Genomic DNA, 57456 nt, shown 5'->3' on the forward strand with positions numbered 1-57456 from the left:
TGTCCGGTCATGAATTCCGCGGCCATTAGCAGAGCCAGCTGGTTCAGCACCTCTTTCAAATCGCGCCGGCGAATATGCTTTTGTAGCAGGGTTAGTGCGGCCATACTCCGATGTTGCATAATTTCTTCATCAGGGATTGTAGTTAAATCCACCAACGGGAATCCGCTACTATAGAGCGTTGTTGCTATCTTTGATTCGCTGAAAAGCTGCAGCCAGTTCATGCTGTAAGGATAGGGGCTGCGCTTACCCTGATAAAACAATACAGGAATGACAAGCGGCAAAGCGTTATGCCCGGCGTCAAGATGACGTTGCATCGCTGCTACGGCATAACGCATCAGGCGGAACGCCATATGTCTGTCCGGCGAGCTTTGATGCTCAATCAGGACATGGACATACCCGTCACCTTTTTGGGTTTTTAGCGAGTACAGTACATCGCTATAGTAAGAACGCAGGTCATCTTCAACAAAACTTCCAGACTCCAGCCTGAGCGTCGCAAGGTCGCAAATCGCGAGCAGCGCAGGCGGCAGATGTAGCGTCATAAAGTCCCGCGCAGTCTGTGGGTGGGAAAGAAATGTTTTGAAGACCGCATTATGCGGTGTAGGCGTGCTGTTATTCTTCATTGCGTCACCTGAGCATTTTCCCTGAGCTTCAATGATATTACTGAGGCCTCAATCAAAGCAGACGATGAAAAAAATAAATTCAGCAGGCATGATTTACTTTTTCAGCCTGCCAGTCATTATTGAAATACATTAAGCTGAATGTTGCACATCGTTTGATAAGCTTAGTTTTTCGCAAAAATTATTAAGAGAAGTCATTAGTTTAAATAAATAGCTTTCCGGTATAAGAATGGAATTTCTTGGGTTTAGTTCATGTGGCTCTATAAAATACCCCGGGGGTGAAGGAAATACTTCTGAAGTACCAGCTAATTGTTCAACTTTGAATTTAGCCTCGAAGATATCTTGAGCAAAAGCATGGATGCTGGGAAAGAATTCAATGCCGGAATTAACTCTTTCAACAATTTCTTTAATCTCAATTATTTCATCACCTCTATTTATAATTTTGGCTTCACTGGGTTTGTGATATTCACCATATGTAATGCGGTAATTTTCTACAGAAGCACTATCATACAATGATGACTCTGCCTCAACTCTGCAACTCTCATAAAGTGGGTTTAGCACTTCAATTTCATTTTTTCTGACAACAGGGCCTGCATCATACTTTGAGTTTTTACTTTCATTTGAAATGCGTTTAATATCACGGGACATCGCGGCAACCTCGCCAGAACCGAAATAAAACAACTCCACGCCCTGCTTACTTTCCGATTTAATGCTATTAACGGTTAACATGTTCTCTCCTGATCAAAGCAATAATTTAATCATTTTCCCTCTTTTTCTTCTTTCAAAATTCAATCAAAGATTCGCATTTGCAGTCATGGTTACTATGATTAAAAATTAAATATATCTGACGTTTCATTGGCTAAAGGTCGGATTAATAGCTGTCAGCGAAGTTGAGGTTGATTACGGGGAGATCACGCGTGAAAGATTTTAAAGGTAACAAACAGGCGTTGCCTGTGCGCTACTGTAAACAGTGTCACAAACCCATGACGTGGCGCAAAAAGTGGGAGAAAAACTGGGACGAGGTACAGTACTGCTCTGAACGCTGCCGCCGCGCCGCGAAAGCGGCACGGACAGCAGCAGAGTCATAAGGGGTTAGTTTGCAGGCGCCGTTTCCTGGCGCTTGTCACCAAACCGTTCCCGCATATGCGCTTCAATCTGCTCCAGCGACTTGCCGCGCGTTTCCGGCAGAACCAGCGCAACAAAAATCAGCGAACCCACGTTGATAGCGGCAAATATAAAGAAGGCGTTGTTACCCACCAGCGACAGCAGAGGCGGAAAGGCAAAGGCCACTGCCGCATTACAGATCCACTGAAAAGCCACCGCCGAACCGGTCAATACGCCGCGTACCTGCATTGGAAAGAGTTCTGACATCAGCAGCCAGTAAACCGGTGAAATGCACATCTGCATAAAAAACAGGAATACCAGGATACAGGCGAGCGCCAGCAGGCTCTGCGTCATGCTGTTCGGCATAAACACCAGCACCGCGCCCAGCGCCAGCTGCATTGCAATCACAATACATAACCCGGTCATCAGCATTTTGCGTCGGCCAAAGTGGCTGATTGCCTTGATACCGGCAAACGTCGCCAGTACGGAAACCACACCGTTGCCAATGGTCGCAGCAATCGAGGCGCTGGTTCCCATGCCGGTGCTCTTCAGGATAATCGGCGTGTAGTACATAAAGGCGTTTACGCCGGTAAACTGCAGCACAATACCCATGCCGCAGCCCATCAGCAGCAGACGAACAATCCACTTCTCTTTCAGCAGTTCACGCGCCGCCGGCCCCTGTCGTGCCATACGGGCGTTTTCGCGCATCTCTTTCATTTCAGCTTTAATTTCGCGCGGGTTTTCGCGCAGCTTACGCATGATGCGCATCGCTTCACTGAGGCGGCCCTCCGCGACCATCCAGTGCGGCGACGCCGGGACAAAGAAAGTGCCGATAAACAGTAGTACGCCCGGTACCATTGCCAGCGCCAGCATATAGCGCCACATTTTCGGATCGTGCAGCAGCAGACTCATTGCCGCGCTGACGATATAAGCCAGCAGCTGGCCTGAAACAATCATCAGCTCATTGCGGCTTACCAGCGGCGCACGACGCTTGGGTCCGGCGATCTCAGCGATAAACACCGGCACGGTCGATGAACCGCCGCCCACGGCGATGCCGAGTATAAACCGCATCACCACCATGATTTCGATATCGGGCGCCACCGTGGTACCAAAAGCGCCGGCGACAAACAGCAGCGCCAGACTGCGCAGCGTAATACGGCGGCCAAAGCGATCGGAAACGTAACCGCTGAGAAACGCCCCCACCGCGGAGCCAAACGTCAGTGAGGATGTCACCAGCCCTTCGGTAAAAGGCGTAAGGTTAAGCCCGCCCTGTGCGGCAGGTAGTGTCATATAGGGCAGTGCGCCGGAAATAATTCCGGTGTCATAGCCGTATGCGAGGGCTCCCATTGTGGCCACCAGCACCACAAAAAACAGTCGTTGCTGAACGGTGAAATTAAGCGCGCCGCCGTCGTCCGGCGAGTCCTGAGAAGAGTTTTGCATAGCTGCATCCCTGTTTAAATGGCACACACAGCACGTTGCTGTGTAAAGAAAGGTATGAGTATAGGAGCGATTTTCGGAATGGGATCTGAATCACATAATTCGTTAAAAGCAGCGGGTCCCCGGTACTAAACCAGTAAGGTATGCCGTCTGCCTCTGTAAGCCGGGCGCAATCATATTGCTGTATCCGTTTCCGGTACGCCCGTGCCGGCCGATACCTTACCCTGCACTGCCTGAAAGGATGCCGCCTGATGCCCGTGAATTTTGATCTTAATGACCTCTATGCGTTCCGCGCGCTGGTGGAATATGGCAACTTTCGCCTGGCAGCAGAGTCGATCTGCCTGTCGCAATCTGCGCTGAGCCGCCGGATTGAAAAACTGGAAGCGGCGCTCGGCACGCGGCTTTTTGACCGCACAACGCGTCGCGTTACGCTGACGCTCTATGGCCAGAGCTTTGCTGAGCGATCTGAACAGCTGCTGGCAAACGTGGAAGCGGTACTGGCTGACATCAATCAGGTAAGCCAGGAGCGCACCGGTCTGGTGACGGTCGCGACAGTGCCTTCGGCTGCGTACTACTTTATGCCTGAAGTGATCCGGCGCTTTCGCGCACGCTATCCGCGGGTGCGGGTCAAAATTATCGACAGTAGCGTGGGCAATGTTATTGAGGCGGTCAGCAGCGGCCAGGCGGATTTCGGGATCTGTTTTGCGAAAAGCCTGCCGCCGGCCATTGAATTTTTACCGCTGGAAGAGGATGTGTATGTTGCGGCCTGCCGGCACGATCACCCGCTGACGCGCCGATCATCACTGAGCTGGGAGGAGTATTTTCAGCAGGAGTATATCGGGCTGGATAAGGTATCAGGTAACCGCTCCCTGCTCGACCAGGCGCTGGCGCATATCATTCCGGCCCGGCCCAGCATCTGTGAAACGCGCCACGTCACTACCCTGTTAGGCATGGTCGAGGCGGGCATTGGTATTGCGGCAGTGCCGGCGATGTCGATGCCCTCCTCAGGGCACTCCTTACTGGCGCAGATACCGCTGACGCATCCGGTGGTGACCCGATCCGTGGGTCTGATTCGCCGTCGTGGCCGTATTCAGTCATACGTTGCCGCCGAGCTGGAGAAGCTCATTACTGAACAGTATCACCCTGCTTAGCGGTCGCGGTTACGCTGTGCATACCGGTTGCGGTCACAATTTTCTGCGCCTGCGGAGAGGCCAGGAAACTCAGAAGCGCTTTACCTTCATCGGGATGCTGCGCGTTTACCGTTACCGCGCCGGCGAAGCGGGTAATGTACTGCACATTTGCCGGCAGCTCACCGGCAAAACTGACACCCGGCACCGGCAGCAGCTCGCTGACCTGCTGGAAGCCAATGGCGTAACGTCCCTGCGCCACCTGCGAGGCGACCGGAATGCGCTCCACCATCTGCGCTTTTGTCTGCATCTCCCGATCGATCCCCAGCTTTTTAAACAGCTCATTACTGACATAGCGGCCGCTGGCGCTGTCTGAATAGGCGACAGACTTTGCGCTAAGCAGTGTCGTACGCAGCTCAGCATCGGTTTTAATCGCCGGCAGCGGATCGCCCTGCTTTACCACGATACCAATCGGCGAGTCTGCCAGCTCCTGGCGGGTGCCGGCGGCAATGCGCTTATCCTGCTGCAGATGCGTCAGCGCATCACCGACCATAATCACCACATCAGCCTGTTCACCGCGCGCCAGGCGGTTCGGGATGGCCTGCGGCGTCTTCCCCATAGAGGGGCCGGGGATAACTACCAGATGGTTACCGCTCTGTTTTTCATAGACGGGTGCCAGTTTTTCCAGTGCAGCTTTAAAGCCGCCGGAGATCATCACGCTGACATCCTGCGCCAGCACGCTGGTGCTGAACGAAGCGAGCATGATTGCAGTAAGGCTCAGAATCGGTTTATACATTATTTCATTCCCTGTTAACGTGCGGTTTGCAGCGTCAGTGCGCGACGACGATAGAGATAGAGCGTGGCGAGCAGCGCGCAAATTGCGGCAAAGCTCATCCAGTAGCCTGGCGACGCTTTATCACCGGTATACTCAATCAGCGCAGTGGAGATAACCGGCGTAAAGCCGCCAAAGACCGCGGTCGCCAGGCTATAAGCCAGTGAAAAGCCCGCCACGCGCACTTCGGCTGGCATGATCTCAGTCAGAGCAGGGATCATAGCGCCGTTATAGAGGCCGTAAATGAAGGAGAGCCACAGCAGTACCGTCAGCATCATAGAGAAGCTCGGTGCCGCCGCCAGCATGGTCAGCGCCGGGTAAGCGGTTGCCAGCGCCAGCAGCGTCATCGCGACCAGCACTGGCTTACGGCCAAAGCGGTCAGACAGGGCACCGCCCACCGGCAGCCAGAGAAAGTTAGAAATGGCCACCAGCAGCGTGACCAGCAGACTGTCTGATGCGCTGAGCATCAATACTTTTTTGCCGAAGGTGGGCGCGTAAACCGTGATCAGATAGAACGCGGTAGTGGTCATCGCCACCATCAGCATGCCCGCAATCACAACCGGCCAGTTGCTCAGCAGCGTTTTAAATACCTCACCCATCGCCAGATGTTTACGGCGCGCGGTAAACTCTTGCGTCTCTTCCAGCTTGCGACGCAGAATAAAGATAAACGGCACGATCAGGCAGCCAAACAGGAACGGGATACGCCAGCCCCAGCTGCTGATTTCACCCGGCTCCAGCGCAGCGTTCAGGGCAAAGCCCATTGCGGCTGCAACCATAATGGCAACCTGCTGGCTGCCAGACTGCCAGCTGGTGTAAAACCCTTTTCGGCCCGGCGTGGCAATTTCAGCAAGATAGACCGAAACACCGCCCAGCTCAGCGCCTGCTGAAAAACCCTGCAGCAGACGGCCGGTCAGCACCAGCAGGGGTGCCCAGAGGCCGATACTCTGATAAGAGGGGATCAGTACAATCAGGAATGTGCCCGCCGCCATGATAGAGAGCGTGACGATAAGCCCTTTACGACGGCCCACTTTGTCGATGTACGCGCCAAGTACAATGGCGCCGATAGGACGCATCAGAAAACCGGCGCCAAAGACGGCAAAGGTCATCATCAGTGAGGCAAACTCACTGCTGGCCGGAAAAAAGGTATGGGCGATATAGGTGGCGTAGAAGCCAAAGAGAAAAAAATCGAACTGCTCCAGAAAGTTACCGGATGTCACGCGCAGTATGGCACTGATACGCGAACGGGTAGTCATGGGTGAGGTAGAGGAATGCATCAGAATCTCCAGTTGTCATGGGCGCTTTATCGTTGCGCCTGTCACGAAAGACTGGATCAGAAAAATAGAGTTAATAAGTGCAATAAACTCATGCACTGATGCGTTACATGCATTAATACAGACCCGAAGCTGAAAATCAGTTTATATATTAGGTTGTTAAATATATGTAAGCATCATGTCAGGAATATTCAGGCTGAATGGTGACACATCAGCTTTGTGACCAGCTTCAAGTGTGTTGCTGGCGCCCTGCGTGGTCTTATCAACAGGATGAGCGTAATGCAGGCTGCTTCATGGCATCTGCTTAACTTCCGGCAGCGCCATATCGCAGGCAAACGCATTCATCAGCCTGTCATACGTTTTTTTATGCTCGGGATGCCTGACGCCTGAAAGCAGTTTCCGATCTGCATCTGACCATCCGGCAGCATGGGTACGCTGCTCGTTGATCCGGGCGTTAATTTTTGCTCCGCTCTTACCGGCAGAGTAAAAGGCGGTGTTATCCATATACTTCAGATAGAGATCAAAGGTGTTTTCCGACCAGACATGCCGGTTTGGATACATAATCTTATGTATATATCTGCGCGCGTCTTTGATCTCCTGCGCGCTGTATTGATCCCAGTCGCCCACCTGTTCGATATACGCATAAATCGTGTTGAGCGGTTCTCTAACCTGGCTGAACACCTCTGTTCTCAGCATCAGCGCTGAGATTTCTTTTTTATATTCAATATGATTACTGAGCTTTTTCTCAAACAGCGCGTTCTGAAATGACCACGCCAGCAGACAGATCACCACCGGCACCGCAATAGAAATGAAGATTTTAACCAGCTCGATTCGGAATAACGTTTTATCATTCATGTCGTCACTAAGGCTGGGGGAGAGAGAAGACGCGAATACTCTGAATGACTTATTAGTGATTCTGCTACAACAAATCGCTCATTACCTGAAAAAGCCTGCGCTTTACCCTCAGCCATCAACGGGTGACCGCTCAAAATCAACATTCATTATAATTCCATCAATCACTGAATCGTAAACAGACTTAGGCTGGTAAACAGAAAAGTAATTCAGTTGGTGATCATGGCATATCAGAATGAAACAGGCGACCTGGCCGATACACATCCGGAATGTACCCTTCGCTTTTTGAATACCCCTCTTTCGGGTTGTGAATATGAGCTAAAAGCGGGCATCACCCGGATACTTGTTGGTCCGGAGGAGGAGATTTTCGATAACGAAAGTGAATATGATCAGATCGTTGTACCGTACGGTAATACGCTAAGTCATTTCCTTCTTCGCGTTGATGAAACCAAAAGCGCAATCTTTTTTACCAGCGAACAAGGCAGCGAACAGCCCTTATCCGGTAATCAGGAAACGGAAGCCTGCGGCGTCAGGTTTGCGATTAAGCTTCCCGGCGAAGAGTGGGATATCAAAGCGCTGAAAAAAAAGCCTGCCCTAAAGAAGCGCAGCGTCGCCGTTACCGCAATGCTGAGCATAGGGGTGCTCTCCATCATCGCGCTTAGCATTATGCTGTTCAGCATGGACAACGATCAGAGACGGAGTAAAAAAATCCGAGCCGTCGTTGCTGCGGATTTCCCTGAAGTCGTGGTCGTAGAGGGTAAAGACAAACAGCATTATATCCTTGCCGGGAGTCATCAGCATCAGGTGTGGCTCACGCAGGCGCTACGCAAAAAAACAGACCTTGAGCAAAAGCTGTTTGTTCTGGACAAAAATAAAGAAGAAGAAAAAATATACTTATGGTTTAAAACGAACAGTCCAGATCAAAAAGTTCATGCGCTGAATCTTGATAACGCAGGCACGGTCCGCATCACGTCCAGCAGCGAACGTAGCCAGATTATTTCTCCGCAACAGAGTGAAAAGGTAACGCTGCGGGCAACAGACGCTTTTTCCTATATTAAAAATGTCAGTTTTCACTATATCAGCGATCAGGCTGTGGTTCAGGATGCGATAGACGCTGTCAGCAAAGTCACGCAAAAGTATGACGTAATAAACAATAAAGATAATGTTTCGCTCAGTCTTTATGGCGAGCGAAATGACAATGAGCTGCTGCTGCTACAAACGCAAATTAAAGATTTTAATCAGCGCTGGAAAACTGACTACGTTCAGATTGTGATTACGCTAAGCGATGAATGGCTTCGGGATAAATCATATATTTATGGCAAGGAGGGCTTTGTCAAAATGTCAACCTCCCACTGGTTTTTCCCGAATAAAAGCCAATAAATTACCCCACAACACAGTTAGCTTCATGGAGAAAAAATGAAAGATTTTAATAACAGTATGCACAGCTTGCCCGACTGGAACGGTTTTCTGACTGACCTGTCAGGCTCTTTTGATACCGGAGTAACCGATTTGAATGCACGACTGACCAAAGCGCTGGAAGAGTTGCAGAAAGACCCGTCCAACTCCCAGCTCCTTGCTGCGTATCAGGCTGCGTTATCGGAATATACGTTGTACCGAAATGCACAGTCGAACGTTGTCAAAACATATAAAGATGTTGCTGCAGCCATTGTGGCCAACTATCGATAGGTGAAACATGGACATTGCCAAAATCAGCCCGGTCTCATTCTCTGCTGAGACTGATGCACAAAGCCTCAACACCTCGATTGACGATGTGATGAAGAACGCGCTTTCTAAACTCATGGCTGAATCTTATCTGGAGAAAAGCGACGTGCTGGAAAGCATTGCTAATCCGGTAAACAGTACGGATCCGGAAAAGCTGTTTGAATATCAGAAACGGGTTCAGCAATATAACATTGACATCTCCATGATCTCAGCGCTGACGCGCAAAGCTGTTAACACCGTCGATACACTGTTGCGCTCATAAAAAATGAAAAAATCTACGTTACTTCTAATTGCGATTACCTTTTTAATCACCGGGTGCAAGCAAGAGACGTTACTCGAAGGCCTTAATCAGGAACAGGCAAACGAAGTTGTTGCCGTATTGCAGAAAAACAATATCGACGTGAAGAAAAGCCCAAAGCAAAAGGAAGGCTTTAGCGTATTGGTCAGCAATGAGGATTTCTCTTACGCCGTCGATATTGTCACGCAATACGATCTTCCTTCGCGCGCCCGAAATCAGATAGCGGACTATTTTCCGTCCGACTCTCTCGTCTCATCTCCGCGAGCCGAAGTGGCGAAGATCTATTCAGCGATAGAACAGAGGCTTGAACACACGCTGGCACAGATGCAAAACATTGTTTCAGCCAGTGTTCATGTCTCTTACAACGTCAGTAATATTGATTCCACCTCAAAGCCTGTGCCGGTGCATATTGCAGCACTGCTGAAACACGATCAGGATATAGCTGATAAAGAGGTGCTGTTAACAAACGCGAAAAGGCTTCTTAAAAACAGTTTTAATGAAGTCAGCTATGACAACATCTCTGTCATTCTTACGAAAATAGAGGAGATCAGTCCGCTATCGCCAACGCCGCGTAAGACAGGCTTTAAAATTATCTCAGCTGCCAGCGGAGCGATGCTCATCATAATGCTGATTGTAATAATGGCCGGACTGTGGCTGCTGAAAAAACGTAAAGAGTCCAGAGCGCTGCAATGAACCATACTGAGCTGAAACATATCAAAGCGATCTATTCTAACCCGCTCAGCTGGATACATCACGATAAACGACCGCGGGGTCCCCTTCCCGCTTCTGCTACCTGCCGGGGAATAATAAATAGCTGGCTGGCGGCCACGTACGACATTAACGCATGTCATGAAACACCTGATTTAACAGCGTTTGAGAAACAGCTATTCCGACACTGGGAAGCGCTGCCGGTAATATTTTCCTGTATGGCTGCGCAGCGCAATCGCCGCTATCTCCTGCAAACTGATTACCGGACAATACCTGGCGTTGTCACTTCATTTATGAAACTTAGCACCGGAATAACCTCAGCAGAGAAGCAGCATTTAGCTTCCCGCTTAACGCTGGACGATCTGACATATAGCGAAGTGCTGTCACTGAAAAGGGTTATTCCGGAAGAGCAGGTAAATATGATTACGCTGCTGTTTGCTAAGCGCCAAAATGCGTGCCTGCTTCCGGAAGTTGAATTTAACATGCAACTTTTTATTCTGGCGCAACAACATGTCATTAAGCAAAGATAATTACCGTCATGATAAAGCGATTGAGGGAACGCTGCTTACAGCGGAGTACATTCATCAGTTGCAAAAAAGCCGGAACATTGTTTCGCAGGCTGAAAACAGAGCAAAGAAAATGATACAGGCTGCAGATAAAGCGGCTGACACTGCTTTTCAGCAGGCGTTAACAGATGGCTACAACCGAGGTATTACCGCTTCACTGGATATCATCGGTGGCTACCTCTGCAGCCTTGAAATGGCGAAAGCGCACCTGGTCAGCACGCTTAAACATGACCTCAGTGAAACACTGAGCAAAATAGTGGGTTCGGAAGAGATTATCACGCAGCAGTTAACCCGCTGGGCTAATCAACAGACAGATAAAACTATCCGTCTGCTAATCCCGGCGTCGCTGGAGGTGCAACCTCATGACCTTCAGGAAAAGCTGCAGCAGGGGAATAAAATCCTGGCGGTAGCCTGTCATGATGACAATACGGTTATCGCCGAAAGTGGCGATCAGATTTTTTGTATTGATATAGCCCGATTTCACGAAAAGCTGATTGATGAATTTATACACGCCTCTGCTTCTGTAAATGAAAAAGCTGAAGAGGTTAACCAGACGATGAACGAGCAATATAACGCGCTTCGTTCAAGCCTTACCCCTGGAGAAGAAGATGAAAATTGAAAACCTGCCTGCAGCAGCCACCGTTCCCCCGGAAAAAGAGGATGCTACCCCCTCTTCAACCGAAGAATTTATGTTCGAATTGATGATGAATGAATGGCGCAGTCGCGTTTTAAGCTCAGATGGGCTGACTGAAGAGGATAATACAGAATGGTAACCCGGACACAATCAGTGATACGGCTGATACTGACGATGGGATTTTTACTGCTGCTCACAGGATGCAGCCTTATAAACAATAAAAGCGATCGCGCCACATGCACTGCGGTATCAACTGCCGTAAGTGCAGAGGCTTATTACGATGCAATGCTGAAATGCGTACATGCAAAGAATTATACCGAAGCTTCGCTGTTATACGGCCTGGGCGGCACAACAACCTGGTATGACGCTCAAAAACACCCTGGCGAAGCGAGCACGCATCGGCATAAGACATTACTGAGCAATGTGCTGAACCAGCTCCAGCCCGAAGAAAAAACTGAACTCTGGAAAGCCGTCAACGCCTGGATGAAAAATCCGGCGGATCTGCGTCTGTTGTGCAGCCGCGTCGAGTCCCGCGCGCCAGGCAGCGCCAGTAACCTGCAGTGGCAAAATGCAATGGCCAGTTATCTGCATTGTCCCATGATAGTCGATGCAGCCGCGCTTTAAAGATATTATTAAACGATGATTTTTGTGAAATCGATATTAAAAGATATTATTAAGGCTTCAGAAATTGGTTTGTTAAGCAATGTATTAGTCTGTTAACAAAACCTGATGGCGTTTTTCACTGCGGCACTGCTCTGTATTGGTAAAAATCAGCATGATACATTGGCACCATTATCCCTAAATGCTTGATTTACTACTCTATGCTGTCAGGTAAACATCATGTTCAACTATCATTTTGATGAATTCACAATTAACAAAGACTCATTATTTATCAGAGGAAAGCCCGTTTCTATTCCACCAAAAGAGCTGGCAGTGCTGCACCTTTTAGTTACGCATACCGGAGAGATAATTTCCAAAGATGAGATTATAGCTAATGTATGGTTTGGTGGATGTGTGTCAGATGAATCGCTGGCAAGATGTATTTATGTAATAAGGAGGATTCTTGGAGAAACAACTGACAATATCTTTATCAGCACAATTTATGGTAAAGGCTATCGTTTTGTAAAATCCGTTTCCAGAGTCAGCCGGGAGCAGCCAGCCACCACAGAAGATAATATTGCTGCGGATGAATTTACACTGGCTGTTTTTCCTTTTAACATGCAGAACAGCGATAAATCCTTCATCATATTTGACTACCTGATGAGCCAGCATGAATATTTTAACAGCGAGTGCGGCGTGACATTTTGCCCTTCCGCACTGACTATCAACAGTAAAAATATCAATACCACATTTACCGACCTCAAACAGGCTGGCGTAAACTATTTTATTACCGGCAATGAAATTATCGCCAACAATGTTTCAATTATTCGCGTTGAACTGATAGACAGTGCGACGATGGCTGTGCTGGCACGCAGAACGGTAATACTCAGCATGGATAACACGATAAATCTGATTAACGTCAGCCGGGGCATTGTCAGAATGCTGAAGAGACTAAACATCGCATCGCGGCCGGAAGCAGGATCATATTATTCAGCCTGCCCCTCTCCGCTCTCCAATATCAATATGTTCTCTCTCTCATTTAACGATCTTGTCAAAAAACTTGATACTCAGTACGATCTTTCTCCGAAGGAGTTTTACTTTCTGGCGAACCGGTACGCACTGCTGGAGTTCATTGAAAATCCGGAAAACGCCTATGTCACACAGAAAATTACCGATTATGCACAGCGCCTGCTGGAAAGCGACGCCACAAATGCTTTGGCGCTGGCAATCAAAACCATTCACAGAAGTGACATATCTGACTGTCAAAAAGAGTCACTGTTTGAAGTTGCCATGATGCTTGATGCCTGCTCTGCAGATATCTACTTCTACTACTCATGCCTGTTAATTAAAATTAAAAAGTATGCGCCGGCAATGCAATCTATCGACATGGCTATTATGCTCGATAAGCACAACCCTGTTTATCGCGTTCTGAAAATGATTGTTCTTTATAAGCAATGTAAATTTGATCAGGCTATTAAAACAGAACCTGATCTTATGGGTGACGATCCGGTGTGCAGAGTCATTGTCAAATGTTTGCGTATCAAGATGTTTTCAGAAGCAGGGAATTTGCTGGCGGCAAGCTCCACCCTGAAACAGCTGGAAAAGCACAGAAAATCTTCATTTGTCAATTCATGTTACGTTAAGGCATCGAACCAGATTTCAGCGGCGCTGACCCGGGCGACCTACTGCCCGGAACACTTCAATGCACCACAAAACTCATATCTGATGGGGAAAGTCAGGTATCTCTATTCTGTATCGTAACCATGGAAAACCGGCAGGGATTAACGTTTGCAACGGCAGGAGTCTATTTTGAAAAATTTTAGAATAATACAGTGCAACTCGCTAACGCTTATGACGCTGGACCTGGTATCCAGTACGCTAATCATTCATCATCTCAGCATCAGCGTGCCGCTTTCAAACGTTCAGCGCAGGCTGGCTATCTGCCTGATGAACTTTGTGTTTGACCGTCAGGAGATCCTCAATTTTATTAATCACGATAATCTCCTGGATGAGAGAGATATGGATGCAGAGGATATATTCAGCGATTTTTCTCAGGCGATGGCGGCACATGGCGTTCCGGAGAATTTTATCAATCCGCAGGATGAGAAAGGCAACTATTTTAACTTCGAATTTTTACACGATATCGATGCAAATGCGCGCATAACCTTTCATCATTCAACGGATAAGGCAGTGCTTCTGGCGCAGTTTGATGATTGACGCATTTATGCAGCATCAGCAATGGTTATCTTTTGATTATATTGCCATCATGCTCCCTGTTACTGCCTCTGCCATACTATTACTCTGTTAGCTACCTGGTCGATTGTTATTATGAAAGGCTTGTTAAGCCTGATATTTCCCGGTCTGATTTTCTGTTGCAGCAGTGCGCAGGCTATGTGCTGGCACCAGGCAGCCGAAAAATACCGCATTGAACCTGCACTGCTCAAAGCGATTGCGCAGGTTGAGTCAGGCATGAAGACAAATGCTGTGAATATCAATGCTAATGGCTCATACGATATAGGCCTGATGCAGATCAACAGCATCCATCTGCCCGAACTCAAAAAAAAGGGAATATCAGAAGAGGCATTACTGACTGATGCCTGCCTGTCAGTCATGACGGGTGCCTCTATTTTACAACATATGATCAATAAATATGGTTATACCTGGGAGGCCGTCGGCGCATATAACGCTGGAACCTCAGCCAAAAGACGCCTGCTCAGATTCCGATATGCCTATAAAGTCTGGCAAGCCTATGAAGAGAATATGAGGTGAAATATGAACAGAATGTCACAGCACTCTTCCGAAGCGTTTAATGATAACTCCGGCGTCTCATACTTTTCAGGTCAGATTATTCATGCAACCGGCCCGTGTCTTTTCTGGATGGTGCAGGCCTCGACACAGCCTGCTGCTTTGCAGATCAAACCTGGTCATGCCGATGCGGAAAAATTTTATTTTAATCAGGATTATCCCATAATTTTTTATGCGATAAATTGCAGCATTACGGTTTTATCCGGCACGGTGTTTGTGCGGGATCTTCATTTCAGAAAGTTCAGTAAACTCCAGGCGTTTATCGATGCAGCGAGCATGCTGAAAACGCAAAAAAATCATGCTGAAATCTGCTATGGCGTAAAACAGCTGGATAATAAGGCGACATTTAACAGCCGTACATTTGAGAGCTGGTATCTGTATCAAAATACTTATCACCCCGAGAGCATTAGCTGTATTGCGAACCTGTTTCGTTATCACGAGAGTTACCGGCTGGTAAATTATTTACTGAATCAGCAGGGTTCGCATAAGACGCTGATCGAGTTAGGCAATAAATATGGCTTATCAACGGCGCATTTCAGACGCCTGTCGCGTGCTGCTCTGGGTCAGGCCGTAAAAGTTGAAATGTCTAACTGGCGCATGATTCGCGCAGTGCTGGATATGATTGACAGCGAAACAAACATTACCATGGTTGCCTTTAACCACGGTTACTCTTCGCTTTCTCACTTCTCCAGCGCAGTAAAACATACGTTTAACAAGCCGCCAAAAGAGTTAATCAAGATCATCAAAAATGGATCATAAAATGAAATCTCCGTTATTCAGCAGGAGTATGCTTTTCATGCTGCTGCTGCCGCTCTCCTGCACAATTGCAGCAGAGACTTATTCCGGGCAGACGGCAACGTCCAGTGAAAAATATGTTTCTAATAAAGATAATGCGCGGGCTTTCTTTGAAACGCTCTCGACCCGGTTAAAAAAGCCGGTTGTGCTCTCTGCGCTGGCATCAAAAAAGCGTATTACCGGCAGCTTTGATCTCGCGAATCCCCTTGAGCTACTTAAATCGCTTACTGCTCAGCTGGGGCTGGTGTGGTATCAGGATGGCCAGACGTTCTATATCTACGACGCCAGTGAAATTAAAAATGTCGTCATCACCTTAAAATCGATCAACGTAAATGAATTTAAAAATTTCCTGATTGAGTCTTCGCTTTACGACCGCCGTTTCCCGTTACAGACCAGACAAGGCACCCGGACATTTTATGTTTCCGGGCCGCCGGTTTACCTCGATATCATTGCAAAAGCTGCCGCACAGATGGATATGAAAGAAGTCCCCGGCGGCAATATGTCGGGCATGGCCATCATTCCCCTGCGCCACAGCTTTTCTGAAGATCGCACCTTTAAATATCGCGATCAAACGCTAATTATCCCCGGCATGGCCAGCGTCATACGTGCCCTTATCAGCAATGACAGCAGCACCGTACCGCAACTGCTCAGCACGCGCGCGTCAGCGCCCGGCGCGCCTCCTGCGACAGAACCTGGCGCAGGAGCGCGTGTTATGCCGCCTTTTCCAGGTGAGCTGACCGCCTCCGCTTCCCTCCCCGCGTCGGCCACTGCATCGCGTCAGTTTCAGGTTGTCTCAAATCCCGATACCAACAGCGTACTGGTTAAAGGAGCGCCCGAGCTGGTTGAACATGTCAGGCAGGTAGTGAATGCGCTGGATAAGCCTAAACGCCATGTCGAAATGTCTGTCTGGATCATCGATATCCAGAAAGAGCAGCTGGATCAGCTGGGCGTCAGATGGAGCGGTTCGCTTTCCATGGGCAACAGTTTTGGCGCCAGTTTTAATGGCGGCATCTCCAGCACCGTAGATGGTGCCAGTTTTGTGGCGCGCATCATGGCACTCTCGCAAAACAAAAAAGCGAACATTGTTTCGCGCCCGATGATCCTGACGCAGGAAAATGTGCCCGCTATTTTTGATAACAACCGCACCTTCTACACCAAAGTGGTGGGCGAGCGGACCGCAGAGCTGCAGCACGTTACCTACGGAACCTCGCTCAGCGTATTACCGCGTTTCTCCGGCACAAATGAAATTGAAATGATGCTGAATGTCGAAGATGGCAATCAGTATCGCGAGCAGGACAGCGAAATGCTGCCCGAGGTGGGACGCACTAATATCAGCACCATCGCCCGTGTGCCGGTGGGCAAAAGTCTGGTGATCGGCGGCTATACCCGCGATGAGCAGTCGGCGGAAAAAGAGGGGATCCCGGTGCTGCAGCATATCCCCCTTATTGGCAATCTGATGAAGTACAGCACCAGTAAAAACGCCAACCTGGTACGCATCTTCCTTATCCAGCCGCGGGAAGTAGATGGCGCGCAAAATGACAATGCGCTGCTTGCCAAAGCGCGGCAAAAAGGCGATACCGGCGAACTCACTGACTGGATGAACAATTTTCTGGATAACAGATGAGTACCGATCAGCTCAGTATCGCCGCGCAGTCCGCTACCGCGTCTCTCAACCCCGCGCGTCGCTCTTCGCAAGGTGCCTTACTGGGCGCCTCGCTGCGCGGCGTGGAGAATAATGCCACCTCTGCCGAGGCTAAAGAGTCACAGGATGTCCTGGCGACGCTCGATAGCGTCTATGAGTCACTGGATGAAGCCACTGCCGCGGTTAATCGTTACCGGCAGCTGCGCAGTCGCGGCAGCCAGGAAGACGCTGCAGCCGTAATGCAGGACGCCAGTTCCGGCGATGAAGAAGAAGAGCACGTCAGCCGGATCGATCAGATATTTAAAATTCTTAATACGGATGCCCGCAGCAGCGCCCGCTCTTTACTGCAGCAGATGCGCATGCTGTTTCCGGACCCCAGCGATCTGGTCATGGTTCTGCGCCAGATGCTGCACAACAGCCAGCTCTCCCGCGCCCGAAGAAAAAGGCTGGAGGAGACGCTGGAGCTGGCGGAAGAAGAAGCAGATGAAAAACAGCTTAAGGCCGGTATCAACGTTGCGCTTAAAGCGAAAATGTTCGGAAAAAAACTCGCGCTTTCGCCTGCCATCATTCGTCAGGCGTATCGCGACTTTCTGGAGAGCGACGCCGATGAACTGATGCTCTATCAGTCGTGGGTAGCGCTGTTTGGTGCGGCTAAACGCGAGCTGATCGTGGATTTTATGGAAGCCGCCCTGACAGCCGATATGGACGCCAGCGAGCCGAGCTGTAAAAGCGATGAGTTCAGAATGCTGCTGGGCAAGCTGGTGCAGCTTAAGCATATCCGCTCAGCGGACAGTCAGTTTATGCGGCGCTTTCTCTCCGGCAGCGCGGTGAAACAACTCGGTCACAGCGAAGAGCGCTGGCTCTTTTTCCTGTTCACCATCATGCGCACGCCGGATCTTCTCCGTCTGGCATTTCTCGATGCCGCAGGCGACGCATTTTCTGCATTAACGCCGCGCCAGCAGTCAGAAACGCTGAGCTGGCTGCGCAGCTGCCTGGCGATGTTTGCACACGCCTGTTACCACAGCGCGGAACACCGTTCACTGCTTATCGACCGGCTGTCGGAGTTAAGCACGTCGTTTTATCAAACTGAGATCAACAGCGAAGGCCACCCTTAATTCTGGCGACCATCTTATGAGCGTATTTAACCACATTAAAAAACATCCCGAGCTGTTCATTCTGCTGCTGGTGATCACCATTATTACTATGCTGATTATTCCGCTGCCGACAGCGCTGGTCGACTTTCTTATCGGGCTGAATATTATTATCTCTGCCCTGGTTTTCCTCTCCTCTTTCTATATCGACCGCATTCTAAACTTCTCCTCCTTTCCGGCCGTTTTGCTGATCACTACGCTTTTTCGTCTGGCGCTATCAATCAGCACCAGCCGTCTGATCCTCAATGACGCCGACGCTGGTGAAATCATCGCCACCTTCGGGCTGTTTGTTATTGGTGACAATCTGATCGTCGGCTTTGTGATCTTTTCAATTGTCACCATCGTGCAGTTCCTGGTGATCACCAAAGGGGCAGAGCGTGTCGCCGAAGTGGCAGCCCGCTTTTCACTGGATGGTATGCCCGGAAAGCAGATGAGTATCGATGCGGATCTGCGCAACGGGTCGATTGATAATGACGAAGCCTCACTGCGGCGTACCGTGCTGGAGAAAGAGAGCCAGCTCTACGGCTCATTTGACGGCGCGATGAAGTTTATTAAAGGTGACGCCATTGCCGGCATCATCGTCATTTTTATCAACTTTATCGGTGGTATTGCGGTAGGCGTCAGTCAGCTGGGCATGGATATGTCAACGGCGCTCTCTACGTTCACGATGCTCACTATCGGTGATGGCCTGGTGGCGCAGATCCCGTCGCTGCTGATCGCTATCAGCGCCGGCTTCATTGTGACCCGCGTCAGTGGCGAAGGAAACAATATGGGCGTCACCATGATGACGCAGCTGCTGCATAACCCATATGTCCTCGCCATTTCTACCCTGCTGGCATTATTGATCGGCCTGACGCCGGGCTTTCCGTTACCAATCTTTATTCTGCTCGCCCTGATTCCCGGCGGGCTGTTTTTGCATAAACATCTGCAGACGCGCAAGCAGCAGAAAAGCACGCCGGCCAGCGCCAATGAGACTTATCTCCACCCGTCAGAGGTGCGGCAGCCCGACTTTTCAGCGGATACGCAGCTGGGCCTGATTGAAAATCTCGATGAAATCACGCCGGTCACCGTGCCGATTATTCTGCTGGTCAGCCCGGACTTTTACACGCTGCTGGAAAAAGTAAATGCCTCTGAGCGCTTCCGAAGCCAGTTTTTTATGGATTACGGCATTCATCTGCCGCATATCGTGATCAGAAAAACCGAGGGCGGAAATCCGGTTAAAGTCAGCCTGCTGATCAATGAAATCCACGCTGATGAGTATTCCATTCATTTTGATAAGGTTGTAATCATCAATGGCTCAGCCGAGCTTGATACGCTGGGCATCCATTACATCAAAGATTACAACACGCTCTGGACGCCGCCCGAAAACCGGGAAGAGCTGACCGGGCTGGGATTTCTTACCCGTACCGCGGTTGACGAGATCTATTTTTCGCTGACGCAAAGCCTGCTGCTGAACGTGAATGAGTATTTCGGGGTACAGGAAACCAAAGCCCATATCGACAAGCTCGAAAGCAGCTTCCCGGACCTGGTTAAAGAGGTCACGCGCCACCTGACGATACAGCGCATTTCAGAAGTCATGCAGCGCTTACTCGGTGAAAAGATCTCTGTCAGAAACACCAAGCTCATCATGGAATCCCTGGCGGTCTGGGGCGCCAGGGAAAAAGACGTCATCATGCTGGTGGAGCACATACGCGGTGCCCTTGCCCGCTACATCAGCCATAAGTTTGCCACGGTTAACACTATCCGGGCGGTGCTGTTATCCAGCGAGATTGAAGACACCATCCGGCAAAATATTCGCACCACATCGGGTGGGGCGTTTCTCAACCTGGCTCCTGCAGAAGCTGAACTGCTGATGGACACTATTACCGTCGAGCTGCAGCAAATTCTGATGTCGCAAAAGGATTACGTCATTTTGTGCTCGGTTGATATCCGGCGCTTTATGAAGCGTTTCCTGGAAAATCGTTTTCGCAATCTCGAAGTGCTCTCTTTTTCAGAGATAGCAGAAAGTGTCTCACTGGATGTGATTAAAACAATTCAATTAACGGAGTAATAAAAATGAATGACGATTTAGTTGAACTGGTCAGGTCTGCGCTACGCAAAAATGGATGCGATGAGCGTCTGCTGAATAATTTCGATGGCAACTCAACGATCTCTCTGGATTTTGAAGAAGAGAGCAGCCTATTAATCAGTCAGACAGAAGGGTTTGTGGTGCTGTGGACCCAGATACAACCGCACGATCCCTATATTCTGTCGCAGTGCGCCAGCGCGCTGCTGGCTATTGTTATGGCACCCTGCTTTCACGCGGCCACCGGCCATCTGCAGCTCTCTGAAAATGAGGGGATGACCACGCTTGAGTGCTACGTTAAGCCCGCCAGCCTTAATGCAGAAGACTTTTCAGAGGCGCTGGAAGAGTTTTACCGGCAGATGAAAGCCTGCCGTGAGGCGCTGCGGTGATTGCGCGTTCAGATCTGTTGCAGCATATGGCGCATCCCTGCCGCATTACGGCAACGACCCTGGAAGCGCGTCTCACGGATGTCAGTATTGGTGAAGTATGCCACATCTACCGCAGCGCAACGGATCGAACCCTGGTTGCCCGGGCGCAGGTGATGGTGTTTAACAACGATCTCACCATTCTGAGCCTGATCGGCTCACCGCAGGGACTAACGCGGGAGATGGTTATCTGCCCCACCGGACAGCCGTTTACCCTCCTGCTTTCAGATGCGCTGAGAGGCGCGGTTGTGCTGCCGGACGGCTCTGTCTCAGAAACGTTTTCCGGAATCGCCACGCCGGGCGCAGCGCAACGGCGCGACGTTGAATCGCCGCCGCCGGGCTATCAGGAACGCAAAGGTATCGATGCGCGCTTCAGCACCGGCGTTCGCGCCATCGACAGCATGCTGCCCTGCGGGGTCGGGCAGCGCATCGGTATTTTTTCTGCAGCCGGCTGCGGAAAAACCACCCTGATGCATATGCTGCTCGAGAATGCTGACGCCGATATCTGCGTAGTGGCGCTGGTGGGCGAACGCGGCAGAGAGGTCACTGAATTTATCGATGCGGTCCGTACCTCACCGCACCGCAACAAGTGCACCATCGTCTATGCCAGCTCCGATTTCTGCGCCACCGACCGGGTAAACGCCGCGCACGTTGCGATGACCATCGCGGAATATTTTCGCGATCGCGGAATGAAGGTGTTGCTGTTTCTTGACTCCGTCACCCGCTATGCACGCGCACTGCGCGACGTTGCGCTGTCGGCCGGACAGCTGCCGGCGCGGCGCGGATTTCCGGCCTCGGTCTTTGCCCGTCTCCCCGAGCTGCTGGAGCGCCCCGGTGCCACACAGAAAGGCAGTATCACGGCTTTTTTCACCGTGCTGCTGGAAACGGAGGATGAAGCTGACCCGGTGGCCGAAGAGGTCCGCTCGATACTCGATGGTCATATTTATCTCAGCCGTAAACTGGCCCGCAAAAATCACTACCCGGCAATCGATGTGCTGAACAGCGTCAGCCGCGTGACCACGCGCGTTGCCTCGGGCGAGCATCAGGCGCTCGCTACCCGCCTGCGGGATCTGCTCGCCCGGCTTGAAGAGCTGGACACGCTGATTATGTTCGGCGAATACCGGCCTGGCGAAAACCCGGAAAACGATCGGCTCTTCGCCTGCAAAGCACGTGTCAGTGAGTTTCTGCGTCAGGCTCATGATGAACAGACGTCAGAAGAAACTCTGCTGCGGGATATGAAAGAGATTGTTAACAGCGCTCCGTAGTGTTCTCAGGTTATATGAGAAAAAGATCAACAACAGTCAGGCCAGAATAGCCACCCTGCAATCATCTGTTGCCGCTTATCAGCACTCCATCGCTGCCCTGGAACAGGATAAAGCCCTGTTTGAATTAAACCTGCGCGCCCTCGCCCGCAGCGGCAGCATGAATATTGAAACGCTCAGAGAGATGCGCAGCACCATGGGCCGGGTGCGCCGCAGAATTGCCGATGTTTCAATCAGGATTAACGACGCACAGGCTGAAATAATGTTGCTGGAGAAAAAGCTGGAAACGGCCCGTGCGGAAAGAGCGGCACTGAATAAAAAGAAAGAGAAATATCTGATGCGCATTGCAGACCAATCATTTAAACAGCGCAACGCTGCCCTGTCTGCTGCTGATAATGAAACAGAGGAAATGAGTTATGGAAGTACCGAATGTGGCAACCGCGAGCGATAAAGCAGCAGGGAATGAGCCGCCGCGTGAAAATAAAGAAGAAAGCACGCTTGATGAAAAAATGAAAGAGACGCTGGATTCTCCCGCCGGTCAGACAATAAAACCTGAAATAGCACTGGTGATGCCGCAGCCGTTATTTAAACCGCTGCCGCTGAAATTAGCGCAGCAGCTGCCATCATCGGTTCAGGTTACCGGTGTGGCAAAGAAAGCGGCAGCAACCAAAGAGGTATCAGCCAAAGAAGCTAAGCCGCTTCTGAATCCGGAGAAAGAGCATCAGGCCTTCGCTGCTTATTCGCAGAAAGCCCCCGCTGAGAATGCCTTTATGCAAAACGCTCCGGCAGCGGCTGAAGCGGGCAAATCACCTCCGCTGGCAGATACCTCATCGCGGCTGGCCGCCATCAACATGGCGACGCTGCATATGTCATCAGCATCTGCCGCCTCTGCTGCCGGCAGCGATACGCAGACCCTGCACTATGTCTTTCAGCACGGTGAAGGAAAACATGCTGTCAATATTCAGACCACGGGCGTCGGAGAGCAGCGCACCCTCTTTATGCAACCCTCCAGTGCGCACCTTGGCCAGCAGCTGCGAACCGAACTGGCGCTTAATCCGGTAGAGGGCCATACGGTCTTTAAAGAGGCGCATGAAGATTCGCAGCATAAAAGGCAGTATCAGCAGCGAGATGACGAAGAGAGTGATGCATGAATTTTCCGCCGCTTCGTAAACTGACCGCGCAGCAGCGCTATCACGATCGCGTGGTCACCTACTGGCAGCAGCAGGGAGTGAAGCTGCACGACTCCGCGCCCGCGCCAGATGCGGTGCTGATGCAGAGCACGCTTCATGACGGCACAAAAGTCAGTTTTGACCTGCGCCACTGGCTGGAGCAGGCGCTGCCGGAAGTCAGCCAGCTGCGCATTGACTGCCTGGATGCCGCCACGGTAACCAGCTACTTCACCTATGCCCGTCCTGAACTCGCTCTTACGCTGCCGGGACTCAGCGAAACGCTGTCCGGTTTCACCGCCTGTCCTGCGCCGCTGTGTTATGCGCTGGCGGTGGAGCTTGACGGGTTCTGTTACTGGTTTGATCGGATGCCCTCTGGCTGCGCACCGGCTGATTCGCAGCCACCTTTTCTCCCTCCGTCAGGCCTTGCTGCCCTGCCTTTTACGCTGCGCTTTACGCTGGGTGAGAGCCAGCTCAGTGCGCGCTATCTCCGGCGCCTGAAGACGGGCGATGTTCTTCTGATTAACAATGAGATCAATACCATCATGATCGATGACCACGAGTTTTCCCGCTATCTGCACACAGAAGAGGGTTTTACACTGCCGGAAGATGATGCAGCAGAACCTTCAGAGGAGGCGCCCCCTTCCGCCACCTTTAGCGCCCGGAAGACCGGCGCTGGCGCGGTGCCGGTCACGCTGCACTTTGTGGTGCATGAAACGACCTTAACCCTGGATGAACTGATGGCGCTGCAGCCGGGCCAGCTCTTCACCTTTGCGGATGACAGGCAGCAACAGGTGGATATTTACGCCAACAGCGTAGCGATCGCCACCGGCGAACTGATTATGATCGACGACAGGCTGGGTGTGGAAATCACCTCCGTTAAATAATATGAACGATAATGATATCTGGCTGATTGCCATACTGGCCATCTCTTCTCTGGCCCCGTTTTTAATCGCCTGCGGAACCTGTTATATCAAGTTCTCAATTGTTTTTATTATGGTGCGTAATGCCATTGGCCTGCAGCAGATCCCGTCAAATATGACGCTGAACGGCATTGCATTAGTCCTTGCCGCGTTCGTAATGACGCCGGTGCTGAAAGGCGGATATGACTATTACATTGAGAATAATATTGACCTGCGCGACCGGCAGTCCACTGAAACATTTCTGGAAAAAGGGTTTACCGGATACAAAGAGTACCTGATTAAATATACCGATAAAGACCTGGCGCAGTGGTTTGATAACGCGCGCAGCAATATCTCTGCCGAAGAGCGGGCGGATATCGACGAGGAAGAGCGCGACGTATCGATTCTGGCACTGCTGCCGGCATATGCGCTCACAGAAATAAAAGAAGCGTTCAAAATTGGTTTCTATATTTATCTGCCGTTTGTCGTTATTGACCTGCTGGTTTCCAGCGTATTACTGACGCTGGGCATGATGATGATGAGTCCGATAACCATATCCGTGCCGATTAAATTGCTGCTGTTCGTCGTCATTGACGGATGGAGCATCATTTCAAAAGGGCTTATTGAACAGTATCTGTTTATAGCGACCTGAGCCAAATAAGATGAATGAAATAGTTTTCGCCGGTAATAAAGCTATTTATCTGGTGCTGGTACTCTCTGCGGTGCCGGTTATTGTCGCCACGGTCATTGGTCTGGCAATTGGCCTTATTCAGACCGTTACCCAGCTGCAGGAGCAGACGCTGCCTTTTGGCCTCAAGCTGCTGGGGGTCTGCCTGACGCTGTTTATTATTTCCGGCTGGCTGGGCGAATCACTGATCGCCTTCACCCGTGAAGTCTACGCGATGGCGCTGACGCGATGAACGTGATGCCGCTGTTCGACGCTGTTCATATGGGGCTCTACTCCACTGCGCTCGCCTCTGCCCGGCTCTTTCCCGCTTTTATCCTGCTGCCGTGGCTCAACAGCAGCGTGGTACCGGGCGTAATCAAATTCCCGCTGGTGCTGCTACTCGGATCGGCACTGTGGCCCTTTCCCGGCGAGGCAATCTATCAGCTGCATGAAGCCTATCTGCTGCTGCTCATCTTTAAAGAAGTGGTCATCGGCCTGATCCTCGCCATATTTCTCTGCTTTCCGTTCTGGGTAATGCACGCCGCCGGCAGCCTGATCGATAACCAGCGCGGCGCGACGCTCAGCAGCACTATCAGCCCGATGTCCGGCGTCGATACCTCCGAGCTGGCCAACCTGTTTAACCTGCTCGCGGTGGCGCTGATTCTGCAGGCGGGCGGCGCGCTGACCTTTGTGCAGGTGATGCATAACAGCTATCAGCTGCTGCCGCCGCTTGAAACTCAGCTGCCGTTCCTCAGCGATATCCTGCGCTTTACCGGGACCACGCTGCTTAACGCGGTAAGAATCGCGGCGCCGGTGATCACCGTTTTCCTCGTAACAGAAGTGATCCTGGGCCTGCTGTCGCGCTATGCGCCGCAGATGAACGCCTTCTCGCTGGCGCTGGTGCTGAAAAGCTTTATCGGCTTTTTAATCCTGCTGATCTATCTCGGTCCGACGCTCTCCTCCGATCTGCTGCGGATTGAAAAGCTGTTTTTGCGCCCCTTCTTCTGAGCTGTGTATGTCAACGTCTAAAACAGAAAAACCCACGCCAAAAAAGATCCGCGACGCGGCCAAAAAAGGGCAGATCTTTCGCGCCAAAGATCTGCTCACCAGCTGCCTGCTGCTGGTGGGGATTGAAATTCTTCTGCGGGGGTTTTCACTCAAGCCGCTGCGGGACGTGCTGGGGGCGATCGTCTCCCGCCACTACACGCTGAACGCGGAATCCTATCTCTGGGGCGTGGTGGTTGCCGGCCTGAAAATTCTGCTGCCTTTTCTGCTGCTCTGCCTGGCCTGCTGCGTAATAACCGGGCTGATGCAGTCCGGCATGAAGATGGCCACCAAAGCGCTGAAAATCGATTTTACCGCCGTTAACCCGGTTAAAGGGCTGAAGAAAATCTTCAGCCTGCGCACCGTAAAAGAGTTTGTTAAAGCGCTGCTCTATCTCTCCGCCTTTTTTATTGCCGCCTGGCTCTTCTGGAGCATGAATAAGAGCCTGCTCTTCAGCCTGACGCATGCGGAGCCGGTCAATATCTTCACGCTCTGGGGCACGCTGCTGCACAGCTTTGTGATACTGATGGTCGCCGTCATTATCGTGATTGTGCTTCTGGATGCCGTCTGCGAATTCTTTCTCTGGCAGAAAGAACTCAAAATGGACAAAAAAGAGGTTGAGCGCGAGAACAAAGAGCTTAACGGCAACCCGGAAATCAAAAGCAGACGCAAAGAGATCCACCGCGAGATCCTCTCTGACGAAACGCGCACCAACATCAAAAAATCAAACGTGGTGATCGTCAACCCGACCCATATCGCTATCTGTATCTACGTCAATAAAGCCATCACGCCCATTCCTTTTATCTCGGAGATGGAGAAAGGTGCCAAAGCGCTGGCTATCCGGCGCTACGCCCGCAAACACAATGTGCCGGTGGTGGAGGATATTCCGCTGGCGCGCGCCCTGTTCCGCTCACACAAAAAGCACACCTTTATTAACGCGCAGCAGCTCGCAGCCGTGATGGACATTCTGCTCTGGCTGGAAGGCATTGACGCACGCTGGCAGGCGATCGCCGCGGCGGAGAACAGCAATGCGCCCGAGGATTCCGCACCACATAACAGCTCCCCGCCGTCCGGTTAAACCGATCGCTTTGAGCGTTCTGTTAGAGCCTGCGCCAGCACGCTTTTGATTCAATAACACACGCCAGAGATGGCTCAGGAAACATGATGAAAGATGACAACAAGCCGGTAACTGAAGAAGAAGTGGTGGGTATGTTGATGCAGTACGCCGCTGAAGGCGTATCGCTCAAGGACATTCAGGGCATCTCTGAAGAGGCGATGGAGGGGATGTACGCTCACGCATACCACTTTTATCGTCAGGGCAAGCTGGATGAGGCGGAACGCTACTTCAGCATGCTCTGCATGTATGACCTCAACAACCCCGATTTCTTCACCGGGCTGGCGGCCGTTCATCAGCTCAGGGGCAATTACCAGAAAGCATGCGATATCTATGCGCTCGCTTACATCATGGCGGACAACGACCTGGCCCCCATGTTCTACAGCGGCCAGTGTCAGCTGATGCAGGGCAACGCGTTAAAAGCGCTGCAGTGCTTCCGGCTGGTCATTAAGGAGAGCACTGACCTGAAGCTGAAGAAAAAAAGCCAGGTGTATGTCGACACCATTCTAAAAAACCGGCCGGAGCTGCAGAAAAGCGCGGAAGAAAAACAACATAACCAGGAGCAGAACAACGATGAGTAGTGCAGGCATCATTCAGGATAGCGTCGTAAGGAACCGGTCTTCCTCACGAATCACCGCAGAGAGAATGAATGAGGATGGAAAAAAAGTCGCCAACCGCTTTGCCGGCCTGACGGTGAACAAAACGGTTTCAGAAAAAATAGCGCTGGAAGCCATGGCTAAAATGGCGGGCATGGATGAGAACACCAACGATCAAATTTTTGATCTGAATGCGCCAATGTTGCGCCCTGCCAGTGAAAAAGCGCGTCTGACAAAAGATGCGCGGCTGCTGGCGCTTCTGGCGGAGTTTAATCAGAACAACGCCAGCAACAGTGACGCCTCACTGGTCACAAAGCTCTCCGCCACACTGGCAGGTGCTGAAGCGCGCAAAGCGCGGTTTGAAAATGCTGCAGCTCAGCTTGAAGAAATTAACGCCGAACTAGAAAACGCCCAGAGTGAACTGGATAACGCTATCGGCGATCTGGCCGCGAAACAGCAGCTGCTGGAAGCTGCTCGCGCCAGACTCGCGCAGGCACAAAAATCTCTGCAGCAGCTGAAAGAGGCGGGCGTAGATGAGAGCGATCCGCGCTTTATGGCGGCGGCGGCGGAGGTTGCTGCAGCCGAAGGAGGCGTGACTTCTGCACAAAAAGCCGTAGCCGACGCCACTGCTCGTGCGGATGCTCAGGCTGAGAAAACGCAGGCTCTGGTAGATAAACATGCAGCGACTATAAAGGAGTTGACGCAGGCAGCCACAAACGAGCGCGGCAAAGCAGTGGTGGCCAGCGCCGGGCTTATGGCTGCACAGGAGAAAAGCGAGACTATTTTAAAGCGCATGGTGCTGCTGCTTACCGCGTTAATCAATATCCTCAATGAAGGCAATGCTAAGAAACTGCAAAACGATCTTTCCCTCAATCAGGCACGCGCGGATGGCCTTCGCAAGACAATGCTTAAAAAAGCAGCTGAATATGAAGAGAAACTAAGAAAAGCAGAGGAAGCAGCTAAAAAAACAAGTTGTATTGGAAAAATAGTTGGCGGAATAGTAAGTGCTATTGGTATTGGTCTTGCACTATTTGATGGTGGTACAACCCTGGTTATAGGCTTAACAATCATAGCCGTCACTACAGCCATGGATTATATCAAGGTTAATGGTAAATCTCTGATGGAACACACCATGGGATTTATCATGGAAAAGATCCTATCACCTGTAATGGAACAAATAGGTAAGTTGATATTAAAAATAATGGACACTACGAAAATAACGGCCGCACTACTTAAAAAGTATGGTGAAGAAAAAACTGAACAGATTAAAAACTGGGTTAAAGTTGGTGTTACTGTTGTCGTTACGGCGGCAGCACTTATCGCTGCAATGTTCCTTTCAGGAAAAGCGGCAAAGGTTATTACTGACGGTGCATCAAAGTTAATACAAAAAAGCATTGTACAGAATGTTGTTAAAATGGTTAAAGATCTTATCCCTCAATTTATAAAAAATATTGTTAATGGCATCTCTAAAACAGCAGCGCAAGCTTATAAGTATCTGAATGAGACCATATTTAAAAAATTGCAGCAGCAGGGAAATCGCTATGCAGTAGAAAAAACAGGCCAGGTCATGTTAATGGCGGGAAACGCAGTCAATACAGCCGTTCAGGCAGGTGGCAGCATTCTCAGCGCCAAAGGCTACGCTGATGCACAAAAAATGCTGGCTGCTTCCAGAATTTCAGAAAACCAGCTTGAACAGCTGACTAAAGAACTTGAAGTTTTGTTAGAAAGGCTCACACGTCATGATGATTTTACCAATTCACTACAGAAACAGGCAGGAGCATTGCAGGAACAAAACAACGCTACAGCAAAATACATCGCCCGTAAAACTCGCGTATAAGGAAATATTATGTCAGGACTTAGCCAGCTAGATAAAATTTTACATAGCAGAAATACTAATAACGTAGTAGTTTCTCTTGATGAACCTGGTTTTGAGCAATTGCAGCCAGTAACAAAAAAAGAGAACGCTTATGCCGCGCGCTCAATCGATGCTCTACTTATTGATAACTCCGGCTGTCTTGCATCCAATATTATTACGACTGTGCCTGAATTGCGTCAGCCTGCACAGACACAGAAAGAAGCAGATACTTTGCTTAAAATTATGAACAAAGAAAAATCATCAGCAGGCATTAAAATTAATGCTGAACGGCCGGCGGATGCTCAGATTTATAATGCCACTGCAAAGTTAATGGAACAAACTGATGAACTAAAATTAACCAACCAGCTCAGCGACTCCATTGATTACTCAAATCTCTCGGGTTATTCCCTCAAGTGGTCAAAAGTAATGGATTTAGTCATTCAGCTTCTACAACTGCTGAAAACGATGGATGATAAGCTAAAGAGTAAATTTCAGAGTTTGCAAACTGAATCAACAGAACGCTCGGCAAAAAAAACCATCGCTGCAGGGCAAAATGTATTAACGGGTGCTATCAGCGGAGCCGCGGTTAATGTTGCATGGACAACAGGGACTGTTGCAGCATCAGCTTCCAGAACAAAACATCATACTAATAAAGCCAGTAAAAATTTAAACGAGCAGCAAAATATCGGCACTAAAAATACTAAATCCAGCGATGTACAAAAAAACTCAGAACTCGATAAAAATAAAAGTGATAAAGAAATTAAACAGTCTGGAACGGATGATAAGCATGTTGGTGATGTAGGAACAACCAAACCACATGAAAACCGTCTTTCTAACGATATGTTCAAAGGGAAAGAAGGCTATGATGCCGTGATGCGTCAACTTTATGCGGTGCAGGTATTTGGCTCTTCTTTTGAAAAAGTTGCAGGTGCTGCAGGAGAGGCTCAAGCGGCGTCAAACCGTGCCCAGTCTGCTATTGCTGATAATGAACGAACCATCCATCAGAAAACGTCAGAAAATAGTCTGGATATGGAAGGTAAAACACACAAAATATTGCAGGCGTTAATGGAATTACTTGCTCAATTGTTAAATAACACAGCCAGCACAAATAATACCATCATTAACCGCGCCAATTAATTTTTTCAGCAAGAGCTTACAGGATCAACATGATTTCAATTACAAACCAAACCACTGAATTTATCCAGCGCAAAGAGTCCCTTTTCCCTGAAAATCAAGGGCTCTCTGCGAATAAACAGCAAGATAGCACTGCAGATGATAAACCCGGCACTGCAGCTACTTTATCATCGAAGCTAACCGTGCCTGAAGCTGGTGTAGCAGGTAGTACAAACTTCCCAATCGCTGAAACTATTAAGACTGAAAAAGAGCGTTATAAGCTGAGAAAGCAGTATCTGACTTTACTGCAGCAGGAAACAGGCAACAACCGCAGCGATAGCGCTGTGGTAAAAACCGGTACCGAAAAACTCGCCGTGTTGCTGCGCAGCTCCTCCTTTAAGAATAAGGAGTGCCTGAATCAGGCTAAAGAGCTTGCTGCGAAAAGTGCTAACGCGCGCCAGATTAACCAGATTATGGATACGTTCTATGACATGCGCATTCACCAGCAGGATGAACAGCAGATTCAGGAAACATTTGATATTTTGCGCTTTGAAACTGATCTAATCAGTCTGAATACCACGGATAATGCCTGGGGCCGTGATCTGGCAGAGAAGCACTGGGAGGCCATTGGCGCAACGCGAGACAACTATCTGGAAGTATTTCTCAAAGCATTTGAAAAGATGAATAGCTTTTACGCAGATTTTGTCGCACTCAAAAGCTCACTTGCTCAGTTCATACATGGCACCAACGACAAGGGGGAAGTCAACTTTCAGGGTGAAGAATTCAAAAAAGAGATCGATAAGCTGCTTGAAAAATATGCTTTACCCTCAGGTGCTGGTCAGCTATTTCCTGAAGCCGGCAAAACTGCCAGCCAGGAAGAATGTGAACAGTGGATAAAACAGATGGGGTTACCTGCTGGCAGCCTCGTTCGCACAAATGGCGGATATACTGTTCGCATTGATCTGAGCGCCATAGAAAAAATGAAAGAAGGTCTCTACAACGGTAACTGGTCTGCTAATAAACTCTCTGCATGGGAAACCGGATTCAATTCGCAGGGTGACATTTTGCAAAATACGCTACAGATGTTTACGCAAAAAATGACTAACGCTAATTCTCTATATGACAATCTGGTGAAAATATTCAGCAGTTTTATCGAACAGGACTTAAGCGCAGCTAAAGGCTATTTTAATTTCTGATAAAGGGAGTATAGGTGCAGGCATGGGTATGTATACTTTTAATCCTGATGATCCTTCCTCAGGGGTCTTCGGTACGGGCTCTGCTCAACACGTAGCTAAGCTTTGGAAAAATAACATTGGTGATACACCTCAACCATATCTTCATAACTTTAAAGAAGTCAGAAATTCAACTGCAAAACTGAGCAAGAATGAATATGGGCTAAGCGAGAAAAAAAACCAGCGAATTCTGAATCTCATTAATTCATTAAGCATCTGCGAATCAGATATTCGTTTATCATCTGATCATAAATCAATCTATGATGAAGGAGTCAGGAAACTCAAAAACGCAATAACTTACAATGACATTTTAACACTGGAAGATATTTCACAAAATCCGGACGTAAAGAGTGAAGTAAAAAAAACTGCCTTAGCACTTATTTATCTTTCCGGATTTAATAAAGACAACCCAATGAGTGAGGCGGCAGGCTACATTCACTATTTAACAGAAGCGTTGGATACATTAAACAAACATCATGGTAATGAAGAGAAATATACTAACCTATGTCATTTACTATCAAACACCGTTTTTGACGAAATAGCATTGAAATTTGGTAAGAGAAGAGCAGAGAAAATGGACATTGAAATTTATGAAAAACATGTTATAGCTGCTATAGATAAATCCATAAGAAAAATGAACACAAAACCCTCTAATGATCAAGCTAGCAACTATAAAAGAGTTATCAATGAAAAATATCAAAATAAAATGTCCTGCATAATGTATGACACTTCATTAAACAAGCTAACAAAGTTTTATCATCGAATAAACTATACTCTCTTGCTATCTGAATATATCCAGTCAATTATGGTTTCGCAAAATAAAAAAGGAGTTGAAAAATGTCAGGTATTGTAATAGGTCGTCACAATAGTAACTATGAAGCTAGTACAGAAAAAAAACAAAAGATTGATTTAATTCGAGCATTATCAAATATTTCAAACATATCTGCACCGATAACAACAAAGTTGCATCTTGAGAAAGGCGTTAAAAATGGTGATACAACTAGGGTGAAGCCAGAACCCGCAATAAACCAAAACCACTTAAAACCTATAAACCTGGATACATCCTCTGATATAAAAAGCGAAAAAGATATCACAACAGATTTTAAAAATTTTATAAAAGAAATATCGCTATCTGAAGGTAAAGGTCGTTTAGCTGAAAATTTACCCTCGGGTTACGACGGTATAAACAATCTCGAAAAGAAAACAGCGAAGAAAATTTCAATGATTTTGTCTGATGAAAACAAAAAAAAACTCGACCTCATGAGTGAATCTGGCAAAAGTCAAACTTATTTCCCGGAAGCGTGGGGAGATTTCTTGATGTGTCTAAGCACTCATAGTGACGAGGAGTTAGTGAATTATAAGGATTCGATAAACAAATTAACTGCTAAGCTCTATACGCTTTTCGATAAAAAAAATAAATTTTCAACCTCTTATTATGATAAACATGAAGAATTTAATAAAAAACTTAATCAGCACTTAAAGATGTATTTCAAACGCAGTAATAAAAGCATACACTCCATCGTGATGGAAAATTTCAAAAAAAATGTTTTTTCTGATGAACACAAAAAACATATAGCATATTTATATAATAAAAACAATGACATACATGATGTATTCAGGCTGTCCATTAATGGGTACTTAAAAAGCCATCAGGTTTATATCGATGAGTATGGATCTGTAACCCTCTCTTCTGACTTAACAGTTTTATTACGCAGATCATTTGCTTTTCGTGATATATTAAAAAACAATGATGATAATAAAACTAATTCAGATGATGAAAATGTTAAAGGGAAAGATAAAGATGATAAAAAAAAAGTTCCTGATAATTCGCCCCCTCTTATTAATGGGCAATTTGGAAACAGCAACGGAATATTTGTAAATGGAAATGGAAACTCTGTTTTCAATTCACCTATAAATATTCATAATATATATACATTTCCATCCTTTTCATTTGAAAAGTCAGCTTCTGAATTTACTAACGCAACAACAAGGAGTACTTTTTCTGCTTCATCGCCAATTCAAAGAGAGCGCATTGTTAAGGCTATAACATTAAATAGCGATAAAATCGCTCTTCAGTCAGTATTTACTGAACACAAAAACTCTGTGATTTCCCCAGAGCCGGTAGCGCCTGGATTGAAACCAGCAGCTTTTGAAGAGCCAGTAACGCAAGGCATGAAGTCGCCCATTTCTGAAGAACCAGTGCCACTTAGCTGGAAACCAGCTATTCCAGAAGAGCCAGTACCATTAGGCTGGAAGTCAACGCTTTCTAATGAACCCATCCCGCTACGCTGGAAGAACGCAATTTCGGATGAGCCTATTCCGCGCAGCTGGATTCATACCGCTACATCTGAGCTTCCGCTGAAGATGCCTGAACAAATCGTTTCTGTTAATAAAAGTTCTTCACCAGCTCGTCGGCAGGTTGCTCAACCTCAGCATATTATCAGAAAGCGTCCGGCGAATATTTCACAAGCAGAAGTGCCTGAAAAAAGGGCAATAATAGACGTTGCTAATATGTCACAAGCTGAAAAAGAAAATTATGTTCATAGCTTACCGGAACAATATCGTGAAACTTTGGTTCGCACTCTTTTAGATGCTGGTGATCTTAATGAAACCACCGATCTGATGAAATATATTCCTGAATATTTTGTGACGCCTGAATTTAATCAGGCTGTTAACGTGAAACCTAATCAGGCAATCTACGTAAAACCCATAAAAAAATCAGTGACTCTGTCAGAATATGCTGACGAGGCTCAAACTATAGCAGCTCGTTTACAGACCAACAGAGCATCTTAAACCTCAATTATAACCGCATCTTTTTTCACACTTTGGCAGGGACTGTTCCGGTCCCCTGCCCTTTCAGGACACAGTATGAAAATCATTAATCAGGAAATTAAGCAGATTATTGCCACCGTTTTGGAGACCCCGGCTGCCGGCATTGAAGATAACCACTCTCTGGTCTGGGATCTGCATGCAGATTCCATGAATTTGACGGAGATTGTCTGCCATCTGGAGGGAAGATTTGATATCGCGATCGTTAATCATGAAGTCGGTGCGGACCCTACCGTAGCGAGTCTTTCTGCCATTGTGGCACAGCGCATCGCCAGTAAAGCGCAGGATGAGGCGGTGCGTTGATCGGTGTTGGATGTTCGAGCCTGCAGAAATCCGCAGTGGTTTCTGCAGGCACAGCCGGTTACCTAGAATGAAAAAAAACTCTTGAGACGCTGCCAGTAGTAAACTGCGGTTTCCGTTATGTCAGACCACGCCTGCCGGATACGGGCAAAGAACGACGGTTTCGTACCCGATTTTGAACTTTGCATTGAGGGTAGTGAGACAGTTTCTTTGTCGGTTTTCATAAATCCGGTGTCTGACGATATTATTTTCGGAATTGGCGGCATGCTACCTTCATCCTCTATTTCAAATTCACTAACAACTGATGACGACTCTGTAGAGTGAGAAGTGTCATCCTCACCGCTTTTGAATGTCTCACTGGCCCAGTGTCTGTCTCTTAGCGGAATAGCAGGCTGCGTTTGCGATCGATCTCTTTTTGCTGGCGTAATTGTCACGAAGTTTTTTTCTGCTTTAGCATCAAATTTTATTACTGAATTTCCTTCATGTTTATCACTAAATACTTTTTCAACTATACCTGTTATCCGTATGTCTTTAACTTTCGCACGGCCTCCATTATCTTTAATTATACTCAATTCGTACTCTATCTCTCCTCGTATAGTAACCACTTTAGACAGATCATTTTCCTCTTTGGAATTATTAATTGAAACCATAATTTTATAGGGAGTATTATTGGCGCAAATAAATCTCTCTGGTAATTTCTTATATAACAAGGTGTAATTATTCGCAAAAAAACCTTGATCGCTTATAGCTGAAATAGAGCCCATTAATTTTTTGTTTTCTTCCGATAAAATACTTAGCAGTTCCTTATATTGCCCTGCACTTTTTATCTTGTGGTTTTGGTTGTTAATCGTAATAGATAATTCGCTGCGATTGAGATCTTTAATAAACTGTTCCGGCAATCCGGATGGGTCTGATTCTTCATTCTTATAGTCAAAGCACAACTCTTCATCTTTAGGTTCATTGCTGATTATTTTTTGATTGAGCAGCGATTCCAGCTGACATAATTCCGTTTTTGATATGAACTTACATTCAGGCGGCAGAAGCGTTCGTGCAATTGAACCGTCTGCAACGGCTTTTTGCGCTACAGCTCTCTTATCCGGCAGGCTGTCGGTATTGCCCGTTTCACGGGGTAAAGGGAGTTTTTTGTCCGGATACGAAGGTGCACGAAGCCGCCTTTGCAGCGGAAATTCAATACGGGGTATCATCATAATGTACTCTCCAGACCGGTGAGTGATGATTTAGTTCTACTGCGTTATTGCCGCTTCCACTACTATCTTTCAATCTTTCCTCGCGGTTCTGTTTTGCCAGAGTTGATACAGTATGAATAGATAACTGCCAAAGCTTTCATATTCCGCTCATTTCTCCCGTTAGCTGTTGATATTAAACAGCATAATGCCTAACTTTTTTACATAACTATTCAGCGCATTTTATCCCACCATCGAGTCACTTTATGAATAATAATCAGCCTGCCATACTCTTTGACCCGCGCACATTGACGCTGGTGTTTAAAAATAAAAGCGTTAGTCTCACCAGCAATATGGCCAGCTGCCTGGAGCTGCTGCTGGCTAATGAGGGTCAGGTGGTTTCCAAGCAGCAGATCTTTGAAGCGTGCTGGGGCTGCAAAGGCGTGGTGGTATCGGAAGCGTCTATCCGGCAGGTTGTGACCCATCTCAGGAAAAAAATCCAGGCTCTGGATGCCGGCAACCGCTGTATAGTTACCTCGCCCCGCCGCGGCTATATTCTCAAAAGCAACATCGTCAGAATGATAGTTTATCCCCCTGCTACCCTGGCGCCCTGCCCTTCAGCCCTCCCGCTCCCGCCGCAGTCACGGTGGCGTAAACGGCTTACCTCAAGCTATCCGGCGCTCGCCGCTCTCGCTATGGTTCTGACGCTGCTGGCCCATGTTGCCGTGCTCAAGTTCTCACGTGCCGCTCCGCGCGGTACCGATAGCGAACTGCTGGTTGAATATGTCACCGGCTCTCCTCTGCCTAGTCTGCTGGAGACTGATCGCTCTGCAATAGTGGCATTGAGGAATGAAGCTGTAACCGTGCATCACTACTATAGCTATCTCTCTTACCTGGAGGGAAAGATCGTGCATACGCTGGCCTGTGCTGATGATATCTCACTGCACGCGGACTCATGCAGGTCGCTGCTGCTCTTCCGTTAAAATGGCGTCAGCAGGCAGGAAAGGAAAAAAAGCCCGGCAAATCGCCAGGCTTTTTTTATGCAGGAGGGTTTAGTATTGCCCGTATCGACTCATCGATTTTATCAGCCAGCTCTTTTGGCAGGCGGCTGAACTCATAGTGAATAGTGCGTTTATCCGCATTCTCTTTGCGACGGGCGTAGGCGTTGCGATCGCTGAAGCGCGCAAGATGCTCGATAACGGCCCGGCTGCGATCGGCTGGCGTTTTGATCTGCTGTTTAGCCGCGCGCACCCGCTTCAGGACCTGCAGTTTATACTCATCAGCGCTGAGCGTGGCTGCCAGCTGCAGCTCAGCCAGTTCCGCTCTGATCTCATCTGCAATCTGTTTTACTGCCACGCCTTCTGCATTGGCGTGATCCCATACGTCGAGCAATATCTCATAATCCTGCAGCGTCAGTTCCGAGACCACCGGGAACAGCTCTATTAGCTCAGCCGGCACCGAAGCAGCTTTAAACGCGCGCGTGACTTTAGCATTGGAGATCCCTTCGCTCCGGGCGATATCGCTCTTACTCATGCCTTTATCGTGCATCAGCATAAAGCGCAGCCCCAGCTCGCGCAGGTTATGCTCCTTCGCGGTCTGGATATCTGCAGCCAGCTGGCGCGCATCGGCGACATCGATTTCATCTGATGTCACCAGCACCTCAAGGCTGGCCCCCGTCAGCAGGCAGGCTGCGCGACGGCGGGAACCATCCATGATCTCAATGCGTCCGGCACGCAAACGGCCTATTGCAGGAAAGAACTGCTGCAGCTTAATAGTACGGGTGATCTCTTTAACTGACTCTTCCGTCAGCGTCGACTGATCGCGACCGTTAATCTGCGGATCAACAAAGGTGGTGCTCTCAATATCCTGAAACGGAATAAGCTTGCGAACAAACGTCACCGTCTTGCCCGACTTAAGCGTAAAGGTTCTGGCCTGGTTGCTGCCATCAATCATGCTGGCAATAGAAGACTGACCCAGTGACCGGCCGATACGGTTTACAGGTTTGTTCACAGCGTGCTCCTGATATATTCAATGCGGTCAAAGACGGCGCGCGAGAACTGCTCAGCTTCATGCTTGGCCTTTCTCAGCGCATCTGCGCTGCCGGGGTAAGAGGTCGGGTTAGCGCTAATCACCGTATCAAATGACTCTCCGCAGCGTTCAAAACCATCCAGGCGCGGCAGGCCGGCATCCAGCATCGATTTGGTAAACACTTCTCTGGCATAGCTTTGCGAAGTCAGATGATCGTGCTTACTGGTCATCTTTGACATAAAGCCGATATTCGCTTTGAGGCGTGGCTCTACGCCTTCGGACTCAATGCGCTCCAGCATTTCCGGCAGACGCGTCAGGTATTTCAGGGTTGAATGGAAGTCAACCTGCGCCGGTGGCGTGGGGGTCAGCAGAATATCGCTGGCCGCAATGGCGTTCAGCATAAAGGAGTCGAGGTGCGGGCCGGTATCGATAAAGATGAAGTCATAATCATCAGCGACCCGATCAATCACATTGCGGCGCAGAACATCTGACGGCGCAACGCCAGGCAGATGCTCAGCAACCAGCGCTTCCCAGTCACTGGCAACAAAGCCATCGTCAATAGAGGCGGGGATGACATCTACACCCGGCATCACGGTAGGCTTGATAAACTGCTCTTTGAGCTGCTCACGACTCAGGTCATTCAGCATCGCCTGAGCGGCGGTCTCCAGTACCGAGCCTACGCTGTTGGTGTGACTAAGGAACATGGTGCTGGACGCCTGCGGATCGAGATCAATCACCAGAATGCGCAGGTCATTATGTAGCATAGCCGGATGCGCCCGCATACCGTGGGCGAGCGTAACGGTGCTGACCGTTTTTGAGACGCCACCTTTAAGGCTGACAACGAAAATGACAAAAGGCGAGGGGTGCCGGTCGCGATATTTAGGGACTTTGCGGTGCTGATAAATGTCGATAACGTTCTGCAGGCTCAGCGCATATTGCGACGTACTGCCGGTCTGCTTTCTGCCAAATTCATATCCCTGTGATTCCATCGCCTCCATTGCCGCTACCACAGCATGTTTACTCAGCAAGGGCATGTTAGCTACTGCATTGCGGGAGAAGGTTTGATAAAACTGCGTCTGGTTAAACTCCTGACGCTGCTTCTCAATATGATCGCTCAGCGCGTACAACATTCCGTTTGCACGCTGTGCCATTTCCAGCACTCCACCATAATCACGCTTCATAAGCTCCTCATCCTGTATGTTTTTTTGCATCATACAGGAAAAAAAATGGCCTGCCAGTTTTTACCTGATAAGCCATAAAACTGGCAGGTCGCCTGGTGCTTCATAGCGTTTGTTAGAATGACAAGCAGGAAAGCAGAGGATTGTAGGCATCAGCTTTAACTGAAAATCCGCTCTGAAAAAGAGATGACACCTTGGTGTTTTCAGTCTGAAAATAGCATTAAAAATATTTATAAAACAATAATTTAACCATGAAAAGTGGTCGGTGAAAATTGCATTTTCACGCAAGTTATTGTGTGTGCTCAGGTTGAAGTTTTTGAACAGGCGGGCAAAACAAGTTTTATCTATCACCAGTGAAAAAGCTAATTAACTTAATGAATAAAATAGATAATTTTGAAATTTTCAGCATGAAAACACCATCTGGTACTTTTGTTGATAAACGCTTAGGAGCAGGTTAGTCGCTGTAAGATCAGTGAATTTATTAGTCGATAAAGTCATGCAATAGGTGATTAAAAGAGTAGTTGATGCAGAATAACAACCCTGGTATTGCAGGATTGAACAGTAATTGATCTGTCTATTTTATAGACAAAACTGGCTTTTCAGAGAGTGAAAACGGCTGCTCTCTATAGTGGTTGATCCTGTATGAAAATTTATTGAACTGAAGCAAAGTTCTTAAATCAGTCAACCTTTGAAAAACTAAACTGGTCTGACAAGGAGAGGAATCGTTACGGGTTCGGGTTAGATGAATCATTATCGTGATTTTGCGAGGTTTTTTTATCCACGTTATTCACAGGATAGATCCCATTATTCGATCCCCAATAGATCCCCAATAGATCCCAAAAGATCCCAAATCCTCCGCAGGCCTTGGTACACAAGGGCTGAGAGCCTGTTGAAAACCACTATAGAGAGTAAATTGACTTCTATAAAGAGTAAAACATCCATTATAAAGAGCAGATCAACCACTATCGAAGGCAGTTAACATCCACTATAACGAGCAGACAGCTATTTTTTCTGTGAACAACGCATCTTTAAAAAGCCATTTAAAATCACTAGCTTAATCATCTCTCTTTCAAAAATGATTTTTTTATCGCCACGATATCCACAGGTAAGCGGGCAGCAAATCCGCTATAAAAGCGTTATTTTCAACTAACGTTTTCCTGTAATCGATTTATGTAAGTTACCGGTAAAATAGAATTATTATCAATAACTTAACATTATTGCTAAGGGATGTTTATAACCACTATAGAGAGCAGAGGAACTACTATAACGAGTAAATAGTTGTCGCTGATTGTAGTGAAACCGCTATAGTGAGTCTTAGCATCCACTATGAAGAGCGGTGCGGTCTTTGTCTGTCAAACCAGGAACATGATATGTCGAAAAAAGACGAAGAAATCAAAAAGATAGAAGATGCTTTTACCGAAATAGATGGCAGGACAGGCGAAGTCGTTAAGCTTATGCCCAACACCAATAACACCGTACAGCCTGTTGCGTTGATGCGGCTGGGGCTGTTTGTGCCGACGCTGAAGTCATTTAGCCGGAATCGCAAAAATATGATGGCGACTACTGACGTTACCAATGAATTAAAGCAGCTTTCATTCGTAAAATCAGAAGGTTATGAGAATATTCAGATCATTGGTCAGCGGCTGGACATGGATAACGATTTCAAGACCTGGGTTGGCATCATCCACGCCTTTGCCAAATACAAGACGCTGGGAGACAGCGTAACGCTGCCGTTCGTCGATTTCGTGAAACTCTGTGGGATACCCTCAGCGCGTTCGTCAGCGCGCCTCAGAGAGCGTCTGGATGCGTCCCTGACGCGAATTGCCTCCAACACCATCCGTTTCAGCAGCGGGGGCGAATTTTACGTTACACACCTCGTACAGTCCGCCAAATACAGCGCAAAGAACGATACGGTAACGCTGCAGGCCGATCCCAAGATATTTGAGCTCTACCAGTTCGACAAAAAAGTGCTGCTGCAGCTGCGCGCCATCAACGAGCTGGCCCGCAAGGAGTCAGCACAGGCGCTTTACACCTTCATCGAGAGCCTGCCGCCCGATCCGGCGCCTATCTCTATGCAGCGCCTGCGCGCCAGGCTCAATCTCACCTCACGCGTAATTACGCAGAACGCCACGGTACGCAAGGCGATGGGGCAGCTGAAGGAGATTGGCTATCTCGACTACACCGAGTTTATGCGCGGCAAGAGCGTGTACTTCTCGGTGCACTATCGCCGGCCCAAGCTCAAGCCTTCGGAACTGCCGCTGAGCCTGCCGGGCCTGACGGATGACGATCTCGACGCTGAACTCGATGGCCTGTCTGGTCAGGAGGAGCAGGGCGGCAAAATGGTGATGCTCTCACCCGAGGAACTGGCGCTGCTGAGAAAGATTCGTAAAGGTAAAGTGAATTAAGGCAAACTCTGATGGCAACCACTATAGAGAGAAAGCTGCTCTGTATAGTGGTTGCTGTTAGTCAGCGAGGCGGGCGCCGCTCACCGCAGGGCGGGGCAGGGGGCCTGGCCTCTCATCCTGGTATGCTATTGGCCAGCCCCGCTATTTCATCTCATCCCCGACTGCTCGCTACAACGGTTACTCCTCTTTTGCGTGGTTGCTACTCGCTATAGTGGTTATTGCGGCTCTGTCAGTTGTCAGCACCGCTGCCCTGCAGTTGCGTGGCTGCCTTACGATCGCGCTTTAGCACGCCGGGATCCCGGCGCGGCTCACTTCATTCTGCCGGCAAAAACTCGCACATCGCCCTCTGACAAAATCAGCGCTTTTAGCAAGAAGTGTGGCAACGATATTGCTATGGTTTTGCGCGCAGAAGATAGGTTTTGCAATGAGGAGCGTGCCTGACGATCCGCGCTCGTCTGTTGATACAAAGCCATTCCCAGGCTGCGGTATATTATTTAAACCGTCAGTCCACAACACCAGAATAAATCCGTCCGACGTGTTACTTCTGCGGCGGTCTTAAAAAATAAAAACAGGAAATTTTCATGTCAAATAAAATTCTTCAAAGTTTGAAAAGCCTGAATTGTTTTTCATCCGAACTCTCAGATTTTAATACGGGTAAGAAAAATATCGGACAATCTACGCCAAAGAACTCCAGTGATGCTCTAAAGAAGAATGATACATTCAATTCCAATAAAAAACTGTATTATAAAGAAGTTAATTTGTTAAGTGGGAAATATGCTGAGGCTGCGTCAACTAAGATTAATAATGAGAATTTTCAGTTCTATAAGGACTTTTCAAGGATTATTTCTTTTATGATTGAAAATGAAAAAAAGGACAGGGAAGTAGAGGAGTATAATAGGTCATTATCCAATCCTGAAAATGGAGATTGTTATTTCCGCGCCACCGAGCCCTCCATAAAAGGGGATGTTCGTTATAACGTTGAATCTCAATCTGGTATGCGTCATTACCCGGAATGGCAGATTGTTAGTGAGCTAAAAAGAGTTCTTATCTCCCAATATCAATATATCGAATTGAAAAATTATACAAGTTCAAAGGAGTTAGTTAAAGAGTATTTTGAGAGCGTATCTGAAATAAATAAAAATTTAAGAGAAACTATATTAAAGTTACTGAATACTTCGTCTTCCTCATACCCCTCATAATGAAATGCTCTACCTGAATGCCATTCTGTCATTCTACTGCATTAGTCTTAAATCAGGGCCGCTCAGGCGGCCCTGCTTCTGTGGATTGAGCGGAGCGCATCAGCGCATCAGCTGGCTTTGATCAGCACATTATTCTCTATTGGAAATCTGACTCCGTTAAAGCCTGTGTAGTAAGCTTTGTAGATAAAAGAATCCTAGAAACGCTCGCGCAGTCCGTAAGGACTACTAAATTCAGGCTCAATCAGTGAGCAGCTTTGCAGTCTGGTCTCATCAGCGGAAATAGCCCGCAAGCGGGGTCGCGTGCCGTAGCAACCGATAAGATGTGAGGAGAAAAACGATCCCCGCTTGATGTCAAGCCCATCAAGGTTGCAGCAATGGCATTCACTGTGCGTTAATTCCAGATTGCTTACCCTGGCATTACGAAACGATAGCCCCATTGCTGTTACGTTCTCAATCAGCAGGGTTTCACTCACCTGTATATCGTCAAACGTGGTCGCTTCAATATACATGTTTTTCAGCGTCAGCCAGTCGAAAACCGAACCATTAAAGCTGGCGTATGAGTAAGCATTTCCGCTTAGCGTCAACGCTTTCATACGCAGATTTTCAAAATTCTTCAGGCCTGATTCGGTGAACACTGGCGCATACTGGCAAATATTACTGTGCTGCGCTCTTACTGAAAGCACCTCGCATGCCCTGATAAATGCGACATCAGATATCTCTGTACTTAGCGGCGAACCATCTTTCAGCGCGATAACATTAATCCGTGAACGCCAGACAAGTGGCGCAATGTGGCCGCGCTGTGTTCTGCTGATCTCTATACGGTAGTGGTCCGTCTGAAACGAAAAATCAAACGGCTCGCTGGAGAGATTGTCAGGATCGAGCGAGGCGCAATAGTGGCTCATCCCATCATAAAACTGCTGATAGAACCGCTCGTTGGCTCGCCGTACGCCGCCCGTGAAGAAGTTAACGATCATTTCAATGATTGAATGCGGAGCGGTAGCTTCTCTAAGGGGGTTTTCACCGTACGCGGTTAAGGTGGCGTAGCTGATTGCTGAAGCCTGCTGTATTTTCATGCTGCTTACCTCGCTGTCAGACATTATCGGCTTAATAAACGAGCCCGCTCAGCATAGCCCTACGCAATGCCGTTGTGCCATCAGGCGCGTCACACTCTGCAAAAATTTATTTAAAAATGAGCGTTTTTTGATATCGAAATATTATTTTCCTTTAATTGGAAGATTAATGGCGCTGAGTTAACGCCATCAGAATTATCCCAGCGTTAATATTTGTGCATAAAGTTGATTTTTGGAAAAAACTCTTTGGCTGATGAATTAGTGGATCGCATAATTTCAGGGCCAGTTATAACTTTATCTTTGCGGTTTGATACCTGCCATGGTTGTGTGTCAGCAAGCTAACTTTTTCTCAGCGTTAACACGGAGTTATTATTATGGATAACAAAATAAACCCACGTCTTTCTATTTGTAACGATCCTTTTGACATTATGCTGCGCAAACCGTCTGCAGCCTCACCGGTGCCGGTAAATAACGCCTCTAACTCTGCCGAAACGCCTGCCAGGCCGGCATCGCAGGAATCAGTGCCTGAAAAGCCAGAGATGTCGCAGGCGCTCAATGCTAAAGCAAAAAAGCAGCTGCTACAGGAAAGTGAGGCATCGTCTTTGTCCGTCAAAAGGCTGAAGCCTGATGCAACATTATCACTGCCGGCAGACAGCGATTTTGACATTGAGGATGGGTATCACACGCCTGAAGATGTCAAAAAGTCAGTACCTGAGCAGCCCCCGACGCCACGTTTTGAACATAAAGATACAGATTCAGGTACACGTAAACCCCCCAGTAACCGCTGCATAAACCTGCCGGAATATTTTGCCAGCCTGGAAGCGCAGGAAGATTCTCCCGTCGTATCGGACAGTTCGCAAGAGCCAGCGGAAAGCCAAAAGCCGCGCTGAACTGAAGCCAGAGTGTAATCGTGCAGCTCGACCGGTTTATTGCCGGTCGGGCTTTTTACCTGTTATTTGCAGCAGTGCAGTTTGCTGGCGTCAGAAACAACCTCACATCTGTAAAAAGTTAATTATCTTTCGCCGCAGTTTACGCAGGTGAGGGCGTGTCTGAACAGCTTTTATATGACATTGAAACTTCGCACATTTAATATTATTAACCTTTAAATTCAGCGGCATAAATAAACCGTTCACAGCTCTCCATAATACTCAGTCACCGGTCTATAACCCTTTTTAATATAAGATTATTTCACTCCCCGTTCCGGCTGTCTGAGAATGCCGTCCGTCAGTTATTGCGGGCTGCTTTTATTGCGCTGAAGCCGCCGGTTCCCCTCCGGCAGCATACATCCTGGCAGGCCCTGCACTCATTTTCGTTAACAGCTGCGCACGCTGCGCCGGGACAGACTATGAAACCACTGAAAAAGAAATCGCTCTCGCTCGCTATCACCCTTGCTCTCACTCTGGGCCAGACCGCTTGGGCCGGCATCAACTATACCGGTGAAACTGTTTTTTCCGGGGATAATCCGCCACCTGTTCAGGGCGCGGACAGCTGGAGTGGTGGGGCATTGGGAGGATCAGTCACTATAGGAGAAACCCGTAATGGCACGCTGCAGGTCACGGGTGGGGCAACTATTGCAACCGGAACATTGACAATAGGAAGTTATGGCACCACTACGCTCTCCGGGGCAGGGTCTGAGATCGGCACACTAGGTTTAGTCAATCACGGTAGCCTGATTGTCAGCGACGGGGCGCGGTTTAACGCTTCAGGAGGATTAGGTAATTCACTGGAATCTGGCAGTAATACCTTGCTGACATCAGGCGCGCGCCTGATTACTGGTAGTTTCACAGGGGTTGGTCATAGTCTCCTTATTAAGGAGAACGCCTCTCTCATTATTCACGATCGGGCTGCGGCGGAGTTAAGTGCTAATACCGTTATTAACGGCGGCGTGGTGCAGGTAAGTGACAATGGCGCTCAGTTAAAAGTACAGAATAACCTGCAGCTCACGGGCGGCAGTGCGCAGAACGGTCAGCTGCAGGTGGCGGACGGCGGCCGGGCGGAGATTGGCGGGGCGCTGACCCTGAGCGGCAGCGGCGGCAACCTCGCAACTGTGGATATTGCCCGCACCAGCGACGGCGCGGCAGACGCCACGATCAGCGCCGGCAGCGTGCTGCTGGACAACAGCGACACGCGCCTTAACGTCTCTGGTGCGGGCTCGCTCCTGGCGGTGGCGGGCAGCCTTGTCAGCAGCGGCGTGGCGGCGCTCAGCGCCGGCGGCAAAATTGTGGCGGATACGCTGGCTAACCGCGGCGGCGCCATTCTGCTGGCGGACGGCCGCGGCACGGCGCTGACGGTCACAAACGCCCTGACCAACGACAATATCCTGCAGGTCACCGACGGTGCCACCGTGCGCGCCGCCAGCCTGATCAATAACGCCCGCGTGAACCTCTCCGGAGAGGATACCCGCCTGGACGTCGCCGGGCAGCTTACCAGCAGCGACAGCCTGGTGGTGCAGAACGGCGCCACGCTGGCCGCGGACTCTATTCTGATTCAGGGCGGCAATACCGGGCTGGACTCGACGCTGACCCTGGCCGGTCGCGGCGGCACGATAGAGACCGACGCGGTGGCGCTGGCCTCAGGCGCCTCATCGCGCGCCTCGGTGGACTTTATGCACGCAAGTACCGACCTGCGCTTTGCGCCGCGCATCACCGGCGACGGCGACGTCAACGTCTCCTCCGGCATCACTACCCTGCTGGCGCAGACCGACTACCGCGGCGACACCAGTCTCAGCGGCGGCGTGCTGCGCGCCGGGGCGGACAACGTTTTTAGCGCCGCCTCCACCTATACCCTCACCACCGGCGGCACGCTGGACCTCAGCGGCTTCAGCCAGCGCACCGGCGACATCGTCAACGGCGGCACCCTGAACCTGGCGGGTAAAACCGCGGGCGCGGTGCTGACCGTGGACGGCAGCTATACCGGCAACGGCGGGCTGATCCACTTCGGCACCCGTCTCGGCGCCGACGGCTCGCCGACCGACCGGATGGTGGTGACGGGCGACACCGCGGGCGATACCTTTCTGCGCGTGAGCAACCTCGGCGGGCGCGGCGCGGAGACACTGAACGGCATCACGCTGGTGGAGGTGCAGGGACAGTCAAACGGCAACTTTATTCAGGAGAACCGCATCGTGGCGGGCGCTTACGACTATCGCCTCTACCGCGACGGCAAGGCGTGGAAGATCACCTCGTTTGACGATCTGGAGCACTGGCTGCCCATCATCGACGACAGCGTGGAGGAGGGCGAGGGTGAAGGCGGCTCCGGCGGCGGCGCGGGCGGCGGTACCGGCACGCCGGGGGGCAAAGGGCGCCTGACGCTGCGCCCGGAAGGCGCGGCCTACGCGGCGAATCTGGCGGCGGCGTCCACGCTGTTCGACACGCGTATGAGCGACCGGCAGGGCACCTGGTACACCGACCCGCAGACGGGTAAGGCGCGCTATACCTCGCTCTGGCTGCGCACCGGCGGCAGCCACGGGCGGCTGAGCGCGGGCGACGGGCAGCTGAAGACGCGGTCAAACAGCGCGGTGACGCAGCTGGGCAGCGACCTGCGGGTGACGGAGACCGCCCGGCTAGGGGTGATGGCGGGCTACGGCACCAGCCGCAGCCGGAGCGCCTCGTCGCTGACGGGCTACCGGGCGCGGGGCGAGGTGCAGGGCTACGGCGCGGGCATCTACGGCAGCTGGCAGGCGGCGGGCACCGGTGAGCGGGGCCTGTGGGCGGACGGGACGCTGCAGTACGGGCGCTTTGACAACAGCGTGAGCGGCGAGGGCCAGGCGGGCGAGTCCTACAAGTCAGCGGGGCTGACGGCGTCGCTGGAGGCGGGCTACGTCATTCCGCTGGGCGAAGGGGAGCGGACGCGGGTGTTCCTGCAGCCGCAGGCGCGGGCGGCGTGGTCCGGGGTGCGGGCGGACGACCACACCGAGGCGAACGGCACGCGGGTGCACAGCAGCGGGCAGGATAACGTGCGCAGCAGCGTCGGCGTGAAGACCTTTATGAAGAGCCACGCGGCGATGGATGACCACACCGGACGCGAGTTTACCAGCTTCGTGGAGGCCAACTGGATCCACAACACTAAAGACTACGCGGCGGAGATGGACGGCGTGCGGGTGTCGCAGCAGGGTAGCCGCAACGCGGGCGAGCTGCGCGCGGGGGTTGAGGGCAAGCTCGGCAACGGGTTTGGCGTATCACTGGCGGTCGGCCAGCAGATAGGCGACAAAGGCTGGTCAGACACCGCGGCCACGCTGGGCGTCAGCTACCGCTTCTGATTAACCTTGCAGGCAGAGCCGGTTCCGCAACAGCGGAGCCGGCTTTTTTATGTCGTAAAATCAGCCACGGTGAGACATTTGTGCTGGCCCGGCCCTGAAGGTTTAAGATTGACATAGGTTTTTGCGCCACTATAATACTCTGCAACAGCGCTAAACCCCCTCCTGTTGCAGTTACTGCAGTGACGGTTTGGCCTTTTTTTTGCCTGCTATTTACAGAGTTGCTATGGAAAGCCAGACTCCGCTTCACAGCGTCCCCCCTGAGGTAAAAGAGTTTCTTGAATATCCCGCCCTGATGCAGCAGCTGATTGATCGCGGCATGAATGTGTCTGACCGTAAACGCTGTGAAAGGAAACTTGCACAGGTTGGCTATTACCGGCTGTCAGGATACTGGCACACTTCAAGAACTTACACTTATACAGAACGTCAAATCAGCTATAACAACCAGTTTCAGCCAAATACGCATTTTGAATCTGTCTTTGAATTTTATCTGTTCGATAAAGCGCTCCGCCATGAGTTTATGAGCGCAATTGAGCGTATAGAAATTTATTTCCGGACTATTATTGCCCATGAAATGGGCCGGATAAGTCCGCTGGCTTATGAAAATAAAACCTTATTCTCTGCTAATGCGTTCAATAACTTAAAGAAGGGTCCAAATTTTGATGAATGGACTGTCCGTCATCAAAAACTTCTCAAAGAGTGTAAAGACGATAGCATTACCTCGCATTTTGCTAACTGTAAGCCCATTCCTGTCTGGGTGGCTGTGGAAGCATGGGACTTTGGCCTGCTCTCGAAGTTTTACAGTATGCTGAAAGATGATTACCGCGATCTGATATGCCAGCGGGTTGGCATTGATAAACGCGACGTTCTGGATAACTGGTTAATTAACATTAACGGATTGCGCAACCGCTGTGCGCACCACTCAAGGTTCTGTAATCGACCCAATCCGCGCGCGTTCAGGCTGCTGAAAAATGGTTACTTCAATCTGTTAAACGTCACTGAAAATGAATCGGGGAAGCTATTCGGAGCTATCGCAGTCGTATGGTTTCTGATCAGGAAAATCGGTCCGGGCAGCAACTGGCTCGACAGGATAGCGAATATTATTGACAACAAACCCGTCGTTCCGGGTTTTCACTTCTCCTCGATGGGTTTTGACCGCACGTTGACGTCTTTCCCGAGATCGCGTTTTAAGCATTCGATTAGCCATGTCGCTAAACCGGCAGATGCAGCTCAGACCGCAGAGCAGCTGGTCGGGGATTTAGAAAAGATAGCCGGAATTCCTCTGGCTGATATCCCGGACAGTTTATCCGACAGACTGCTGGAGCTTGCGGAGCATTACCAAAGTCCATCTCCACAATAGTGCGATGCGGCAGCGTACCGCCGCATCACTGCCGACTCCGGAGAGTGGAGACAGCTACTTTTCCTCACACAGGATGCGCGGCACGTTGTGGGGACCGGTCGCCAGCACCGATCCGCCGAGCTGGAACAGCGTGGCGTGAATGGTTTCATCCGGGCGGTAGTTAGGGAAAATATACTGCATCACTTCCGCGTCACTGCTGTTATCGCCCATCCGGCGGCCATTATTGGTGATTTTGCTGATGATCTGATCGTGGCGAAATGAGACATCCCAGGCAATTTCGCGGTTAACGCGCACAATGCGTTTTTTCTCCCCCTGCGCATCGTAATAGATGATGGCGCCGGTATAGGTTGTGCGGTTAGGTTTGCCGGTGCCGGTATAGAGCGTGTACTCCCCGCTGGCCACCGTTTTTTCACCGTTATGAAAATACTCCACAAAGGTAAACGGCGCCGCGCATTCACCCGCCAGCAGCGGCTGGCTGCGCAGGGTCGCGAACAGCACTAGCAGCGGGAGAGCAAAGGCGATAACGCCGGTTGCGATCAGCCATTTAGTTGGTCTTAAAAACAAACGATTTGCATCCACTGCTGTTCTCCTCAATCGGTCTGGCACAGGCAAATAAGCCGTAATGAAACGCATCGTTGCCGCCGTGCACATAGAGAAACGTCTCCTTTCCTGCTGCGTCAGGATATTCGCGCCAGAAACGCACGGTTTTGCGCACCAGCTCATCGGTAACGCGCGGCGACTGAACGGCAAAAATATGCAGCTCCGGACCGGCTCCGGCAGTCGCGCTGTTTACCGGCTGGTAGCTGATGGGTACGGGTTCCGGCAGCAGCGCCTCTTTAATGCCCCACGCCAGCGCGCAACCCAGCGCCAGAGCGATAACCGCCACGACCGCAAACCGCTTCCAGCCGGCAGACGCCGGTACCTCGGGGGTATCAGGTTGCGCCGAGAGCAGGGCGTCATGCTCTGCGTCTTCCTGCGCGGAGAGATCGGCAGGGCGTGAGATTTCCGCCAGCAGGGGAGAGTCGCTGTGCGGATGGGTAACCACCAGCCGGTAACCTTCACGCGGAACGGTGATGATCACCAGCTCTTTTTCCACCTGCAGATGCGCAAAGGCGCGGCGCAGCTGGTTCATCGCCACGCGCACGCTGCTGATAGTCACCTCGATACCCGCCTGACGCCAGCCGATATCGATCAGCGTATCCTGCGAAAGTACGCGCCCCTCTGCCTGCAGCAGACCTTTCAGGCAGTTTGCCGGCGATACGCCAATCGCAATGGTTTTTCTGTTCTCAGTGTTGGCAAGCACCCGGGTATCGGGCGCAAAAATAACGTTTTTGCCGATGTGAATTTTTTCCATACTGCGTGATTTCCATTTTGGTCTGCCGTGCAGAACGGTTTTTTTGCCGCTATCTCAGCGCCGTTAATAAACCAAAAAGCGACGGTGGCAAAAAATGACAGCCGCCTTTTTCTGATCCAGCGTCAGCATGGCTGCTGGCCGGCGTTTAACAACGTTATCAATATACCTCTTGCTCATGCTGAGCGCTGCCGCTGCATATTATTACATCCAGTATAATCATTTTTATCACGCAGAGTGACAGATTATTCGTGGTACTGCAGGCGTTAGCCGTGAACATGAGAATTTTTCGGCAGCAGGCTGCGATTAAATGTTAAGGCTTGTTAAATCAGCGTCATAAGGCGTTGATAACCTATTTTAATCTCCTTTAACAGAGGTTAATCAACCCGGTAAGGTAAAGTAGCTGCTCCAAAATCTTAGATAAGAGAGCATCGTGCTAATGTGTTCACAGGATAATAAAATCTTCAGCCTCCATTTCTGTGGCATTCTGGTGCTGGGATCTTCCGCTGAATTTATCCGGCATATAAAAACACTCCTGGTTGATAAAAAATCATCAAGTGCAAAATTCAGTAGCGATATCCCGGTCGTGCTGGATTCACTGGCTGATATTTTTTACCTGCAGCCGCGCTTTATTCTGGCTGAGGGATCAAATGAAGCGGTGCGGCTGTTTATCGCCTCTAACCTCTGGTATATCCGCCGGGCAAATGCGCGTCTGTTTTTCAGCATGAGTAATCAGGAGTCCACGGAAGTGCGCCGCTGGTTTCGCGTCTGTGCTTACGGTGTGTTTCCCGATACGGCGTCCCGCCACGAAATTATGCAGGCGCTCCGGCGCAATTCGCACTGTCATCACATCATGCCGATTCAGCTGCAGCTGCTGACGCCCGCAGAAATGGGTGTCGTGGAGGGATTGATCCTGGGGTATACGCTGTCGGAACTGGCCCGGTTTCAGCAGCGTAGTATCAAAACGCTCAGTACGCAGAAGCTCTCCGCGCGCAGCAAGCTGAAAGCCCGCAACGACCTGCAGCTGATGCTGAGTTATCTGAGCGCGCTCTCTTTTGGCACCCGACCGGAATGGCCAGCGGGATGCCAGGCCGCAATCTGACCTGGCTCCCTCTGCGTTTAACCCAGCGGATCCTCCGGGTCGAGCAGTTCAATGCTGCGGGGTGTACCGTTTACCCTGATTTTAAGGAAATGTCGGCGCTTCCATTTGCCCGGCTGATGCTCAACATCTTTAAAGAAGTATGGACCGCGCACCAGCAGCTCCTTATTGTCGTTATAGCCGAAACCAACCGATTTGTTACCGGTCCAGCGCTGTTCAAACGCCACAACCGGCGCGGCTTCAAGTCGCGCGCTCTCCTCTGCATCGCACACCGTGAAGCTTTTACGGAAGATAAAACATTGGCCGGAGGTGTAGCGATCGCGTCCATTGGTTTCCACCAGCGCAATTGAGTAGCCGGTGTAGTCCGGGATCTTAACGAAGAGTTTGGTGCGCGCGCCGCCGCCTTCAACGTGTACTTTCATGACTGGACTGGAGCCCTCGCTGTACCAGCTACCGATGGTGTCGGCTTTATCACGCGCCTGCAGATAGATGTGGGCTACCCCCTCAGGCGTTCTGCCGCTGTGATCGGTCTGCGTCTCACTCTGCGAGAGAAACTGCGCGCTGCCCAGCACGCGGATGTGGATCTGCGAGGCGGCGTCAGAGAAATTAAACTCGCCAATGTAAAACCAGCGCGGTTTATCGGTGCGGTTATCCATATGGTGCTGCGAGGTCATAAAGTCGTAATTTAGCGACCCCTGAATAACCGCGCCGAGATCGGAAATCTCCATCACGCCGCGATCGCCTTCCGCCAGCAGCGTCCAGGGCTCAACGCCCTCTTTACTGAAGTCAAAGCCGGCGCTGTCCCGGTGCACGCTTTTCTGGATGATCATGGCGCGGCAGTAGCCCATCTTCATCGGATTGGCGGTGGATTCAATCACCAGCCCCTCAATTGTCCACTGTCCGTTAGTGAGATCGCCCGCGTACTCAGAGTGCTCAATCCAGCCGTTGCGGATAAAAGATTGCGTACAGCGGGGAAGGTCGAGCACCGGCTTTTTAGTACCGCGCTGCAGGTTGAAGTTAGAGAGCTCGATGGCGGTGCTGTGGTCCCATGCGCCCAGTTCCCGATCGGACCAGCGTGCATAGACGATACTGTCCTGACAGCCGCGTGAATAGAACTGATCGATTTTACAATCCAGCGTATCGATCAGGTCCAGCGCGCGTCCGCCCAGATAGCGAAACTCCATACTGGAGACGCGCAGAAACTGACCGCCGGTAATGGTGTTGGCGTAAAAACCGACCTGGTTAAAGGCGGTTCCGCCATCCTCCCCGCTGTTTGAGCTTTTGCCTTTGATAACAAAGCCGGAGATCTCAACGTAGCGCGCCTTAACTTTGAAGAAATGCAGCCCGCGCGGCCGGGTGTCCCAGTTGAAGAGCAGCGTTGTGGTAGGGAAGTAGCCAAAATTAACCGGCGCACCGCTGACCTTGAAGCGGTTGATCTCTTTGTCTGAGATATCAAACATCGACATACTGAATTCACCTGCGGTGAAGCGAATGCCCGCTGAAGGCAACACGCGTTGCGACCAGGCAAACATACGTTTCACCGCCTCAATACAGTCGGTCCTTCCGTCAGAGACCGCGCCAAAATCAACCACGGTTACGCTGTTGTAGTCCAGCACCACGCGTTTCCAGCGTTTTTTACCGGCGGTGACAAAGATTATGCCGCCATCATCAACGGACGCGGTATCGACGGGATCGTGTATAAACACGCCGCCGCCCATCCGCGTATCTTTGGTATATTCCAGCACCACCGCCAGCTGGCCCGCTACCGAGGGCTCGGTAGCGCGTAAGGCGGCGATATCATTGAGGTGCAGAATGCTGGCCGGGACCGGCGCAGATGAAGAGGCTATAGCAGATGTTTCTGTCATGATGCACTCCTGAATGTATAAAAGTTGCACAACGGAAAAAAGTATAAGCCATTGAAAAAGTTATAATTGCAAAGGGCCGGTTTAAATGAGAGGGAAATGACGAAGCGGCGGAAAAAGAGCGGTTAAGATGTTAATTGGCAAGCAGATGCCATTTTGCTTTACAGATTATTCGCATTCACTGTTTTTTATCACTGGCTCTTCAGCAGCCAGAAAAAAGCCGGAGCTCATCACCAGCGACCGATAACGCTTAACTGTTTGAGCAGTTCTGTTTATGCCTGCTGATGATTAGTAAGGGCTGCAGACACGCGGTCAGTGATTCTGTCTGATACAGAGTCTGCTTCGCGCGCCATAGCAGCCCGGCGCAATCTCCGGGCTGCCACCGCTCAAATGCCGGACACTGATCATTGACCTGAGTCAGAGCTGCCGTGCCGGCACAGGCGAGCGCCTTTTCACTGGCGCGGTAATAACACCGAGGCAGGCGACTATCAGAGCGACACCAATCCATCCGGCGGGAGGCAGTCTTTCACCCACTACCAGGACAGCCAGCAACGCCGCAATCACCGGTTCGAGCAGGGTAATGGTGGTTGCCATGCTGGCCGGGATACGCGCCAGACCATAGCCGTAGCAGAGATAGCCGACAAACATTGGGATCAGGGCCATGTAGATCCCGACGGCTGCATTATTCCAGCTCGCCAGAAGCGGAGCACCCGTCATAACGAGTACGGGCATCAGCAGGATGCCGCCTGCGCCAAACGTCGCCCCCATAGCCGCGCGCGATGCCACGCCTGCCTGCATCAGCCGTCGCGCCGACCATGAATAGAACGCGTAGGTGAACCCCGCCAGCAGGCCCAGAGCAATGCCGCTCAGGGCGTGTTCGTTGCCGGCAGCCTCTCCGCTGCTCTGCGCCAGGCAGAGCAGTATCATTCCGGTGACCCCCAGCGTTGCTCCGTACAACCACTGCTTTGTCAGGCGCACGCCGTCAAAGCGATACTCAATCAGGGCTGAAAGAAGCGGAGCTGAACCAATCGAAATCACCGTGCCAGTTGTGACGCCGGCATAACGCATGGAAGCATAGAAGGCAAGGGGATACACGGCAACCGCGAGCGCGCCGGTGACCAGAAAGTACCACTGTGTGGCAATAAGCCGGCGCTGACGCAGAAGGGTACGCGCAGCAATCAGCCCCTGCAGTAACCCCCCGACGCCCATCGCTACGGCACCCACTGCTAGCGGGCTGAGGTCAGGTGCAAAGGTGGCTGCCGTGCCGGTCGTGCCCCAGAGGATCGCGGCCATCAACACGCCTGCGATACCGACCAGTCGCTGCTCTGATAAAAGCATCAGTACGCCTCCAGCATCTGTTCAGCTATTACGCGGGCCTGAGCCACACAGCGACTGTTTCCTTCCAGCCCGGCCCGGGAGATGCTGCCTTCCAGCAGAAAAGCGAAATGCTTTGCCACCGAGCCGGCGTTGTTTGCCTCTCCGTTCATTAACTCAGCCAGATGTGAAGCCAGAATCGCCTCAACCTCCTCTTTATGCTCGCGTACGGCCTGGCGTCCCGGTGCCCCGGCAGGCAGCTCTGCAGCGGCATTAAGCAGCCCGCAGCCGCGAAAGCCGTGTTCATAAGCATACTCAGCGTGATCCTCATACGCTTTAAAGACGGCCAGAACCCGTTCCCGGGGCGTAGTAGCGAACTGACGCCGCTTTCCATACAGCGCCAGCCACTCTTCATGCCGCACCCTGAGGTAAGCCGCTACCAGCTCATCCTTAGAGGCAAAATTGTTGTACAGGCTTTTTTTCGCAACGCCGGCCCGTTTCACAATGGCATCAATACCTGTGCCGGCGATCCCGTGGTTGTAAAACAGAATGCGTGCGGCATTAAGCAATTTGTCGTAAGCGGTTTCAGATCCTGCAGGCCGTAAGGTCATAGTCACTCTTTTAGACAGAAAGTAGGTAGCCCAGTCTACCTACTCAGGCGCGCAGGACAACCTGATCTTTTATTTAGCATGATGACCTGCAGGAAAAGCCGGTATTAGCCAGGTAAGAGATAAACAGAGCGGAGATGAAAAAGCCCGCATCAAGCGGGCTGAGAGTGTAAAGAGGATCGTTACCGGCCAAACAGCATGGCGAGAAGCTCGCGCAGGTGCGCGGCTTCTGTGGCGTCCTCAGTACTATCCAGCCAGCCAATCAGTTTCAGACAGACGGCGGTGCGGGTAAGACGTCGCTCCTGGCGAAGGATTTCGACGGTGATTCTGCCCAGCATTTCAATCTGGCAGGGGTGCGTTACCCTGCTGAAGTAGCCAGTCAGCCCGATAGTGGTTTCAGAAGGCAGTCCGCCCTGGCGCATTGAAATACCTGAAAGTTAATGGAGAAGTCGTGCGCAAAGTAAACGATGCGCAGCGGTGTGTACAGCGTTGATTTGTAAGAGCGGCCTCAGACTGGTCTGGATCTAATAAATATCTATAAGTTACAGTCACCTATACAATTTATTTTCCTGATGATTAACAATTCACGCAGGGATAGCATCCTCTTTCTGAAGACAAAGCATTGCCTACAAGCTTTCTGCATCAGTTACCGCTTTTTTATCGAAGCTGCTGATATAGCTGTACAACTTACTTAGCCTTATTCTCATTTATAACCCCATGATAAATAGCGCTTAGCATTTTTTGCAAAAAAATCAAGCCAGGGGATATACACAATCGCTGTACAAGTTTACCAATGTTGTATAACTTTACGCTCATTGAGCGATGAGTATATTTCAACCATTACAGAGGTTCCCCATGCGCCAGGACATTGCGAACTATCCAACTACAGCAAATGATATTGCCCACTACTTCAGCAAAGTTTCCATTCCGGGTCAGCAGGAAACATTAGGTCAGATTGTTGTTGAGATCCTGCGCGCGGGCAAAAATCTTAATCGCAAAGCGATCTGTACAAAGCTGTTACGCCGCCTGGAAGTCGCTGCAAGCGTGGAAGAAGAACGCCATTATCAGGCGCTTATCGGACTGCTGTTTGATCGCTGAGTCGCGTTTGATTGCGTGCTCAGCGTTTTCCGCAGCATATTTCAGGGCTGTCCGGACAGGCAGCCAGATACTCTTGCCGGAGCAGGCACGCAGAGATAAGAAGCGGGTATGCAACGAAGCAACCTTGAAAGATTGACAGATATTGTTATCGGCGAAGCCGTGACAGCACTGCTCGGCGATGCAGGCCGGATTAATTCAACCGCTCTGATGACCACCCTGAAGCGGATGGCGGCGCTTGAATCGCATCCTGAACGGCTGGCAGCGCTGGAGTGCGCGCTGGCTGAAGTAGCAAAAGAGTTTCCGCGTGCGCGGCAAACGCAGGATACGGCTATCATGGCGCTGGGATCGGTACTGCCCGGTAACAAAAAGCATTAAAAAAGCGTTCGCGAGAGCGAAGTGCGGTAAAAAGCCCGCAGGACGCGGCCATCTGCGGATGGCCGTCTTTATTTCAGGTATTTAGCCTGGTAACTCAGCCGCTGGTGCGGAATTAAACGGAAAGACTATGCAGCAAGAAATGCAGCACACCCAAACGATCGAAGCCGACATCATTCACCATTTCCGTCACGCTGGCGAGAAGCTGGCTGCTGAAACAGCCGTGCTGGATGCGGTCATCCGCGATATTGTTGTACACGGCAAGCGCGTTACCAGTAAAACTATCATCCTGTATCTTATCGCCGAACTGGAAAGCACATCAGACGTTGTACACCTTGATGTACT

General features: G+C 50.1%; 58 protein-coding genes and 1 pseudogene (1 of these 59 cut by a window edge). 43 read left to right on the forward strand and 16 right to left on the reverse strand.

Features of this window, described 5'->3' with window-relative positions; translation table 11 throughout:
* Positions 1–620, reverse strand: a pseudogene (locus B4M48_RS16660) (Rpn family recombination-promoting nuclease/putative transposase); the annotation flags it as partial.
* A gap of 129 nt (positions 621–749) precedes the next feature.
* Positions 750–1346: a hypothetical protein gene (locus B4M48_RS16665; protein WP_288657315.1), complete on the reverse strand. Its 597-nt coding sequence runs from the start codon at positions 1344–1346 to the stop codon at positions 750–752.
* A gap of 188 nt (positions 1347–1534) precedes the next feature.
* Between B4M48_RS16665 and B4M48_RS16670 the strand changes: the two genes are divergently transcribed.
* Positions 1535–1705 (forward strand): DUF2256 domain-containing protein, encoded by a 171-nt coding sequence (locus tag B4M48_RS16670; protein ID WP_071882943.1) that lies wholly within the window; start codon positions 1535–1537, stop codon positions 1703–1705.
* A 4-nt stretch (positions 1706–1709) separates the two neighbouring features.
* Here B4M48_RS16670 and B4M48_RS16675 read toward each other — a convergent pair whose 3' ends face one another.
* On the reverse strand, positions 1710–3161 hold the full coding sequence (locus B4M48_RS16675; RefSeq protein ID WP_065647936.1) for a sugar porter family MFS transporter: 1452 nt from the start codon (positions 3159–3161) through the stop codon (positions 1710–1712).
* A 248-nt stretch (positions 3162–3409) separates the two neighbouring features.
* Between B4M48_RS16675 and B4M48_RS16680 the strand changes: the two genes are divergently transcribed.
* On the forward strand, positions 3410–4309 hold the full coding sequence (locus B4M48_RS16680; protein WP_040113384.1) for a LysR family transcriptional regulator: 900 nt from the start codon (positions 3410–3412) through the stop codon (positions 4307–4309).
* Here the strand turns inward: B4M48_RS16680 and B4M48_RS16685 are convergent.
* The 3 genes from B4M48_RS16685 to B4M48_RS16695 all read right to left on the reverse strand — a co-directional run bounded on the left by B4M48_RS16685 (position 4284) and on the right by B4M48_RS16695 (position 7243).
* The gene (locus tag B4M48_RS16685) at positions 4284–5048 is read right to left on the reverse strand and encodes a substrate-binding domain-containing protein (RefSeq protein WP_369826836.1); all 765 of its coding nucleotides are present in this window, start codon (positions 5046–5048) and stop codon (positions 4284–4286) included. The genes B4M48_RS16680 and B4M48_RS16685 overlap by 26 nt on opposite strands.
* A gap of 47 nt (positions 5049–5095) precedes the next feature.
* Complete coding sequence (locus B4M48_RS16690; protein ID WP_108570319.1) at positions 5096–6391, reverse strand: MFS transporter; 1296 nt, start codon at positions 6389–6391, stop codon at positions 5096–5098.
* A 288-nt stretch (positions 6392–6679) separates the two neighbouring features.
* Positions 6680–7243: a hypothetical protein gene (locus tag B4M48_RS16695; RefSeq protein WP_108570320.1), complete on the reverse strand. Its 564-nt coding sequence runs from the start codon at positions 7241–7243 to the stop codon at positions 6680–6682.
* 219 nt (positions 7244–7462) lie between these two features.
* Between B4M48_RS16695 and B4M48_RS16700 the strand changes: the two genes are divergently transcribed.
* The 31 genes from B4M48_RS16700 (at position 7463) to B4M48_RS16850 (ending at position 34734) form a co-directional block, all read left to right on the forward strand.
* Complete coding sequence (locus B4M48_RS16700; protein WP_108570321.1) at positions 7463–8620, forward strand: PrgH/EprH family type III secretion apparatus protein; 1158 nt, start codon at positions 7463–7465, stop codon at positions 8618–8620.
* A 66-nt stretch (positions 8621–8686) separates the two neighbouring features.
* Entirely contained in the window at positions 8687–8926 is a 240-nt protein-coding gene (locus B4M48_RS16705) for a type III secretion system needle complex protein (RefSeq protein ID WP_108570335.1), read from the forward strand.
* Positions 8927–8933: 7 nt separating this feature from the next.
* Positions 8934–9224, forward strand: coding sequence for a type III secretion system inner rod subunit SctI (gene sctI, locus B4M48_RS16710; protein WP_108570322.1), 291 nt, complete (start codon positions 8934–8936; stop codon positions 9222–9224).
* Between the two features lie 3 nt (positions 9225–9227).
* Positions 9228–9953 (forward strand): type III secretion system inner membrane ring lipoprotein SctJ, encoded by a 726-nt coding sequence (gene sctJ / locus B4M48_RS16715; protein WP_108570323.1) that lies wholly within the window; start codon positions 9228–9230, stop codon positions 9951–9953.
* Positions 9950–10498, forward strand: coding sequence for a hypothetical protein (locus tag B4M48_RS16720; protein WP_288657321.1), 549 nt, complete (start codon positions 9950–9952; stop codon positions 10496–10498). Before sctJ ends, B4M48_RS16720 begins: the two co-directional genes overlap by 4 nt.
* On the forward strand, positions 10479–11153 hold the full coding sequence (locus tag B4M48_RS16725; protein WP_288657323.1) for a hypothetical protein: 675 nt from the start codon (positions 10479–10481) through the stop codon (positions 11151–11153). Before B4M48_RS16720 ends, B4M48_RS16725 begins: the two co-directional genes overlap by 20 nt.
* Positions 11143–11307 carry a hypothetical protein gene (locus tag B4M48_RS16730; RefSeq protein WP_288657325.1) on the forward strand — a complete coding sequence of 55 codons (165 nt, stop codon included), beginning with the start codon at positions 11143–11145 and terminating at the stop codon, positions 11305–11307. The genes B4M48_RS16725 and B4M48_RS16730 overlap by 11 nt, the downstream gene beginning before the upstream one ends.
* Positions 11308–11342: 35 nt before the next feature.
* Complete coding sequence (locus tag B4M48_RS16735; RefSeq protein ID WP_288657327.1) at positions 11343–11792, forward strand: hypothetical protein; 450 nt, start codon at positions 11343–11345, stop codon at positions 11790–11792.
* Positions 11793–12008: 216 nt separating this feature from the next.
* Positions 12009–13529 (forward strand): winged helix-turn-helix domain-containing protein, encoded by a 1521-nt coding sequence (locus B4M48_RS16740; RefSeq protein WP_288657329.1) that lies wholly within the window; start codon positions 12009–12011, stop codon positions 13527–13529.
* 48 nt (positions 13530–13577) lie between these two features.
* The gene (locus B4M48_RS16745; protein ID WP_288657331.1) at positions 13578–13985 is read left to right on the forward strand and encodes a hypothetical protein; all 408 of its coding nucleotides are present in this window, start codon (positions 13578–13580) and stop codon (positions 13983–13985) included.
* 111 nt (positions 13986–14096) lie between these two features.
* Positions 14097–14537 carry a lytic transglycosylase domain-containing protein gene (locus tag B4M48_RS16750; protein ID WP_288657333.1) on the forward strand — a complete coding sequence of 147 codons (441 nt, stop codon included), beginning with the start codon at positions 14097–14099 and terminating at the stop codon, positions 14535–14537.
* Positions 14538–14849: 312 nt separating this feature from the next.
* The gene (locus B4M48_RS16755; protein ID WP_288657335.1) at positions 14850–15332 is read left to right on the forward strand and encodes a helix-turn-helix domain-containing protein; all 483 of its coding nucleotides are present in this window, start codon (positions 14850–14852) and stop codon (positions 15330–15332) included.
* Positions 15333–15369: 37 nt separating this feature from the next.
* Complete coding sequence (gene sctC, locus B4M48_RS16760) at positions 15370–16992, forward strand: type III secretion system outer membrane ring subunit SctC (protein WP_288657337.1); 1623 nt, start codon at positions 15370–15372, stop codon at positions 16990–16992.
* Positions 16989–18125 carry a type III secretion system gatekeeper subunit SctW gene (sctW, locus tag B4M48_RS16765; RefSeq protein ID WP_288657339.1) on the forward strand — a complete coding sequence of 379 codons (1137 nt, stop codon included), beginning with the start codon at positions 16989–16991 and terminating at the stop codon, positions 18123–18125. Before sctC ends, sctW begins: the two co-directional genes overlap by 4 nt.
* Positions 18126–18141: 16 nt before the next feature.
* Positions 18142–20211, forward strand: coding sequence for an EscV/YscV/HrcV family type III secretion system export apparatus protein (locus tag B4M48_RS16770; protein ID WP_166714384.1), 2070 nt, complete (start codon positions 18142–18144; stop codon positions 20209–20211).
* 5 nt (positions 20212–20216) lie between these two features.
* Positions 20217–20615 (forward strand): hypothetical protein, encoded by a 399-nt coding sequence (locus B4M48_RS16775; protein ID WP_108570334.1) that lies wholly within the window; start codon positions 20217–20219, stop codon positions 20613–20615.
* A 26-nt stretch (positions 20616–20641) separates the two neighbouring features.
* Complete coding sequence (sctN, locus tag B4M48_RS16780) at positions 20642–21916, forward strand: type III secretion system ATPase SctN (protein WP_414692712.1); 1275 nt, start codon at positions 20642–20644, stop codon at positions 21914–21916.
* Positions 21897–22364, forward strand: a complete 468-nt coding sequence (locus tag B4M48_RS16785) for a hypothetical protein (RefSeq protein WP_150034996.1) — start codon at positions 21897–21899, stop codon at positions 22362–22364. Before sctN ends, B4M48_RS16785 begins: the two co-directional genes overlap by 20 nt.
* Complete coding sequence (locus B4M48_RS16790) at positions 22330–23064, forward strand: hypothetical protein (RefSeq protein ID WP_288657343.1); 735 nt, start codon at positions 22330–22332, stop codon at positions 23062–23064. Before B4M48_RS16785 ends, B4M48_RS16790 begins: the two co-directional genes overlap by 35 nt.
* Positions 23061–23966 carry a type III secretion system cytoplasmic ring protein SctQ gene (gene sctQ, locus B4M48_RS16795; protein ID WP_288657345.1) on the forward strand — a complete coding sequence of 302 codons (906 nt, stop codon included), beginning with the start codon at positions 23061–23063 and terminating at the stop codon, positions 23964–23966. The genes B4M48_RS16790 and sctQ overlap by 4 nt, the downstream gene beginning before the upstream one ends.
* A gap of 1 nt (position 23967) precedes the next feature.
* A complete protein-coding gene (locus B4M48_RS16800; RefSeq protein WP_288657347.1) occupies positions 23968–24633 on the forward strand; it encodes an EscR/YscR/HrcR family type III secretion system export apparatus protein in 666 nt (221 codons plus the stop codon).
* A gap of 10 nt (positions 24634–24643) precedes the next feature.
* Positions 24644–24901 carry an EscS/YscS/HrcS family type III secretion system export apparatus protein gene (locus B4M48_RS16805; RefSeq protein WP_108570242.1) on the forward strand — a complete coding sequence of 86 codons (258 nt, stop codon included), beginning with the start codon at positions 24644–24646 and terminating at the stop codon, positions 24899–24901.
* On the forward strand, positions 24898–25656 hold the full coding sequence (gene sctT, locus B4M48_RS16810; RefSeq protein WP_288657349.1) for a type III secretion system export apparatus subunit SctT: 759 nt from the start codon (positions 24898–24900) through the stop codon (positions 25654–25656). Before B4M48_RS16805 ends, sctT begins: the two co-directional genes overlap by 4 nt.
* Before the next feature lie 7 nt (positions 25657–25663).
* On the forward strand, positions 25664–26770 hold the full coding sequence (locus B4M48_RS16815; protein ID WP_288657350.1) for an EscU/YscU/HrcU family type III secretion system export apparatus switch protein: 1107 nt from the start codon (positions 25664–25666) through the stop codon (positions 26768–26770).
* Between the two features lie 86 nt (positions 26771–26856).
* Positions 26857–27387, forward strand: a complete 531-nt coding sequence (locus B4M48_RS16820) for a SycD/LcrH family type III secretion system chaperone (RefSeq protein WP_288657352.1) — start codon at positions 26857–26859, stop codon at positions 27385–27387.
* Between the two features lie 64 nt (positions 27388–27451).
* Positions 27452–29239, forward strand: a complete 1788-nt coding sequence (sctE, locus tag B4M48_RS16825; protein ID WP_288657353.1) for a type III secretion system translocon subunit SctE — start codon at positions 27452–27454, stop codon at positions 29237–29239.
* A 9-nt stretch (positions 29240–29248) separates the two neighbouring features.
* Positions 29249–30394: a hypothetical protein gene (locus B4M48_RS16830; RefSeq protein WP_288657355.1), complete on the forward strand. Its 1146-nt coding sequence runs from the start codon at positions 29249–29251 to the stop codon at positions 30392–30394.
* A gap of 29 nt (positions 30395–30423) precedes the next feature.
* The gene (locus tag B4M48_RS16835) at positions 30424–31566 is read left to right on the forward strand and encodes an IpaD/SipD/SspD family type III secretion system needle tip protein (RefSeq protein WP_288657356.1); all 1143 of its coding nucleotides are present in this window, start codon (positions 30424–30426) and stop codon (positions 31564–31566) included.
* 22 nt (positions 31567–31588) lie between these two features.
* The gene (locus B4M48_RS16840) at positions 31589–32455 is read left to right on the forward strand and encodes a hypothetical protein (RefSeq protein WP_288657358.1); all 867 of its coding nucleotides are present in this window, start codon (positions 31589–31591) and stop codon (positions 32453–32455) included.
* Positions 32440–34395, forward strand: a complete 1956-nt coding sequence (locus B4M48_RS16845) for a hypothetical protein (protein ID WP_288657359.1) — start codon at positions 32440–32442, stop codon at positions 34393–34395. Before B4M48_RS16840 ends, B4M48_RS16845 begins: the two co-directional genes overlap by 16 nt.
* Positions 34396–34470: 75 nt before the next feature.
* Positions 34471–34734, forward strand: a complete 264-nt coding sequence (locus B4M48_RS16850; protein ID WP_288657361.1) for an acyl carrier protein — start codon at positions 34471–34473, stop codon at positions 34732–34734.
* Between the two features lie 62 nt (positions 34735–34796).
* Here the strand turns inward: B4M48_RS16850 and B4M48_RS16855 are convergent, their stop codons facing one another.
* Complete coding sequence (locus tag B4M48_RS16855; protein WP_288657363.1) at positions 34797–35939, reverse strand: hypothetical protein; 1143 nt, start codon at positions 35937–35939, stop codon at positions 34797–34799.
* A gap of 242 nt (positions 35940–36181) precedes the next feature.
* Between B4M48_RS16855 and B4M48_RS16860 the strand changes: the two genes are divergently transcribed.
* On the forward strand, positions 36182–36898 hold the full coding sequence (locus tag B4M48_RS16860) for a winged helix-turn-helix domain-containing protein (protein WP_288657365.1): 717 nt from the start codon (positions 36182–36184) through the stop codon (positions 36896–36898).
* Between the two features lie 55 nt (positions 36899–36953).
* Here B4M48_RS16860 and B4M48_RS16865 read toward each other — a convergent pair whose 3' ends face one another.
* Complete coding sequence (locus B4M48_RS16865) at positions 36954–37925, reverse strand: ParB family protein (protein WP_288657367.1); 972 nt, start codon at positions 37923–37925, stop codon at positions 36954–36956.
* Positions 37922–39124 carry an AAA family ATPase gene (locus B4M48_RS16870; RefSeq protein WP_108570284.1) on the reverse strand — a complete coding sequence of 401 codons (1203 nt, stop codon included), beginning with the start codon at positions 39122–39124 and terminating at the stop codon, positions 37922–37924. Before B4M48_RS16870 ends, B4M48_RS16865 begins: the two co-directional genes overlap by 4 nt.
* A gap of 1367 nt (positions 39125–40491) precedes the next feature.
* On the opposite strand from B4M48_RS16870, the gene B4M48_RS16875 reads away from it, so the two are divergent.
* Complete coding sequence (locus B4M48_RS16875) at positions 40492–41526, forward strand: RepB family plasmid replication initiator protein (protein ID WP_108570254.1); 1035 nt, start codon at positions 40492–40494, stop codon at positions 41524–41526.
* 581 nt (positions 41527–42107) lie between these two features.
* Entirely contained in the window at positions 42108–42725 is a 618-nt protein-coding gene (locus B4M48_RS16880; RefSeq protein WP_288657370.1) for a hypothetical protein, read from the forward strand.
* A gap of 194 nt (positions 42726–42919) precedes the next feature.
* Here the strand turns inward: B4M48_RS16880 and B4M48_RS16885 are convergent, their stop codons facing one another.
* Complete coding sequence (locus B4M48_RS16885) at positions 42920–43798, reverse strand: hypothetical protein (RefSeq protein ID WP_288657371.1); 879 nt, start codon at positions 43796–43798, stop codon at positions 42920–42922.
* 371 nt (positions 43799–44169) lie between these two features.
* On the opposite strand from B4M48_RS16885, the gene B4M48_RS16890 reads away from it, so the two are divergent.
* From B4M48_RS16890 to B4M48_RS16900, 3 genes are all read left to right on the forward strand, one after another.
* Positions 44170–44685, forward strand: a complete 516-nt coding sequence (locus B4M48_RS16890) for a hypothetical protein (RefSeq protein WP_288657373.1) — start codon at positions 44170–44172, stop codon at positions 44683–44685.
* A 455-nt stretch (positions 44686–45140) separates the two neighbouring features.
* Complete coding sequence (locus B4M48_RS16895; protein ID WP_288657375.1) at positions 45141–48050, forward strand: autotransporter outer membrane beta-barrel domain-containing protein; 2910 nt, start codon at positions 45141–45143, stop codon at positions 48048–48050.
* A 223-nt stretch (positions 48051–48273) separates the two neighbouring features.
* Positions 48274–49407 carry an Abi family protein gene (locus tag B4M48_RS16900; RefSeq protein WP_288657377.1) on the forward strand — a complete coding sequence of 378 codons (1134 nt, stop codon included), beginning with the start codon at positions 48274–48276 and terminating at the stop codon, positions 49405–49407.
* A gap of 54 nt (positions 49408–49461) precedes the next feature.
* Here B4M48_RS16900 and B4M48_RS16905 read toward each other — a convergent pair whose 3' ends face one another.
* A complete protein-coding gene (locus B4M48_RS16905) occupies positions 49462–49971 on the reverse strand; it encodes a hypothetical protein (RefSeq protein ID WP_108570262.1) in 510 nt (169 codons plus the stop codon).
* Complete coding sequence (locus tag B4M48_RS16910) at positions 49952–50761, reverse strand: winged helix-turn-helix domain-containing protein (protein ID WP_108570263.1); 810 nt, start codon at positions 50759–50761, stop codon at positions 49952–49954. The genes B4M48_RS16905 and B4M48_RS16910 overlap by 20 nt, the downstream gene beginning before the upstream one ends.
* Before the next feature lie 436 nt (positions 50762–51197).
* On the opposite strand from B4M48_RS16910, the gene B4M48_RS16915 reads away from it, so the two are divergent.
* Entirely contained in the window at positions 51198–51860 is a 663-nt protein-coding gene (locus B4M48_RS16915) for a hypothetical protein (protein ID WP_108570264.1), read from the forward strand.
* A gap of 17 nt (positions 51861–51877) precedes the next feature.
* On the opposite strand, the gene B4M48_RS16920 is transcribed toward B4M48_RS16915, so the two are convergent.
* The 4 genes from B4M48_RS16920 to B4M48_RS16935 all read right to left on the reverse strand — a co-directional run bounded on the left by B4M48_RS16920 (position 51878) and on the right by B4M48_RS16935 (position 56063).
* The gene (locus B4M48_RS16920) at positions 51878–53722 is read right to left on the reverse strand and encodes a hypothetical protein (RefSeq protein WP_288657380.1); all 1845 of its coding nucleotides are present in this window, start codon (positions 53720–53722) and stop codon (positions 51878–51880) included.
* A gap of 414 nt (positions 53723–54136) precedes the next feature.
* The gene (locus B4M48_RS16925; protein WP_288657382.1) at positions 54137–55057 is read right to left on the reverse strand and encodes a DMT family transporter; all 921 of its coding nucleotides are present in this window, start codon (positions 55055–55057) and stop codon (positions 54137–54139) included.
* On the reverse strand, positions 55057–55644 hold the full coding sequence (locus B4M48_RS16930) for a TetR/AcrR family transcriptional regulator (RefSeq protein WP_150034943.1): 588 nt from the start codon (positions 55642–55644) through the stop codon (positions 55057–55059). Before B4M48_RS16930 ends, B4M48_RS16925 begins: the two co-directional genes overlap by 1 nt.
* A gap of 179 nt (positions 55645–55823) precedes the next feature.
* Positions 55824–56063 carry a biofilm development regulator YmgB/AriR family protein gene (locus B4M48_RS16935; protein WP_108570270.1) on the reverse strand — a complete coding sequence of 80 codons (240 nt, stop codon included), beginning with the start codon at positions 56061–56063 and terminating at the stop codon, positions 55824–55826.
* 433 nt (positions 56064–56496) lie between these two features.
* Here B4M48_RS16935 and ycgZ point away from each other — a divergent pair, with 433 nt between their 5' ends.
* The 3 genes from ycgZ to B4M48_RS16950 all read left to right on the forward strand — a co-directional run.
* Positions 56497–56739, forward strand: coding sequence for a regulatory protein YcgZ (gene ycgZ / locus B4M48_RS16940; protein ID WP_288657385.1), 243 nt, complete (start codon positions 56497–56499; stop codon positions 56737–56739).
* Between the two features lie 108 nt (positions 56740–56847).
* Positions 56848–57114 carry a hypothetical protein gene (locus tag B4M48_RS16945; protein WP_146745178.1) on the forward strand — a complete coding sequence of 89 codons (267 nt, stop codon included), beginning with the start codon at positions 56848–56850 and terminating at the stop codon, positions 57112–57114.
* Positions 57115–57253: 139 nt separating this feature from the next.
* Positions 57254–57456, forward strand: the 5' portion of a protein-coding gene (locus tag B4M48_RS16950) for a biofilm development regulator YmgB/AriR family protein (RefSeq protein WP_108570285.1). The gene runs 55 nt beyond the window's last position; 203 of the gene's 258 nt are visible here — the first part of the coding sequence; the start codon lies at positions 57254–57256; its stop codon lies beyond the right edge, outside the window.

The organism is Pantoea sp. UBA6567, assembly GCF_002434165.1.
In the GTDB taxonomy this organism is placed as follows: Bacteria; Pseudomonadota; Gammaproteobacteria; order Enterobacterales; family Enterobacteriaceae; genus Pantoea; species Pantoea eucrina.

Coding starts and splice junctions, on each gene's coding strand:
- B4M48_RS16665 (WP_288657315.1), bottom strand. CDS start 1,346: ATGTTAACCGTTAATAGCATTAAATCGGAAAGTAAGCAGGGCGTGGAG.
- B4M48_RS16675 (WP_065647936.1), bottom strand. CDS start 3,161: ATGCAAAACTCTTCTCAGGACTCGCCGGACGACGGCGGCGCGCTTAAT.
- B4M48_RS16680 (WP_040113384.1), top strand. CDS start 3,410: ATGCCCGTGAATTTTGATCTTAATGACCTCTATGCGTTCCGCGCGCTG.
- B4M48_RS16685 (WP_369826836.1), bottom strand. CDS start 5,048: ATGCTCGCTTCGTTCAGCACCAGCGTGCTGGCGCAGGATGTCAGCGTG.
- B4M48_RS16690 (WP_108570319.1), bottom strand. CDS start 6,391: ATGCATTCCTCTACCTCACCCATGACTACCCGTTCGCGTATCAGTGCC.
- B4M48_RS16695 (WP_108570320.1), bottom strand. CDS start 7,243: ATGAATGATAAAACGTTATTCCGAATCGAGCTGGTTAAAATCTTCATT.
- B4M48_RS16700 (WP_108570321.1), top strand. CDS start 7,463: ATGGCATATCAGAATGAAACAGGCGACCTGGCCGATACACATCCGGAA.
- sctI (WP_108570322.1), top strand. CDS start 8,934: ATGGACATTGCCAAAATCAGCCCGGTCTCATTCTCTGCTGAGACTGAT.
- sctJ (WP_108570323.1), top strand. CDS start 9,228: ATGAAAAAATCTACGTTACTTCTAATTGCGATTACCTTTTTAATCACC.
- B4M48_RS16720 (WP_288657321.1), top strand. CDS start 9,950: ATGAACCATACTGAGCTGAAACATATCAAAGCGATCTATTCTAACCCG.
- B4M48_RS16725 (WP_288657323.1), top strand. CDS start 10,479: ATGTCATTAAGCAAAGATAATTACCGTCATGATAAAGCGATTGAGGGA.
- B4M48_RS16730 (WP_288657325.1), top strand. CDS start 11,143: ATGAAAATTGAAAACCTGCCTGCAGCAGCCACCGTTCCCCCGGAAAAA.
- B4M48_RS16735 (WP_288657327.1), top strand. CDS start 11,343: ATGGGATTTTTACTGCTGCTCACAGGATGCAGCCTTATAAACAATAAA.
- B4M48_RS16740 (WP_288657329.1), top strand. CDS start 12,009: ATGTTCAACTATCATTTTGATGAATTCACAATTAACAAAGACTCATTA.
- B4M48_RS16750 (WP_288657333.1), top strand. CDS start 14,097: ATGAAAGGCTTGTTAAGCCTGATATTTCCCGGTCTGATTTTCTGTTGC.
- B4M48_RS16755 (WP_288657335.1), top strand. CDS start 14,850: ATGCTGAAAACGCAAAAAAATCATGCTGAAATCTGCTATGGCGTAAAA.
- sctC (WP_288657337.1), top strand. CDS start 15,370: ATGCTGCTGCTGCCGCTCTCCTGCACAATTGCAGCAGAGACTTATTCC.
- sctW (WP_288657339.1), top strand. CDS start 16,989: ATGAGTACCGATCAGCTCAGTATCGCCGCGCAGTCCGCTACCGCGTCT.
- B4M48_RS16770 (WP_166714384.1), top strand. CDS start 18,142: ATGAGCGTATTTAACCACATTAAAAAACATCCCGAGCTGTTCATTCTG.
- B4M48_RS16775 (WP_108570334.1), top strand. CDS start 20,217: ATGAATGACGATTTAGTTGAACTGGTCAGGTCTGCGCTACGCAAAAAT.
- sctN (WP_414692712.1), top strand. CDS start 20,642: ATGGCGCATCCCTGCCGCATTACGGCAACGACCCTGGAAGCGCGTCTC.
- B4M48_RS16790 (WP_288657343.1), top strand. CDS start 22,330: ATGGAAGTACCGAATGTGGCAACCGCGAGCGATAAAGCAGCAGGGAAT.
- sctQ (WP_288657345.1), top strand. CDS start 23,061: ATGAATTTTCCGCCGCTTCGTAAACTGACCGCGCAGCAGCGCTATCAC.
- B4M48_RS16800 (WP_288657347.1), top strand. CDS start 23,968: ATGAACGATAATGATATCTGGCTGATTGCCATACTGGCCATCTCTTCT.
- B4M48_RS16805 (WP_108570242.1), top strand. CDS start 24,644: ATGAATGAAATAGTTTTCGCCGGTAATAAAGCTATTTATCTGGTGCTG.
- sctT (WP_288657349.1), top strand. CDS start 24,898: ATGAACGTGATGCCGCTGTTCGACGCTGTTCATATGGGGCTCTACTCC.
- B4M48_RS16815 (WP_288657350.1), top strand. CDS start 25,664: ATGTCAACGTCTAAAACAGAAAAACCCACGCCAAAAAAGATCCGCGAC.
- B4M48_RS16820 (WP_288657352.1), top strand. CDS start 26,857: ATGAAAGATGACAACAAGCCGGTAACTGAAGAAGAAGTGGTGGGTATG.
- sctE (WP_288657353.1), top strand. CDS start 27,452: ATGAATGAGGATGGAAAAAAAGTCGCCAACCGCTTTGCCGGCCTGACG.
- B4M48_RS16830 (WP_288657355.1), top strand. CDS start 29,249: ATGTCAGGACTTAGCCAGCTAGATAAAATTTTACATAGCAGAAATACT.
- B4M48_RS16835 (WP_288657356.1), top strand. CDS start 30,424: ATGATTTCAATTACAAACCAAACCACTGAATTTATCCAGCGCAAAGAG.
- B4M48_RS16840 (WP_288657358.1), top strand. CDS start 31,589: ATGGGTATGTATACTTTTAATCCTGATGATCCTTCCTCAGGGGTCTTC.
- B4M48_RS16845 (WP_288657359.1), top strand. CDS start 32,440: ATGTCAGGTATTGTAATAGGTCGTCACAATAGTAACTATGAAGCTAGT.
- B4M48_RS16850 (WP_288657361.1), top strand. CDS start 34,471: ATGAAAATCATTAATCAGGAAATTAAGCAGATTATTGCCACCGTTTTG.
- B4M48_RS16855 (WP_288657363.1), bottom strand. CDS start 35,939: ATGATGATACCCCGTATTGAATTTCCGCTGCAAAGGCGGCTTCGTGCA.
- B4M48_RS16860 (WP_288657365.1), top strand. CDS start 36,182: ATGAATAATAATCAGCCTGCCATACTCTTTGACCCGCGCACATTGACG.
- B4M48_RS16870 (WP_108570284.1), bottom strand. CDS start 39,124: ATGAAGCGTGATTATGGTGGAGTGCTGGAAATGGCACAGCGTGCAAAC.
- B4M48_RS16875 (WP_108570254.1), top strand. CDS start 40,492: ATGTCGAAAAAAGACGAAGAAATCAAAAAGATAGAAGATGCTTTTACC.
- B4M48_RS16880 (WP_288657370.1), top strand. CDS start 42,108: ATGTCAAATAAAATTCTTCAAAGTTTGAAAAGCCTGAATTGTTTTTCA.
- B4M48_RS16885 (WP_288657371.1), bottom strand. CDS start 43,798: ATGAAAATACAGCAGGCTTCAGCAATCAGCTACGCCACCTTAACCGCG.
- B4M48_RS16890 (WP_288657373.1), top strand. CDS start 44,170: ATGGATAACAAAATAAACCCACGTCTTTCTATTTGTAACGATCCTTTT.
- B4M48_RS16895 (WP_288657375.1), top strand. CDS start 45,141: ATGAAACCACTGAAAAAGAAATCGCTCTCGCTCGCTATCACCCTTGCT.
- B4M48_RS16900 (WP_288657377.1), top strand. CDS start 48,274: ATGGAAAGCCAGACTCCGCTTCACAGCGTCCCCCCTGAGGTAAAAGAG.
- B4M48_RS16910 (WP_108570263.1), bottom strand. CDS start 50,761: ATGGAAAAAATTCACATCGGCAAAAACGTTATTTTTGCGCCCGATACC.
- B4M48_RS16915 (WP_108570264.1), top strand. CDS start 51,198: ATGTGTTCACAGGATAATAAAATCTTCAGCCTCCATTTCTGTGGCATT.
- B4M48_RS16920 (WP_288657380.1), bottom strand. CDS start 53,722: ATGACAGAAACATCTGCTATAGCCTCTTCATCTGCGCCGGTCCCGGCC.
- B4M48_RS16925 (WP_288657382.1), bottom strand. CDS start 55,057: ATGCTTTTATCAGAGCAGCGACTGGTCGGTATCGCAGGCGTGTTGATG.
- B4M48_RS16930 (WP_150034943.1), bottom strand. CDS start 55,644: ATGACCTTACGGCCTGCAGGATCTGAAACCGCTTACGACAAATTGCTT.
- B4M48_RS16935 (WP_108570270.1), bottom strand. CDS start 56,063: ATGCGCCAGGGCGGACTGCCTTCTGAAACCACTATCGGGCTGACTGGC.
- ycgZ (WP_288657385.1), top strand. CDS start 56,497: ATGCGCCAGGACATTGCGAACTATCCAACTACAGCAAATGATATTGCC.
- B4M48_RS16945 (WP_146745178.1), top strand. CDS start 56,848: ATGCAACGAAGCAACCTTGAAAGATTGACAGATATTGTTATCGGCGAA.